The organism is Flavobacterium nackdongense (assembly GCF_004355225.1).
Taxonomy (GTDB): Bacteria; Bacteroidota; Bacteroidia; order Flavobacteriales; family Flavobacteriaceae; genus Flavobacterium; species Flavobacterium nackdongense.
This window is the reverse complement of record NZ_CP037933.1, coordinates 57,672-115,342: the sequence shown is the minus strand read 5'-3', so window position 1 is coordinate 115,342 and position 57,671 is coordinate 57,672. Positions and strand designations below refer to the sequence as shown.

At 36.7% G+C, this 57,671-nt stretch carries 46 protein-coding genes, 1 tRNA gene and 1 other RNA gene (2 of these 48 cut by a window edge); 21 read left to right on the top strand and 27 right to left on the bottom strand.

The window, feature by feature from the left end; genetic code table 11:
* A protein-coding gene (locus E1750_RS00485; protein ID WP_133274870.1) for an anthranilate synthase component I family protein crosses the window boundary here: on the bottom strand, positions 1 to 1,259 show its 5' portion. Its footprint begins 28 nt before the window's first position; 1,259 of the gene's 1,287 nt are visible here — the first part of the coding sequence; the start codon lies at positions 1,257 to 1,259; the stop codon falls past the left edge of the window.
* Positions 1,260 to 1,354: 95 nt separating this feature from the next.
* Between E1750_RS00485 and E1750_RS00480 the strand changes: the two genes are divergently transcribed.
* Positions 1,355 to 1,729, top strand: coding sequence for a DoxX family protein (locus tag E1750_RS00480; protein WP_133274869.1), 375 nt, complete (start codon positions 1,355 to 1,357; stop codon positions 1,727 to 1,729).
* Between the two features lie 60 nt (positions 1,730 to 1,789).
* Here E1750_RS00480 and lpdA read toward each other — a convergent pair whose 3' ends face one another.
* From lpdA to E1750_RS00460, 4 genes are all read right to left on the bottom strand, one after another.
* Entirely contained in the window at positions 1,790 to 3,193 is a 1,404-nt protein-coding gene (gene lpdA, locus E1750_RS00475) for a dihydrolipoyl dehydrogenase (protein ID WP_133274868.1), read from the bottom strand.
* Between the two features lie 170 nt (positions 3,194 to 3,363).
* Positions 3,364 to 4,182, bottom strand: a complete 819-nt coding sequence (locus E1750_RS00470) for an SDR family oxidoreductase (protein ID WP_133274867.1) — start codon at positions 4,180 to 4,182, stop codon at positions 3,364 to 3,366.
* 44 nt (positions 4,183 to 4,226) lie between these two features.
* Positions 4,227 to 4,673: a hypothetical protein gene (locus E1750_RS00465; protein WP_133274866.1), complete on the bottom strand. Its 447-nt coding sequence runs from the start codon at positions 4,671 to 4,673 to the stop codon at positions 4,227 to 4,229.
* Between the two features lie 112 nt (positions 4,674 to 4,785).
* Positions 4,786 to 5,241, bottom strand: a complete 456-nt coding sequence (locus E1750_RS00460) for an Lrp/AsnC family transcriptional regulator (protein WP_133274865.1) — start codon at positions 5,239 to 5,241, stop codon at positions 4,786 to 4,788.
* A gap of 173 nt (positions 5,242 to 5,414) precedes the next feature.
* On the opposite strand from E1750_RS00460, the gene E1750_RS00455 reads away from it, so the two are divergent.
* The gene (locus E1750_RS00455; RefSeq protein ID WP_133278045.1) at positions 5,415 to 6,635 is read left to right on the top strand and encodes an aminotransferase class I/II-fold pyridoxal phosphate-dependent enzyme; all 1,221 of its coding nucleotides are present in this window, start codon (positions 5,415 to 5,417) and stop codon (positions 6,633 to 6,635) included.
* A 211-nt stretch (positions 6,636 to 6,846) separates the two neighbouring features.
* Positions 6,847 to 8,697, top strand: coding sequence for a gamma-glutamyltransferase family protein (locus E1750_RS00450; RefSeq protein WP_133274864.1), 1,851 nt, complete (start codon positions 6,847 to 6,849; stop codon positions 8,695 to 8,697).
* Between the two features lie 94 nt (positions 8,698 to 8,791).
* On the opposite strand, the gene E1750_RS00445 is transcribed toward E1750_RS00450, so the two are convergent.
* A tRNA-Val gene (locus tag E1750_RS00445) sits at positions 8,792 to 8,866 on the bottom strand.
* Positions 8,867 to 9,037: 171 nt separating this feature from the next.
* Between E1750_RS00445 and E1750_RS00440 the strand changes: the two genes are divergently transcribed.
* The gene (locus E1750_RS00440) at positions 9,038 to 10,825 is read left to right on the top strand and encodes an ABC transporter ATP-binding protein (protein WP_133274863.1); all 1,788 of its coding nucleotides are present in this window, start codon (positions 9,038 to 9,040) and stop codon (positions 10,823 to 10,825) included.
* Positions 10,826 to 10,915: 90 nt separating this feature from the next.
* Here the strand turns inward: E1750_RS00440 and E1750_RS00435 are convergent, their stop codons facing one another.
* Positions 10,916 to 11,368 carry a hypothetical protein gene (locus E1750_RS00435; protein ID WP_133274862.1) on the bottom strand — a complete coding sequence of 151 codons (453 nt, stop codon included), beginning with the start codon at positions 11,366 to 11,368 and terminating at the stop codon, positions 10,916 to 10,918.
* Positions 11,369 to 11,423: 55 nt separating this feature from the next.
* Positions 11,424 to 12,593, bottom strand: coding sequence for a proline dehydrogenase family protein (locus E1750_RS00430; protein WP_133274861.1), 1,170 nt, complete (start codon positions 12,591 to 12,593; stop codon positions 11,424 to 11,426).
* Positions 12,594 to 12,685: 92 nt separating this feature from the next.
* On the opposite strand from E1750_RS00430, the gene aroB reads away from it, so the two are divergent.
* From aroB to E1750_RS00405, 5 genes are all read left to right on the top strand, one after another.
* Complete coding sequence (aroB, locus tag E1750_RS00425; protein ID WP_133278044.1) at positions 12,686 to 13,753, top strand: 3-dehydroquinate synthase; 1,068 nt, start codon at positions 12,686 to 12,688, stop codon at positions 13,751 to 13,753.
* 57 nt (positions 13,754 to 13,810) lie between these two features.
* Positions 13,811 to 13,990: a hypothetical protein gene (locus E1750_RS00420; RefSeq protein WP_133274860.1), complete on the top strand. Its 180-nt coding sequence runs from the start codon at positions 13,811 to 13,813 to the stop codon at positions 13,988 to 13,990.
* A gap of 50 nt (positions 13,991 to 14,040) precedes the next feature.
* A complete protein-coding gene (locus E1750_RS00415; protein ID WP_133274859.1) occupies positions 14,041 to 15,438 on the top strand; it encodes a type III PLP-dependent enzyme domain-containing protein in 1,398 nt (465 codons plus the stop codon).
* 87 nt (positions 15,439 to 15,525) lie between these two features.
* Positions 15,526 to 16,497: a deoxyhypusine synthase family protein gene (locus tag E1750_RS00410; protein ID WP_133274858.1), complete on the top strand. Its 972-nt coding sequence runs from the start codon at positions 15,526 to 15,528 to the stop codon at positions 16,495 to 16,497.
* A gap of 9 nt (positions 16,498 to 16,506) precedes the next feature.
* Entirely contained in the window at positions 16,507 to 16,926 is a 420-nt protein-coding gene (locus tag E1750_RS00405) for a DNA primase (protein ID WP_133274857.1), read from the top strand.
* Between the two features lie 58 nt (positions 16,927 to 16,984).
* Here E1750_RS00405 and E1750_RS00400 read toward each other — a convergent pair whose 3' ends face one another.
* The 4 genes from E1750_RS00400 to E1750_RS00385 all read right to left on the bottom strand — a co-directional run bounded on the left by E1750_RS00400 (position 16,985) and on the right by E1750_RS00385 (position 21,902).
* Positions 16,985 to 17,500, bottom strand: coding sequence for a DinB family protein (locus E1750_RS00400; RefSeq protein WP_133274856.1), 516 nt, complete (start codon positions 17,498 to 17,500; stop codon positions 16,985 to 16,987).
* A gap of 54 nt (positions 17,501 to 17,554) precedes the next feature.
* Entirely contained in the window at positions 17,555 to 20,137 is a 2,583-nt protein-coding gene (locus E1750_RS00395) for a phosphoenolpyruvate carboxylase (protein WP_133274855.1), read from the bottom strand.
* 90 nt (positions 20,138 to 20,227) lie between these two features.
* Entirely contained in the window at positions 20,228 to 20,707 is a 480-nt protein-coding gene (locus tag E1750_RS00390) for an Lrp/AsnC family transcriptional regulator (protein ID WP_103807030.1), read from the bottom strand.
* A gap of 40 nt (positions 20,708 to 20,747) precedes the next feature.
* On the bottom strand, positions 20,748 to 21,902 hold the full coding sequence (locus E1750_RS00385; protein WP_133274854.1) for a M14 family metallopeptidase: 1,155 nt from the start codon (positions 21,900 to 21,902) through the stop codon (positions 20,748 to 20,750).
* A 314-nt stretch (positions 21,903 to 22,216) separates the two neighbouring features.
* Between E1750_RS00385 and E1750_RS00380 the strand changes: the two genes are divergently transcribed.
* On the top strand, positions 22,217 to 22,696 hold the full coding sequence (locus E1750_RS00380) for a helix-turn-helix transcriptional regulator (protein ID WP_133274853.1): 480 nt from the start codon (positions 22,217 to 22,219) through the stop codon (positions 22,694 to 22,696).
* Position 22,697: 1 nt separating this feature from the next.
* Here E1750_RS00380 and E1750_RS00375 read toward each other — a convergent pair whose 3' ends face one another.
* Positions 22,698 to 23,255, bottom strand: coding sequence for a 1-acyl-sn-glycerol-3-phosphate acyltransferase (locus E1750_RS00375; RefSeq protein ID WP_133274852.1), 558 nt, complete (start codon positions 23,253 to 23,255; stop codon positions 22,698 to 22,700).
* Between the two features lie 61 nt (positions 23,256 to 23,316).
* Between E1750_RS00375 and E1750_RS00370 the strand changes: the two genes are divergently transcribed.
* A complete protein-coding gene (locus E1750_RS00370; RefSeq protein ID WP_133274851.1) occupies positions 23,317 to 23,982 on the top strand; it encodes a spermidine synthase in 666 nt (221 codons plus the stop codon).
* A gap of 82 nt (positions 23,983 to 24,064) precedes the next feature.
* On the top strand, positions 24,065 to 24,763 hold the full coding sequence (locus E1750_RS00365; RefSeq protein WP_227873930.1) for a potassium channel family protein: 699 nt from the start codon (positions 24,065 to 24,067) through the stop codon (positions 24,761 to 24,763).
* Between the two features lie 286 nt (positions 24,764 to 25,049).
* Here the strand turns inward: E1750_RS00365 and E1750_RS00360 are convergent, their stop codons facing one another.
* The 8 genes from E1750_RS00360 to E1750_RS00325 form a co-directional block, all read right to left on the bottom strand.
* Positions 25,050 to 26,438: a M16 family metallopeptidase gene (locus E1750_RS00360; protein WP_227873929.1), complete on the bottom strand. Its 1,389-nt coding sequence runs from the start codon at positions 26,436 to 26,438 to the stop codon at positions 25,050 to 25,052.
* A gap of 13 nt (positions 26,439 to 26,451) precedes the next feature.
* Positions 26,452 to 27,765, bottom strand: a complete 1,314-nt coding sequence (locus E1750_RS00355) for a M16 family metallopeptidase (RefSeq protein ID WP_133274849.1) — start codon at positions 27,763 to 27,765, stop codon at positions 26,452 to 26,454.
* A 61-nt stretch (positions 27,766 to 27,826) separates the two neighbouring features.
* Positions 27,827 to 28,558 carry a 3-deoxy-manno-octulosonate cytidylyltransferase gene (kdsB, locus tag E1750_RS00350; RefSeq protein WP_133274848.1) on the bottom strand — a complete coding sequence of 244 codons (732 nt, stop codon included), beginning with the start codon at positions 28,556 to 28,558 and terminating at the stop codon, positions 27,827 to 27,829.
* A gap of 40 nt (positions 28,559 to 28,598) precedes the next feature.
* Positions 28,599 to 29,084 (bottom strand): hypothetical protein, encoded by a 486-nt coding sequence (locus tag E1750_RS00345; protein ID WP_133274847.1) that lies wholly within the window; start codon positions 29,082 to 29,084, stop codon positions 28,599 to 28,601.
* Positions 29,085 to 29,271: 187 nt separating this feature from the next.
* Positions 29,272 to 29,547 carry a Txe/YoeB family addiction module toxin gene (locus E1750_RS00340; RefSeq protein WP_133274846.1) on the bottom strand — a complete coding sequence of 92 codons (276 nt, stop codon included), beginning with the start codon at positions 29,545 to 29,547 and terminating at the stop codon, positions 29,272 to 29,274.
* The gene (locus tag E1750_RS00335) at positions 29,538 to 29,744 is read right to left on the bottom strand and encodes a DUF2683 family protein (RefSeq protein WP_133274845.1); all 207 of its coding nucleotides are present in this window, start codon (positions 29,742 to 29,744) and stop codon (positions 29,538 to 29,540) included. Before E1750_RS00335 ends, E1750_RS00340 begins: the two co-directional genes overlap by 10 nt.
* A 54-nt stretch (positions 29,745 to 29,798) precedes the next feature.
* Positions 29,799 to 30,629, bottom strand: coding sequence for a 4,5-DOPA-extradiol-dioxygenase (ygiD, locus tag E1750_RS00330; protein ID WP_133274844.1), 831 nt, complete (start codon positions 30,627 to 30,629; stop codon positions 29,799 to 29,801).
* Between the two features lie 102 nt (positions 30,630 to 30,731).
* Positions 30,732 to 32,153, bottom strand: a complete 1,422-nt coding sequence (locus E1750_RS00325; protein ID WP_133274843.1) for an ATP-dependent DNA helicase — start codon at positions 32,151 to 32,153, stop codon at positions 30,732 to 30,734.
* A gap of 167 nt (positions 32,154 to 32,320) precedes the next feature.
* Between E1750_RS00325 and E1750_RS00320 the strand changes: the two genes are divergently transcribed.
* Together E1750_RS00320 and E1750_RS00315 are read left to right on the top strand one after the other, a co-directional pair.
* Positions 32,321 to 33,139, top strand: coding sequence for a DUF3822 family protein (locus E1750_RS00320; protein WP_133274842.1), 819 nt, complete (start codon positions 32,321 to 32,323; stop codon positions 33,137 to 33,139).
* Entirely contained in the window at positions 33,136 to 33,714 is a 579-nt protein-coding gene (locus tag E1750_RS00315) for an RsmD family RNA methyltransferase (protein ID WP_133274841.1), read from the top strand. Before E1750_RS00320 ends, E1750_RS00315 begins: the two co-directional genes overlap by 4 nt.
* 10 nt (positions 33,715 to 33,724) lie before the next feature.
* Here E1750_RS00315 and E1750_RS00310 read toward each other — a convergent pair whose 3' ends face one another.
* From E1750_RS00310 to rnpB, 3 genes are all read right to left on the bottom strand, one after another.
* On the bottom strand, positions 33,725 to 34,978 hold the full coding sequence (locus E1750_RS00310) for a cation:dicarboxylate symporter family transporter (protein WP_133274840.1): 1,254 nt from the start codon (positions 34,976 to 34,978) through the stop codon (positions 33,725 to 33,727).
* A gap of 285 nt (positions 34,979 to 35,263) precedes the next feature.
* Complete coding sequence (locus tag E1750_RS00305; protein ID WP_133274839.1) at positions 35,264 to 36,124, bottom strand: cupin-like domain-containing protein; 861 nt, start codon at positions 36,122 to 36,124, stop codon at positions 35,264 to 35,266.
* Positions 36,125 to 36,154: 30 nt separating this feature from the next.
* An RNA gene (gene rnpB, locus E1750_RS00300) (RNase P RNA component class A) lies at positions 36,155 to 36,470 on the bottom strand.
* A gap of 154 nt (positions 36,471 to 36,624) precedes the next feature.
* Between rnpB and E1750_RS00295 the strand changes: the two genes are divergently transcribed.
* From E1750_RS00295 to E1750_RS17860, 3 genes are all read left to right on the top strand, one after another.
* Entirely contained in the window at positions 36,625 to 37,290 is a 666-nt protein-coding gene (locus E1750_RS00295; protein WP_133274838.1) for a hypothetical protein, read from the top strand.
* Between the two features lie 43 nt (positions 37,291 to 37,333).
* Positions 37,334 to 38,419 carry a DNA polymerase III subunit gamma/tau gene (dnaX, locus tag E1750_RS00290; protein WP_133274837.1) on the top strand — a complete coding sequence of 362 codons (1,086 nt, stop codon included), beginning with the start codon at positions 37,334 to 37,336 and terminating at the stop codon, positions 38,417 to 38,419.
* 89 nt (positions 38,420 to 38,508) lie between these two features.
* Positions 38,509 to 39,105, top strand: a complete 597-nt coding sequence (locus tag E1750_RS17860) for a DNA polymerase III subunit gamma/tau (RefSeq protein ID WP_227873928.1) — start codon at positions 38,509 to 38,511, stop codon at positions 39,103 to 39,105.
* On the opposite strand, the gene E1750_RS00280 is transcribed toward E1750_RS17860, so the two are convergent.
* The 3 genes from E1750_RS00280 to E1750_RS00270 are packed head-to-tail and all read right to left on the bottom strand — an operon-like array spanning position 39,102 to position 42,624.
* Complete coding sequence (locus E1750_RS00280; protein WP_133274836.1) at positions 39,102 to 40,031, bottom strand: Ppx/GppA phosphatase family protein; 930 nt, start codon at positions 40,029 to 40,031, stop codon at positions 39,102 to 39,104. The two genes, E1750_RS17860 and E1750_RS00280, sit on opposite strands and share 4 nt — an antisense overlap.
* Before the next feature lie 29 nt (positions 40,032 to 40,060).
* A complete protein-coding gene (gene ppk1, locus E1750_RS00275; protein ID WP_133274835.1) occupies positions 40,061 to 42,133 on the bottom strand; it encodes a polyphosphate kinase 1 in 2,073 nt (690 codons plus the stop codon).
* Between the two features lie 5 nt (positions 42,134 to 42,138).
* On the bottom strand, positions 42,139 to 42,624 hold the full coding sequence (locus E1750_RS00270) for a SixA phosphatase family protein (RefSeq protein ID WP_133274834.1): 486 nt from the start codon (positions 42,622 to 42,624) through the stop codon (positions 42,139 to 42,141).
* 618 nt (positions 42,625 to 43,242) lie between these two features.
* Here E1750_RS00270 and E1750_RS00265 point away from each other — a divergent pair.
* The 4 genes in view from E1750_RS00265 to E1750_RS00250 are tightly spaced (at most 57 nt apart) and all read left to right on the top strand, a layout consistent with a single transcriptional unit that may run on beyond the window.
* Positions 43,243 to 43,839 carry a hypothetical protein gene (locus tag E1750_RS00265; protein ID WP_133274833.1) on the top strand — a complete coding sequence of 199 codons (597 nt, stop codon included), beginning with the start codon at positions 43,243 to 43,245 and terminating at the stop codon, positions 43,837 to 43,839.
* 29 nt (positions 43,840 to 43,868) lie between these two features.
* Complete coding sequence (locus E1750_RS00260) at positions 43,869 to 55,439, top strand: gliding motility-associated C-terminal domain-containing protein (protein ID WP_133274832.1); 11,571 nt, start codon at positions 43,869 to 43,871, stop codon at positions 55,437 to 55,439.
* 57 nt (positions 55,440 to 55,496) lie between these two features.
* Positions 55,497 to 56,402: a PorP/SprF family type IX secretion system membrane protein gene (locus tag E1750_RS00255; protein WP_133274831.1), complete on the top strand. Its 906-nt coding sequence runs from the start codon at positions 55,497 to 55,499 to the stop codon at positions 56,400 to 56,402.
* Positions 56,403 to 56,413: 11 nt separating this feature from the next.
* Positions 56,414 to 57,671: the 5' portion of an OmpA family protein gene (locus E1750_RS00250; protein WP_133274830.1), read on the top strand. 692 nt of this gene lie beyond the right edge of the window; the window shows 1,258 of its 1,950 coding nt (coding positions 1–1,258); it begins with the start codon at positions 56,414 to 56,416; its stop codon lies beyond the right edge, outside the window.

The following is a 57,671-nucleotide window of genomic DNA, read 5'->3' as shown; positions in this document are numbered from 1 at the left end:
GCTTTGAGCAAGCATTCTTCGTATTCTTTTTCTGGAATGGAAAGCGAAGTTATAGCACTACCGACCGAAAACGAGGCGTATTTTTTTTCTTGATTGTACAAAATACTGCGAATGACCACATTGAAATCGAAATTGCCATCTGGCGTAAAATAACCAACGGCTCCGCTATACAAGCCTCGTTTGGTTTCTTCCAATTCTTCTATGATTTTGAGTACGGAAACCTTGGGAGTACCCGTCATACTTCCCATAGGAAAAGTGGTTTTGAGAACATCAACGGCGGTGTATGAACTGTCTAGTTTTGAAATGACAGTCGAAATCATTTGGTGTACTTGCTCGAAAGAATAAATACCGCATAATTCCTCCACTGCTACCGAACCTTTTTGAGCAGTACGGGACATATCATTGCGAACCAAATCCGTAACCATTATGTTTTCGGCGCGTTCCTTTGGGTCAGAAGCTAATGAATATTTAGATTTTTCGTCCTCGATTGGGTCTCTAAAACGTTTGGCTGTTCCTTTGATGGGTTGAGAAATAATCAAATCTCCTTCTTTTTTTATATAGCGTTCTGGCGAAGCACAAAGCAAAAATTGTTTGTTATTTTTTAAAAAAACTGCTTGCGGAGATTTAGAAATAGCATTTAGTTTGAAATATTTTTCTAATGGATTAATTTCTGCATTCTCGGCAAAAAACTCCATACAAAAATTAGCCTCGTAAATATCCCCACGATGAATGTGTTCTAGCAAATTAGAGACTTTATCCAGATAATTTTCTTTTGAAATGCGTTGAATAATAGTTGTTGGGTGCTGGGTGTTGGGTGTTGGGTGTTGCGTTTCAATAATAGCAATCAGGTCTTCTTCGACTTCATCATCGCATATATTGAGATATTGAATTTCGAGTTGGTTCCCTTTTAACGCAACTAATTTCTTAGGTTGAAAGAAAAACAAATCTGGAAAATCCAAGCCATCAAAATTATTGGAATGTAAAACCTCAACATCGTTTTTCAAATCATACGATAAATACCCAAAAATCCAATCTTTGGTTACTTGTTGGTATTGTTTTAAATCTTCAAAAGCGTTATGATAATCGGTTTTTATAGAGGTAAAAGCATCTACGGCAAGTATGCAATCGTAACTGGAATGTTTTTGGGGATAATCGTTACTATCCAAAAAAACAACTTCCCTAAATTGTTGTGCCCAAGTCAATAGTTGCTGCTTGAATTGGGTTGGATTCGCTATTTGTTTTATAATGGAAGTTCTCAAAGAATTGAAATGTTTTTAAAATTCAAAATTACAATAAATTTTAATGAAATTTTTCGTTACATTTATACTATTATTAACCTTTAAAACAGCATATTATGAAAATTGCAACCATTATTATTCGAACATTAATTGGTCTTTTACTTCTTTTTGCTTCTATTGGCTTCTTTTTAAAACTAATGCCTGAACCAACAACTACGGGTGATTTCAAAGCTTTTCAAATCGGTCTTGTTGCCTCAACGTATTTAATGCCGCTGGCAAAATCAATCGAATTACTTTGCGGATTATCATTTGTTACTGGGAAATACGTAACCTTGGCAAACATCTTGATTCTACCTATAACGGTTAACATTTTATTCATAAATTTCTTTTTGACTCCAGAAGGAATTCCAATTGCGCTATTTATGTTTATTGGAAACATATTTTTAATTTATAGACATTGGGATAATTACAAAAGTTTATTCGCAGCATAAAAAACAAACCCGACAAGTTTCAAAACTTGTCGGGTTTGCATATTGTTTTGAGGTATCGTACTAAACGTGCAACGCTCTATTATCAGTAGCTGCCAATGCCGCTTCTTTTATAGCTTCCGCAAATGTTGGATGGGCGTGACTCATTCTTGAAATATCTTCCGCAGATGCTTTGAATTCCATTGCGGTAACCGCTTCTGCAATCAAATCGGCACAACGAGCACCAATCATATGAACTCCCAAAACTTCATCGGTTTTGGCGTCGGCAAGAATTTTCACAAATCCGTCCAAGTCTCCGCCAGCTCTCGCTCTTCCTAATGCTTTGAAAGGAAAACTTCCTGATTTGAATTCCACTCCAGAGGCTTTCAATTGCTCTTCGGTTTGCCCCACAGCAGCTACTTCTGGCCAAGTATAAACTACTCCGGGAATTAAATTATAATTGATGTGTGGTTTTTGACCTGCCAAGATTTCGGCAATCATTGTTCCTTCTTCTTCGGCTTTGTGAGCCAACATTGCGCCACGAACTACATCGCCAATTGCATAAATATTTGGAATATTCGTTTGCAAATGGTCGTTTACTTCCACCATTCCTCTGTCTGAAATTTTTACTCCAGCTTTATCGGCATTCAACCCATCAGTGTATGGACGACGGCCTACTGATACCAAAGAATAATCGCCTTCGAGGGTGATAGTTTCTCCTTTTGCATTTTCTGCTTGAACCGTAACATTGTCTCCTTTTCTTTCAACCGATTTTACTTTGTGGGAAACGTAGAATTTCATTCCTTGTTTTTTCAAGACTTTGGTCAATTCTTTTGACAAAGCAGCATCCATTCCTGGAATAATTCGGTCCATAAATTCTACTACCGAAACTTGTGCTCCCAATCGCAAATACACTTGACCCAATTCAATTCCGATAACACCACCACCAATGATGACAAGGTGTTTTGGCACTTCTTTCAATTTCAAGGCTTCGGTTGAAGTGATGATTCTTTCTTTATCGATTTTGATAAACGGCAACGACGAGGGTTTAGAACCTGTCGCAATAATGATATTTTTAGCTTCTACAGTTTCTGAAGTGCCATCTGCTTTGGTAACGGCTACGTGAGTGGCATCTACAAAAGACCCCAATCCTTCCAGAACCGTGATGTTGTTTTTATCCATAAGGAACTTTACGCCACCAGATGTTTGGTCAACGACTGCCTGTTTTCGAGCAATCATTTTCTCTAAATTCACTTTCACTTCGCCAGAAACTTCTATTCCGTGATCGGCAAAATGAGCAATCTCACTGTAATGATGCGATGATGCCAACAATGCTTTGGATGGAATACAACCGACATTGAGGCAAGTTCCTCCAAGTGTCGAATATTTTTCGATAATAGCGGTCTTGAAACCTAGTTGTGCACAACGAATAGCCGAAACATATCCGCCTGGACCAGAACCTATAATGACTACGTCAAATGAACTCATAGTGTTTTTGTTTTTTTGAGCCACAAAAGTAAGGAAATAAGTTTGGTATAAAAGCTACTTTTGAAGGAATTTTGTTAGAAATAATGTTAAAAAAAAGTGATATTCAAATAGGAAGAAAATCCTAAGCGAAGCCATAAAATGAGGATTAAACTTAAAAATTAAGAAGCTAACTAACCTAATTTACCGAAGTCTTCAAAACTAATATCCCAAGTTTTTGGATGGTCGTTTCCTCTCCAACTCACTTCGGTTCCACCATCGATTACAATATATTGCCCAATAATGAATTTTGAATCGTCTATCAATAAAAACTTCACCAAAGGAGCAATGTTTTCGGGTTTTGGCAAAGTTCCAATGGGTTTAGGTAATTTATTTATGCCCTCAGCTTTTCGTGGATCCTTCATATCGTGTTCAATCAAAGGTGTCAAAACTACGCCGGGCGCAATTAAATTCATTGAGATGCCACTACCAGCCCATTCTTCTTTAAATGCATTTTGTCGTACCCACTTGGTAATCGCAGTCTTACTTACTTGATAGGTCCAAAATGGATTTTCTTTGATTAATTTATATGCTTTTTCTTCATCAAAATCAACTAAAGCATCCACTACATCATTCGGTATTCCGGGAGTTATGACCACTGAATTCGAGGCATTGATTACTATTCTTCCGCTAAGAGATTTTTTCAAATAGGGTTGCAATGCTTTCAACATTGTAATAATTCCAAAATAATTCAACCCAAAAACAAGTGGTGCATTTTCGCCACCAACTCCGGCATTTGCGAAAACTCCATCGATTTGCCCATCCGTTAGTCTCACTATTTCTTTTACAGCATAGGCAACACCCTCTGCTGACGATAAATCTGCCTGAATCTCGGCATCGTCCGTATTTGTAACGCCAATTACCTTAACTCCATTTTTTTCAAGTAATAAACGAGTAGCATAGCCCATACCGGATTGCGAACCTGTAATAACAACTGTTTTTTTTGTTTCCATTATGTTTCTATTTAAATTTAGTACTACTGAATATTTTATCGGAATCAATTATTAGAATACAAACTTTTTTTGGTTTCGTAATCGACTAAGGTCGCTACCATTCCCGATACTAGCCCGGTAATTATCGAAGCTAATGTGTGAGAAACTTCAATTGCTCCAACAAATTTTTGAAGTAGTAAAGCAAAAATAGTAACCAAACCAAACGCATAAATACAATGTTTCAAAGCCTTAAAAAAATACCCAGGAAAATAAGCTGGTTTATTTTCCATTTTAGTGGTCAAAAAGGCGATTGAAGTAACAAAGAAACACAAAGAAACAGCGAGAGGAACAGCTTTCGAAAATACGGTTGGAATTTCTGAGGAAATACTATCTTGAGTCAAAAAAATACTAGGATAATTTTCTCGCATTGCAAACCAATATCGCGTAGAGTTAATTATTGAATTGATCAATCCAGCTATAATAGAACCAATGACAATGCGTTGTTGAGTCATAAAGCAATTTTTCAAATTATTAATTTTGGATACCTTATTTTGAAACCTTAAAATAAAAGTAGCAAAAAATAATTAGAAAAATATAAAATTTTTATCCACTTCAAAAAGAATATTACTCTAAAACATTGGTGTTTTTCACTTCACTTATCATAAAAGTGCTTTGGGTGCTGCCAATATGCTGCAAACTGGTTAATTTAGTTACTAGAAATTCCCGATAGGCTTGCATATCTTTAACCAATACTTTTAAAATATAATCATAATCGCCGCTCACGTGATGACATTCTAAAACTTCATTGAGCTGCACCACCTCATTTTCGAAACGGGTGAGGAATTCTTTGGTGTGTTGCACTAATTTTAAATGACAAAAAACAACAAATCCTTTATCTATTTTCGATTTGTTTACCAAGGCAACATATTTCGTAATTACGCCCTCTCTTTCCAATTTTTTAATCCGTTCATAAACGGCAGTTACCGATAAGTCTAATTTTAAGGACAGTTCCTTGGTTGTTTTTTTACAATCATTTTGCAACAGAAAAAGCAATTTTTTGTCAATGGTATCTAAAGCCATAAAAAAGGAATTAAAATTTTGAAATAAAATCTATAAAAATATCATTTCAATAGTAAAATTAGAAAAATAAATTAAATAAATAATAATTATTAGTTTTTAAATCTGAATTATTAGAATACTATTGACATTTTGACTATAAAAATAGAATTTTGATTACTAATTTAATTTTAGAAATTATGAAATTCAATCCAGCAGATGACATTCAAGATTTACAGTACTTTGGAGAATTTGGAGGTGTAAATCCATCAATTTCAGACAGTTCAACCTATACATTTTTGTCAGCCAAAACAATGTTCGATACTTTTGAAGGCAATGCCGATGGTTGTTATTTGTATTCAAGACATTCCTCTCCAAGTAATTTGTATTTAGGTCAGGCCTTGGCCGCAATGGAAGGAACCGAAGCCGCCAATGTTGCCGCTTCCGGAATGGGAGCCATCACTCCTACTCTTCTGCAACTCTGCGGTTCTGGTGATCATATCGTTTCGAGCCGCACTATTTATGGTGGAACTTATGCCTTTTTGAAGAATTTTGCTCCAAAACTTGGCATCAAAACCACTTTTGTTGACATTACTAAAATGGACAAAGTTGAGGCTGCAATTACCCCTGATACCAAAGTTTTATATTGCGAAACGGTCAGTAATCCTTTGCTAGAAATCGCTGATATCGCAAGTTTATCTAAAATTGCCAAAAAACACAATATAAAATTGGTTGTCGATAATACTTTTTCGCCTTTATCCGTTTCTCCTGCCAAATTGGGAGCCGATATTGTAATCCACAGTTTGACTAAATACATCAATGGAAGCAGCGATACTGTAGGTGGCGTAACTTGTGCCTCGAGAGAATTTATCGATAGTTTAAAAAATGTAAATAATGGTGCTAATATGCTTTTGGGACCAACAATGGATAGTTTGCGTTCTGCGAGCATAATGAAAAATCTAAGGACTTTACACATCCGAATGAAGCAACACAGCCATAATGCACTGTATCTAGCGGAACATTTTGAAAAAGACGGTTTGAAAGTGGTGTATCCCGGTTTGAAAAGCCATTCCGGTCATCATTTGTATAAAAGTATGATCAACCCAGAATATGGTTTTGGCGGTATGATGACGTTGGATGTTGGCAGTTTAGACAAAGCCAATGAATTAATGGAGTTGATGCAAAGCCAAAAACTAGGTTATTTGGCGGTGAGTTTAGGATTTTACAAAACCTTATTTAGTGCTCCGGGCACATCCACATCGAGCGAAATTCCTATCGAAGAACAAGAAGCAATGGGATTGACCGATGGATTGATACGCTTCTCGATTGGTTTAGATAATGATATCGAACGAACCTATCAAATGATGAAAGACTGTATGGTGGAGTTGGGAGTTTTACAAATGGAAGCAGTCATCTAATAAAACTTTGCTTCGCTGCTATCTACGTTCATTTCGATTACAATCAAAAAAACACATAAAAGTTCTAAATTTTATGTGTTTTTGTCTTTTAAATTAAGTGGTAATCTTAAAAACCTGATAAGAAATTAAATCATTTGCAATGAATGTTTCATTAATTTAAAATTCATTTGTAGCTTTAACAAAATTATAAATGGACACAAAAATTTAAGATATGAAAAAATTAACTGCTGTTTTATTTGGTATAGTTTCGCTAGTGGCAAGTGCGCAATCTTTTAATAACTTTCCTGTCACGACTCAAAAACCCCCGCTGCACGGAAAACATTGGATGGCAATCACGGGCAAACCCCTTGCTGCGACTGCTGGTGCAATGATTTTTTCAAAAGGCGGAAATGCTATCGATGCTTCCTGTGCGATGCTTGCCGCGACCTGCACAATGTGGGATGTTTTGAGTTGGGGTGGCGAAACACAAGCGCTTATTTATAATCCAAAAACCAAAAAAGTCATTGCCATCAATGCCCTTGGAGTGGCTCCAACGGGTGCAACAGCAAAATTTTTCAAAGACAAAGGAATGAAATATCCTCCGCAATATGGTGCGCTAGCAGCAGTAACACCGGGCACAGCAGGCGGATTAATGACAATGCTTGCTGAATATGGTACTATGAGTCTAAAAGAAGTGTTGGCGCCAGCAATGCAAATGGCGGAAGGCTATCCGATAGAGGCTCAAACGGCTAATTCTATCGAGCGCGAAAAAGAACGCATCAAAGCTTGGCCCTATTCCAAAAAAGTATTTCTACCGCATTTAGGGCAAACCCGAGAAGCACCAGATGCCGGCGAAATTTTTATTCAAAAAGATTTACTCCAAACTTTGCAAAAACTTGTGGATACCGAGGAAAGAGCTTTAAAAAATGGAAAATCCAGAAAAGAAGCCATATATGAAGCCTATGATCGCTTTTACAAAGGCGACATTGCCACCGAATTTGCCAGAAGTTGTCAGGAACAAGGAGGCTTAATAACCAAAGATGATTTGGCACAATGGAAAGTCAAAATTGAAGAGCCGATGTCCACAAATTATAAAGGAATTGACGTTTATAAATTACAACAGTGGAGTCAAGGTCCGGTAATGCTGCAAACATTGAACATTTTAGAAAACTTCGATCTGAAAAGTATGGGATACAATTCGACTCGATACATTCATACTTTATATCAGTCGATGAATTTAGCCTTTGCCGATCGCGATTTTTATTACGGTGATCCTGCTTTTGCTCCCGAAGAGCCTATGAAAGGCTTATTGTCTAAAGAGTATGCCAAAGACCGCAGCAAATTGATTGACCCAACAAAAAACAATCCAAATATAGGCCCAGGAGATCCTTATCCATACCAAGGCCAATTGAATCCCTACCAAAATACTCTTAAATCATTTGGCAACGCTGATTTTGACCTAAAAAAATCGCTAACAGAACAATATTTTCAAGATTTTACGGCAGGAACGACTTCAATTGAAGCAGCAGATAAAGAAGGATGGGTAGTTTCTGTAACACCAAGTGGTGGTTGGGTTCCCGCTTGTATTGCTGGCACTACCGGAATAGGAATGAGCCAACGTATGCAAAGTTTTGTATTGGACGAAAAAGAAAATCCGTTCAATGTGGTGGCTCCAGGAAAACGTCCAAGAGTAACACTTACGCCAACATTGGCTTTAAAAGAAGGCAAACCCTTTCTCTCATTTGCAAAACAAGCTGGCGATGAGCAAGACCAATTACTGATTCAATTTTTCCTAAACATGGTCGAATTTAATATGACAGTTCAAGAGGCCTGTGAAGCGCCAAGCTTTATTACTAACCAAATGTACTCTAGTTTTGGAGAACATGAAAAAGCAAATGGTTCTCTTATTCTAAACAATCAGATGCCACCTTGGATCAGCAAAGACTTAGCTAGAATGGGATATCGAACCTCTTTCAGAGAACGCACTAGTGGTCCGATAAACGCGATTTATTTCGACTGGACACATGGTAGTTTTTGGGGAGGCTCAAGCAATCACGGGGAAGATTATGGTTTGGGATGGTAGTCATTGCAATTTATGTTTCAAAACTTCAATTTGATCCAATTTTCCCGGGAAAAGCGCATAAAAAAAACTCCAACATTTCTGTTGAAGTTTTTTGTGGGCGATGAGGGGTTCGAACCCCCGACCCCCTCGGTGTAAACGAGGTGCTCTGAACCAGCTGAGCTAATCGCCCTTATTGCGAGTGCAAATATACACTTAGATATTGGATTCACAAACAAAATTCAAAAAAATATAATTTAATCCACAATAAAACCTTCAGTGCACTTTTTTCGACGATGAATTAAAACTTATTCTAAAGCATGCAATGGGTTTACTGTTATATTTGTAAAAAAAATAAAAATTAATGGCACGTTTCAAAGAAAATGATTTACCAAAATCTAAAATTACCGCTACTTCACTGAGCAAGGCAACCATCATTTTCAGGTACGCTAGGGGCCATCGTTGGAAATTTTATGTCGGCTTACTCTTTTTATTACTCACGGGTGCTACCGCGCTCGCTTTCCCAAAATTGATGGGAATGTTGGTAGATTGTGTAAAAGACAAAAGTTATGATCAAGCAGATAACATCGCTTTACTTTTGATCCTAATTCTTTTTATGCAATCGATTTGTTCTTTTTTTAGGCTTTCATTATTCGTGAATTTTACGGAAAACACTTTAGCAAATTTGAGATTGTCCTTATATAGCAATTTAGTCAAATTGCCTATGTCCTTCTTCTCTCAGAAAAGAGTGGGCGAATTAAACAGTAGAATTAGTGCTGATATTTCGCAAATTCAAGACACACTTACATCAACCATAGCAGAGTTTTTACGACAATTTATTTTGATTATTGGTGGGGTTATTTTGTTGGCTACCGAAAGTGTAAAACTTACTTTACTAATGTTGTCAGTCGTTCCACTGATAGCTGTTGCTGCGGTAATTTTTGGTAGATTCATCCGGAAATATTCTAAGAAAGTCCAAGATCAAGTTGCCGAAAGTCAAGTCATTGTTGAAGAAACAATGCAAGGAATCAGTATCGTCAAAGCTTTCGCCAATGAATGGTATGAAATCGCCCGGTATGACGGAAAAATAAAAGAAGTAGTCAAACAAGCTATTAAGGGTGGGAAATACAGAGGGTATTTTGCTTCCTTCATTATATTTTGCCTTTTTGGAGCTATTGTTGCCGTGGTTTGGTTTGGCGTTCGATTGAGTATAAGTGGCGAAATGAGTGTGGGACAATTGATCACTTTTGTATTGTATTCTACATTTGTAGGTGCTTCTTTTGGTGGGATTGCCGAATTGTACGCTCAAATCCAAAAGGCGATTGGCGCAACCGAACGCGTTTTTGAACTATTAGACGAAACTCCCGAAAAAATAAATTCTACACAAAATTCGCATTCCATTCAAAAGATACAAGGCAATGTGACGTTCCATAATGTGGCCTTCACCTACCCTTCCAGAAAAGAAATGAAGGTTTTGAAAGGGGTTAATTTCACAGCCAACTTCGGCCAAAAGATCGCTATTGTAGGGCCGAGCGGTGTTGGAAAATCGACTATAGCTTCCCTACTACTTCGTTTTTACGACATTGACAGTGGCGACATATTGGTAGATGGAAAAAATATCTACGATTATGATTTAGAAAATCTTCGTGGCAATATGAGTATCGTTCCTCAAGATGTGATTTTATTTGGTGGCACCATCAAAGAAAATATTGCCTACGGAAATCCAGATGCTTCGGATGAAGAAATAACTTTGGCAGCACAACAAGCCAACGCTTTGAGTTTTATAGAAAGTTTTCCTGAAAAATTTGAAACGCTTGTTGGTGAAAGGGGTATTAAACTTTCTGGCGGACAAAGACAACGCATTGCTATTGCGAGAGCTTTGCTTAAAAACCCAAGTATCTTAATTTTGGACGAAGCCACGTCATCCTTGGACAGCGAAAGTGAAAAACTGGTACAAGAAGCCTTGGAAATCTTGATGGAAGGAAGAACCAGCATTATTATTGCGCACCGTCTTTCTACCATTCGCAAGGCAGATCAAATTTTGGTTTTGGATAAAGGTGTAATTGCGGAACAAGGAACACACCAAGAATTGATTGCTTTAGAAAACGGTATCTATAAAAACTTGAGCAATTTGCAATTTAGTCATTCATAAAATGTTTTTTGGCAAAAAAAAAGACGTAACAGGTTTTAAAAACTTGTCAGGTTTAAACTGAATAAAAAAAAACTTTCCTTTCCCTCAGATTTAATTTGGTTCAAAAGAATTCATTATCAAAAATTCTACTTTAGCATCATTATTTACTTTATAACTATAAATTGCTTTGCCTTGAACGTGACCATCACTATAGTCAGCGATTATCCATTCCTCACCCAAGATTTGAATTTTATCAAATACCATATTCCCGCCTAATATAGGATTTAAAGGGATTAATTCTGGTCTTTCTCTTAAAGAATTTTCAATATAGTTTTCCGGGTCTTTTATTCCTTTATTAACCAATTTTACTCCTTCGAATTCAACATCAAACCAATAATTCTTTTTCGATTTAGCATTTTTCAATTCATTATTGAGAGAATCATTTTTTTGTTTTAAGAAATTATTTTCTGATTTAAGTTTTTCAACAAGCAAATTTTTTTCCTGATTTTGTTTTTCACAACTCACGATAGAAAAGAAAAATATGATAATAATTATTTTTTTCATTTTAAAATTAATTTGTCTTTACAAAATCTGATTAATGGAGTTTTATGTATTAAAGCTACTTCCCTTTTCTTCTATTTCTCTCCGCTTTTATCATTTCTAATTCACGGCTGGTTTGTCCCGCCACCGAAGTGTTTTCTTCGGCACGACGAATCAAGTAGGGCATCACATCTTTTACGGGACCAAAAGGCAAATACTTGGCTACATTATAGCCGCTATCGGCCAAATTATAACTAATTGTATCGCTCATGCCGTACAACTGACCAAACCAAATTCGATCATCGGTCGATTGAATTCCCTTAGACTCCATCAATTCCATCAAAGAATAGGTGCTAGCTTCATTGTGGGTTCCTTCAAAAATAGACATCCGATCTATGTGTTCTACCATATATTTTACAGCAGAATCGTAATTGATATCTGTAGCTTCTTTGGATGCGCAAATAGGCGAAGGATAGCCTTTTTCGATGGCGCGCTCATTTTCCTTTTCCATATAAGCTCCTCTTACGAGTTTCATTCCGATAAAAAAACCTTCGTTTTTAGCTTTTTCGTGCAATTTTTTCAAATAATCCAATCGATCCCAACGATACAACTGCAAAGTATTAAAGACTATAGGTTTGGTTTTATTGTATTTTCGCATCATTTCTTCTACTAAAGCATCGACGGCGTCTTGCATCCAGCTTTCTTCAGCATCTATCAGTAGAGCCACATCACTTTCGAAGGAGGCTTTGCAAACTTTTTCGAACCTTGCCACTACTTTTTCCCATTCTTCTAATTCAGCTCCGGTCAATTTTTTCCCTAAACTCACTTCTTCATACAAATTGATTCGACCAAAACCAGAAGGTTTGAAAACCGCAAAGGGAATTGATTTCTTTTCTTTGGCAAACGCAATCAACTTCAAAGTTTTTTCCAATACAGCATCAAATTGTTCCTCTTCTTCTTTGCCTTCGACCGAATAATCTAGAACCGAAGAAACTCCTTTGGTAAACATCTTATCGACTACTCTTAGGCTATCATCCTCATTTACACCACCACAAAAATGATCAAAAACAGTCGCACGAATCAAACCTTCGACTGGTAAACTTGCTTTTATAGCAAAATTAGTTACCGCAGTTCCAATGCGAACAAGTGGTTCATTTGCAATCAATTTGAATAAAAAATAAGCTCTTTCGAGCTCGGTATCGCTTTTTAATGAAAATGCAATTTGTGTATTATCGAATAAATTTTTCATTATTTGTTATATTTTTGCACAAATATAAAGAGAGTTTTCAAAATTATTATCCAAAAAATACCTTATTTTGCGGTTTAAATTATTCAACGATGATGCAATCTATTCAAGCCAACAATTATCCCATATATTTTAATGAAGAAGGATATAACGCACTTAATTCATTTATTGAGGGCAGCCACTATTCCAACCTCTTTATAGTAGTTGATAGCAATACCAACGAATTTTGTTTGTCGCAATTTCTGCCCTATTTAGCCACCGATCTCACTATAGAAATTATTGAATTTGAAGCCGGTGAGCCCAACAAAAACATTGAAACTTGCGTCGAATTATGGAATGTATTGACCGAATTAGGTGCCGATAGAAAAAGCCTTATTATTAATTTGGGAGGTGGAGTTGTAACGGATTTGGGAGGCTTCGTGGCCTCGACGTTCAAACGTGGTATCGATTTTGTTCATATTCCAACTACTTTATTATCCATGGTAGATGCTTCGGTTGGCGGAAAAACAGGTGTTGATTTAGGCAATCTAAAAAATCAAATTGGGGTAATCAATGTTCCCAAAATGGTACTGATTGACACCCAATATTTGGAGACGCTTCCACAAGAAGAAATGCGTTCCGGACTGGCCGAAATGTTGAAGCACGGCTTGATTTATGACAAAGAATATTGGGAACAATTTCTGGATTTGAAAGCAATCGATTTTGCCGATTTTGATGCCCTGATTTATCGTTCTGTCGAAATCAAGAACGAAATTGTAATGCAAGATCCAACCGAAAAAAACATTCGTAAAGCCTTGAATTTCGGACATACTTTAGGACACGCTATTGAAAGTTATTTTTTAGAAAACGACGACAAAAAAAGCCTGTTGCACGGTGAGGCCATTGCGATCGGAATGATCTTAGAAAGCTATATTTCCTTACAGAAAAATTTAATTACCACCGACGAATACCATCAAATAAAAGCGACTATAAAATCGATCTATGAAGCTGTAGTCTTCGAGGAAAAAGACATAGAACCCATATTAGAATTACTCATTCACGACAAAAAAAATGAGTACGGAAGCATTCAGTTTGCCTTGATTGAAGGTATCGGAAAAATAAAAATCAATCAATCTGTTGAAAATGAATTGATTTTAGAGGCTTTTGAAGATTATAAATCTTAACCATTTTTTTATAATAAGGATTGCATTACCTATTTAATATTTTTTACATTTGCAGCAATGAAAAAAAGTCAAAATACCAGAAATTATAGCACTTCAAAAAACGAAAACAGTAGTTCTTTTCTAAGAATATTGAGACGTTTTTTTGCTATGAAAGATACTTTGAGTTTTGATCTTTTCCCCTATTTGAAAGCAGAAAACGAAAAACTCCAAATCGTTTTTGAAAACATTAGAGTTTGAATTTTAGTTAATTATTGTACTATTAATTAATCTAAAATTATAAAAATCAAATGAATACAAAATATTTCGACTTAATCAATCAGACGTATTATTTCCCTCAGGAGGAATTTACATTAAATAAAGACAACCTTGAATTTCACAATATCGATTTAATGAAATTGGTAGAGCAATATGGTACGCCTTTGAAATTTACCTATTTGCCTCAAATTTCCAATAACATCAACAAAGCCAAAAGTTGGTTTCGTAAATCGATGGAGAAAAACAATTACGAGGCGAAGTATTATTATTGTTATTGCACCAAAAGTTCCCATTTTGAGTACATCATGAACGAGGCTTTCAAAAACAACATTCACATCGAAACCTCTTCGGCTTTTGATATCAATATTGTGGAAAAATTGTTGGAATCCGGTAAAATCAACAAAAGTACTTATGTGATTTGCAACGGATTTAAGAGAGATCAATACATCGAAAACATTGCAAGATTAATCAATAACGGACACAAAAATACCATTCCGATAATTGATAATTACGAAGAATTGGATATTTTGCAAGAAAACATCAAAAAGAAATTCAAAATTGGAATACGTATAGCTGCTGAAGAAGAGCCAAAATTTGAGTTTTATACCTCACGTCTCGGCATTGGTTATAAAAATATTGTTCAGTTTTACAAAAAGCAAATTCAAGAAAATAAAAAATTGGAGCTCAAAATGCTGCACTTTTTTATTAATACTGGAATCAATGACAATGCCTATTATTGGAATGAATTGGTGAAATGTATCAAAGTATACGTTGCTTTAAAAAGAGAATGCCCTACCCTTGATGGGTTAAACATTGGCGGTGGGTTTCCTATAAAAAACTCATTGGCATTTGAATACGATTATCAGTATATGATTGACGAAATCATCAATCAAATCAAGATTGCTTGTGATGAAGCCGAGGTAGATGTTCCAAATATTTTTACCGAATTCGGCTCGTATACCGTTGGCGAAAGCGGTGGCGCGATTTATCAAATTTTGTATCAGAAACAACAAAATGACAGAGAAAAATGGAATATGATTGATTCGTCTTTCATCACCACTTTGCCAGACACTTGGGCAATCAACAGACGATTTATTATGTTGGCAGTGAATCGTTGGAATGATACCTACGAACGCGTTTTGTTAGGAGGAATGACCTGTGATAGTGATGATTATTACAATTCTGAGCAAAATATGAATGCCATCTATCTGCCCAAATACAACAAAGAAAAGCCGCTTTATATAGGTTTTTTCAACACGGGAGCCTATCAAGAAACTATAGGAGGTTACGGAGGATTGCACCACTGTTTGATTCCGCAACCCAAGCACATTTTGATAGATCGTGACGAAAATGGCATTCTCGCCACTGAAATTTTTTCGCAGCAACAAACCGCTGACGACGTTTTAGAAATTTTAGGCTATAATAAATAATAATTAAAACTTGTAAATGGCATTGTAGTTTTCAAAAAAAAATATTTTCTTTGAAGCCCGAAATGTAATGCTTTAAACCCATAAAAAATGAGCAAAGGACCAATTAGTCAGTTTATCGAAAAGCACTATCTGCATTTCAATTCAGCATCTTTAGTGGATGCCGCTAAAGCCTACGAACAGCAATTAGCCAATGGTGCGAAAATGATGGTGAGTATGGCTGGAGCAATGAGCACCGCCGAAATAGGTAAAATTTTTGCGGAAATTATTCGCAAAGATAAAGTTCAAATTATTTCTTGCACAGGAGCCAATCTTGAGGAAGATATAATGAATTTAGTAGCACATTCGCACTACGAAAGAGTGCCAAATTACCGTGATTTAACCCCAGAAGACGAATGGGCTTTGCTGGAAAGAGGATTGAACCGTGTGACCGACACATGTATTCCTGAGCACGAAGCGTTCCGTCGTTTGCAAAAACACATTTACAAAATTTGGAAAGACGCCGATGATAAAGGAGAAAGATACTTCCCACATGAATTCATGTACAAGATGTTACTTTCTGGCGTTTTGGAGGAATATTACGAAATTGATTTAAAAGACAGTTGGATGTATGCTGCTGCAGAGAAAAATTTACCTATTATTGTACCCGGTTGGGAAGACAGTACGATGGGAAATATTTTTGCTTCCTATGTTATCAAAGGGGATTTGAAAGCATCGACGATGAAATCAGGAATCGAATATATGACCTTCTTAGCTGATTGGTACCCAAAAAATAGTTCTAATGGTATTGGGTTTTTCCAAATTGGCGGAGGTATCGCTGGCGATTTTCCGATTTGCGTTGTACCAATGTTGTATCAAGATATGGAAATGCACGAAATTCCGTTTTGGAGCTATTTCTGCCAGATTTCAGATTCTACGACTAGTTACGGTTCCTATTCAGGGGCGGTACCGAATGAAAAAATCACTTGGGGTAAATTAGACATAAAAACCCCAAAATTCATTATCGAGTCGGATGCTACCATTGTAGCGCCATTAATTTTTGCCTATTTGTTGGATTTATAATAGAAATTTATGAGAAGAGTAATTGTTGATTACGCAAAACTTACCCACGAAATTTTGAATCTTTTAGTAGAAAAATTTCCTGATGGCTATGATGATTCAAATATAATCCGTTTTAGAAACGCCCAAAACGAATTGGTCGAAGCTGTCGAAGTGCGCACTGAAGATACTATTTATTTAGTGAAAATCAGTACTAAACTGGCCGACAGAATCGAAAATTATGATGAAGACGATGAAATAGCAGCAGAAATTGAACCAATCGATGATGGTATCAACCTTGATGACGACGACGACGTAAGCAGCGATGATGATGATACTGATGAGTACAAAGAGCCTAGCGATGACAAAGGAGATGATGATGACGACGATGACGACGATGACGAGGAATCGGATGTGTCAAACGAAGATGATGACGAAGATGACGAAGATTAATTTTTTCTATTCATAAAAAAAATGGAACTCTATTTGGAGTTCCTTTTTTTTTGCAATACTACAAATACCGCTCTTGAAATACCCGCTGATGATGCTTTTGATGCCCTATCATCAAAAAACCCAAAGCGCGCACCGACACTTCGTTTTCGGATGCAATTCCTATTCTAGCGAGTTGTTCTGCTGAAAAACTTTTAAACAGCAATAAATTGCAATGCCTTACCGCCGAAAATTCGGTTAATAATGCTTGAATACTTCTACTGTTGGCATCGGTATTTTCCACATAATCGTTTTCCTCAAAACCTGACAAAGGTGTTTTGTCATTTCTGGCAATTCGCAAAGCGCGATAGGCAAAAATTCTTTCGGCATCGATGATATGTTGGATAATATCTTTGATGGTCCATTTGCCTTCAGCATACCGAAAATCAAATTTATCCATTGGAATATTTTGCACAAACTTGATAAAATCATGCAAACTGATTTCTAATTCTTCTAATAATTCAACATTTTCAAGGGCATTGATATAGGTCGCATTGAACTGAGAATATTCATTTACGGGCAATTGATTGGAATTCATAACAGATAATTTTAGAATGGAAATTTGGTAATTACTTTTTTAAAATTCAAACCACTAAGCCGAGTTTCTACTCGCATTCGTATTTCCAAAAAGGGAACGAGTTACAATTTTCTCATAGGTTTGGATCAATCCTAAATCTGGATTATCTTCTTTATTTAACTCATTAATTCTAAGCAAAGCATATTGCTGTATCGTTAACAAAGGCAATACAATACGTTCTCTAATATCAATTGAAGCTTTACCGTCAGGATAATTTTCCATCAATGATTTATGCCCAGCTATTTTGAGTAATAATCTTTTAGTTTCTAAAAATTCATCATAAATAATTTGCCAAAACTCCCCAAACTCAGGATCATTTTTCATATAGGAAGTCAATGGGAAAAATGACTTAGCCAATGACATCATACTGTTTTCAAGCAAGGTTCTAAAGAACAACGAATTGTTATACAGATCTTGAACCAAATCCCAATTATTGTCTTCAAAATATTTTAAAGCCGAACCCACTCCAAAAAAACCGGGAACATTCTGTTTTAGTTGACTCCAGGAACCTACAAATGGAATAGCTCTAAGATCCGAAAATTCCAATGTTTCGGATTTACTCCTTTTTGATGGACGACTTCCGATATTGGTTTTAGCGTAATACTTTAATGTACTCATTTGTTCCAAGTACGGAATGAATTTTGGATGATTCTTGAAACTCAAATATTTTTCATAACCCAAAGCCGCTAATTGATCTAAAATTTCTTTTTCACTGCTGGTTAGGCTATTTTTTTGCTTATTAAAAACCTGGTTCGTGGCACCGGCACTCAATAAATTTTCTAAATTGTAACGACAAGAATCCAAAGTCCCAAAATTAGAACTAATGGTCTGGCCCTGAACTGTAATTTGTATTTCATTATTCTCAATATTGGGACCTAAAGAAGCATAGAACTTATGCGTTTTTCCTCCACCACGCGCTGGCGGTCCACCACGACCATCAAAAAAGAGGGCTTTTATGCCATATTTCCTAGACATGGCAGTAAGTTCTTCTTTGGCTTTGTAAATACTCCAATTTGCCATCAAATAACCTCCATCCTTCGTACCGTCGGAAAAACCAAGCATAATCGTTTGTTTGTTATTCCTTCTAGCCAAATGCGCTGCATAAACAGGATTAGTGTATAATTTCTCCATAATCACATACGCATTCTGCAAATCATCGACCGATTCGAAAAGCGGAATAATATCAACCGTTGGGTTTTCCCAATTATTCAATTTGAAAAGTGCAAATGTTTCCATTACATTCAAGGCACTTTCGTTATTGCTGATGATGTACCTATTTGCGCCAAATTCTCCATTATTTTCTTGAATTTTTCTAATGGCTTGAATTGATTCTACAGTTGATCTTGTTATTTCATTTTCAAACACACCAGAATCCAGATTGCCGTTTAACCTAGACAAAACTTCCATTTTTTCAGCTTCGGATAATTCAAAATAATTCGAAGGAAAAACGGTAGCATTTGAGTTTAAATAATACAGTACAACATCCTCAAAAACAGCATCATGTATTTTACTATTCTGTCTGATATCCAAGGAAGCAAAATGGAAACCGAATAAATTTACTTTAATCAAAAGTGCCTCCAATTCATCCAAATACAAGGACTGATTTCGTTCAATAAGAATCGTTCTAATTTTGTTTAACTGCGAAATGAATTCCTCTAAAGTAATGTAAATTTCCCCTTTCGAATAAAAAACAGAACGATACAATTTGTATTCAAGTTCGGCAACCAAAACATCCACTTCATGGAAAGTAAGCTTTCTTTTCAGGCTTCTCATCTCACGATAGTAACATTTCAGAATAGAAGTTCTCAATCGATCGGCAACTTTAAGTGTAATTTCGGTGGTTACAAAAGGATTTCCATCCCGATCACCACCAGGCCAAAACCCAAGTTTTATCAATTGATTATTAATAGATTCTCCTTTTAAAATATTTTTTTGAAGGTAGTGGACAATTTCACCCGCGGTTTCATAAAAGACATTTTCTAAATACCAAATCAAACTAACCGCTTCGTCAAAAGGATTCGGCTTTTCATTTTGAATAAATGGAGTTTTTCCTAATTGTGCCAGCAATTGTTTGATTTCTAGCAAATTATTTTTACGAATTGCATCGGTCAAATCATTAATAATTCCAAGAACAGATCCGGGATAAAACTGAGTAGGATGCGCTGTTAGAACGGTTCGAACATTAAAATTTTCTAAAAACGAAATGAGTTCTGATTCCCTATCTTGAACAGCTGCTTTTTCTTTGATATCGCGCAATGAACCTCGTCCATCCATATTATTCACAACCGGAAATGCAGCATCTTCCACCGCATCAAAAAGCACAATTTGACGCTCGATATATTGAATAAAACGAAACATCAAATCTATTTTTTCCTTTTCTGAAGCGCCACTAAGGTATTTTTGAGAAAATAAATCTAATATTTCTTTTGGCGTTTCCTGTTTTTTGAAACCATTTTCACACCCCTCAGTAAACAAAGGCAATAAAGCGCCGGTATTGTCTATAGAATCAAAAGGCAAAGTGATAAAAACACTATTATAAATATGGTATTTCGAAAGAACTTCTTCGTTAAAACGTTCGATTTTAGGATGGGTGTACATATGGGTTTAGTTAGTTATGGTGTATTATAGTTTTATAAAAAAACCCCAAGAATTCACTTGAGGTTACTGATGTAATAGGTTTCAAATGAATTATATATCCTTGAATATAGTATGCATTAAACGCTTTTTATCATTGATGCTTTCTTCTAGAGAAATCATTGTTTCTGTTCTGTAAACGCCGTCGATATCATCAATCATAAAAATGACATCTTTGGCATGTTTGGTGTCTTTAGCTCTAATTTTGCAGAAAATATTAAATTTTCCGGTAGTCACAGAAGCCACAGTCACAAAAGGTATTTCGTTTATTCTTTGTAAAACGAATTTTGTTTGAGAGGTATTATTAAGAAAAACTCCAACGTAAGCTATAAAAGAATATCCTAATTTATCATAATCCAATACTAAGGACGAGCCCATAATTATTTCCGCATCCTCCATTTTCTTCACCCTAACGTGCACGGTACCTGCAGAAATTAATAATTTTTTAGCAATATCTGTAAAAGGAATTCTAGTGTTGTCAATCAACATGTCCAAAATTTGATGGTCTACTTCATCTAAACGAAACTTACTCATAATTCAATATTTTTAATATTTATAACTACAATTACAAATTCTATTGGGAAATTAATCCATTGATAACGGCAAAACCATTACTTAAATAAAAATCAGCTTTTTGATTTAATTTTGGAAAATTCTCATTTTCATCCTGATAAAGAGCCTCTTTTGCATCATATTCAAAATGTCCGAAAAAATTATCCAATTCTCCTATATGCACAATATAGGCATTAAAACAAATTTGATTATCAATTAATTCCTCTTTGTATTGTGCTGCAAATTTCGTGATTATTTCGATACCATCATAATTTATTTTGACATTTTTATATAAAAAATCATAAAAAACTACTTTATTTTGAGGAATACTCAAATATTTATCAAATTCGTTGTTGACTAAATCGTTTTCGTTAAGTCGTTGAAAACTGCATACCAAAGAAACAAAAACATATTTTCTGGTCTGTTCTCTTTGGTAGTCGTTTGGAAAATGCCCCGCTTCGAACAAAACGGTCGGCACGCCCAAGTACTGAAATGTATCTCCGATGCAATTGATATTGAAACCATCATCAAAACGCCCAATTTGCCCAGGAATAAGCTCCTGCAACACCTCATTTATGCCTGAAATAAGATTGATGGCTTTTAATCGATTCGCATTCACATCTCTCGTCTCGTTGTACGATGGTGCTAAAAATGACAATGTTGCTGGTTTCCCGGTGTCGCCAACCCCAAAAATAGTGCGCTGATCGTGCAAATTGAAACAAAAATGCGGTTGAAAATCTTCGAAAACTGCCCTTAATATTCTACTCTCAGGCTGGGAGAGATCTTGTGAGTCGCGATTCAAATCTACTTTATTAGCATTTTCCCTAGTGTATGCTTTTGCTCCATCTGGATTCAAAATGGGAATGCAACAAAAAGTAAAACTTTCAAGCAATGTTGTCGCTAATACAGTCTCCCCATTTAGAAAATGCAAAAAGTCAATCAATGCTTTTGTGGTCGTACTTTCGTTTCCGTGCATTTGTGACCAAAGGAAAATTTTTGTTTTTCCGCTCCCAATTTGGTAACTATAAATCGAAACCCCGAGTACCGATTTGCCAATTATTTTCAATTGATTCTTGGTATTCCATTTTTCAAAAATTGGCAGAATAGCATCTAAAGTTAGATAACGTCCCGCGATAGATTGATCTTTATATCGATCGTACAATTGTTCTAAATCCATGTGTGTAATTTTGCTTTACAAAAGTAAACATCTTTAAATTAACAATTGTAATTCTATTATTATTTCTAATAATTTAGAATTGTAAACATAATTTACAGGATAATTTTGATATAAAAGCAACGCTAAATTGATCTTTGTGAATTTATTTTTATTTTACATTTATTTAACTTATATCCAGTGTTTTAAAGTTAACTACTTCACTCATAAAATAACTATAAATCATTGTTTTTACCATCTATTTACATCTGTAACACTCGTTTGTAATTTGTTTTTGATTACATTTGTAACACTGAAAAATTAAAATGTAATTTACAATGATAAACACTGAAAGTTTTATAAAAAGATTAGAAATCATACTCGATTATTACAGCTTAAGTGCCTCTTCATTTGCCGATAAAATAGGCGCACAGCGTTCGAGTATGTCTCACCTACTTTCAGGCAGAAACAAACCAAGTTTGGATTTTATGCTTAAAATAATGGAAGTTTTTCCCGATGTAGATTTGTATTGGTTACTCAATGGAAAAGGAAGTTTTCCAAAATCGGAGGACGCAATTGAGACAAAAAGAGCAGCTCCTACTCCAATCCAAATAGAAACTATCGCAGCAACCAAAATTGAAAAAAGCATCGAAGCGGTTGCCGAAAAAATTTCGATTTCGGCAAATCTAACAGAAGCCACTAACGGGAGTATGTTTTCAAAAACACCATCTGTATTACCTCAAAAAACCGATACTGAAATTGAACGAATAGTTATTTTTTACAAAAACGGAACTTTCAAAACCTATGCTGAAGATTAAATCAATTTAGGGGAGTAAAACCATTTTCAGGAATCTTACCGAGGACTCCTTGAAAATGATCCAAAATAATTTTCAGGTCCTGCTCGTAATTCGCAGTTGGAAAAAACGGCTCGCCAACATTTACTTCTTTTTTACCAAAATCAAAAGCAACCGGAATTATAGGAACATTTGCTTTTAAGGCGATATAATAAAAACCAGACCTGAGTTCGCTAGTTTTTTTTCTGGTTCCTTCCGGAGAAATGGCCAAGCGGAATTCGGTATGATTTTCGAATATTTTTGCAATCGCTTCCACTTTATTCAAACTACCTACTCTATCAATAGGCGCTCCACCCATCCATCGGAAATAATAACCGAATGGAAAACGAAACAATTCTTTTTTTGCGATGAAATTCATTTCCAAACCCACAATTCCTCTGGTAAATATACCCAGATAGAAATCGTGCCAGCTCGTGTGCGGGAGAACCATTAAAACGCATTTTTTGATGTTTTCGTCAAATGCACCTGTGATTTTCCAACCCATCATTTTGAAGAATATCAATTTGTAAAAGCTTTTTTTCATTTGACCGCAATTTTTCGTAAAATTAGCATTATTCCCGTATTTTTGGTAAAAATAAATTCAAATGCTTCAAAAACTGCTCAGTTACATTTTTCCAATTACCATTTTTGAACAAAAATCGACCATTAGCAAAAGCTTGGAAGTAACTTGGGCGAATGGAAAATTGGTTTTAGACAGCTTGAACACGAACTATTCGTATGGTAATTTGCAGCGCATATTACGAAAAGGCCTAAAAGTCATTGGTTTCGAAAAAATAAAAGCAATGAATAATATTCTTGTGCTTGGCGTGGCAGGTGGCTCCGTAATCAGAACATTGGTAGATGAAATTGATTTCAAAGGTCAAATCACCGGCGTAGAAATTGACAAATCCATAATTGATATTGCCAATTCCTATTTTAAGCTCGATGCGATTCCTAATTTGGAAATAATTATTGATGATGCGGCCAATTATGCACTCAAAACAGCTACAAAATTTGACTTCATAATCATTGATATTTTTGAAGACACTCGAATGCCAGATTTTTTGTTTGAATTCTTTTTTGTTAACCGAATTTGCTTCTTATTGAAACCCAAAGGACGAATTCTTTTCAATACAATGCTTTTAAAACCAAAAGACAGCCAACGCAATTTGGAGTACTTGAAGCATTTTGACCCTAAAAAATATACTGTTTCCAGATTCAACAAAATGGACAAAACCAATGAGCTCATTTTAATTGAACGCAAATCATAATTATCAAGTTTCAACACTCTAAATCGGCAAATATTTTGTATATTAGAGGTCAATTCCATCTCGAGCGATTATGAAAAGGGTTTTGAAGAAATTATTTTTAGGAAATCTAGCTAAGATTCCAAAACCGGAATACAATCCTGTTCAAAAACGCGTGATGAACATCAAAGCGATTTGGAACAACAATCATCAAAATGACAACGGAATTGAAAAAATCGTTCGGTTGTTTCTCTCGTCCTCCCAATTACTTTTTCCCGGAGTTTACATCAAATATTTGGCTTATTTAAAAGGCTATGAATATCGTGATTTAGCTTTGGATTTGTATGTTATTTTGAAAATAGCCTTTCCCCTATTCATTTTAATTTATGAGTGGCAGAGCTACCATTATGTAATCTACATTATGATTTATTTATTGTTAGAAACCGTATTGTATATTCCCACTTTAATATTTGCTTCAGATATCATTTCGAAACCACGTTCTTATAAAAGATCGATGCTTTTGCTTTTTCTTAATTATATCGAAATCATTTTTTCGTTTGGCGTTTTGTATTCTTGCGGCAATTATTTGAATAAGCCCTTTACGCATTGGTTTGATGCCATTTATTTCAGCACAATCAATTCGGCTTCTATTGGCTATGGCGATTTTTATCCTATTACGATTATCGGAAAAATATTGGCGACAGCCCAAGCTTTTTTATTTTTATTTTTTGTAGTGCTGTTCTTGAATTTTTTCACTGCCAAAATAAAAGTCAAAGGGTATTTTGATATTGAAAATGAATCCTAATTTGAGTTCTACTGGGTTTTGTGTGAGAATAAATTTGAAATTAATTTAAACCACATAGAGAAAAGTATTCGAAATTGTTAAAAAAGATTGACATAGAAAATTCTTTTTGCACATAGTGCTATGAATACTATACAAAAGCGAAGCTTTCTAAAATAAAATCTATATTCTGATAGCTATCTAAACCATAATAAAAACTATGTGGTAAAAAAACTTCACAACATTTCCAGCAAAACCCTAATTTGAAATTATAGACCACAAAAAAAGGGAACTAAATCCCTTTTTGATCTTAATTTTTATTCTTAATGTCATCCGTTATTTGTACTTCGGTGACTTTGCCATATTTTTCAGCTACCTTTTTGATATCTGCCGATTTGCCTACTAACACAAATTGCAATTTATCTTTAGGGAAATATTGGGCTATAATTTGGTTGGCTTTGGCCAAATCGAGGCTGTCCACATTTTTTTCGAAATTATCGATAAATGATGGATCGAAATTGTACCAAAACATTTGCGACAGCAAACCAGCCAGTTGCTGATTGGTTTCATATTCAGGAGGGAATTGCCCTTTTACATAATTTTTGGCGGAACTCAAGGATTTTTCATCAATTCCGTTGGCGTGCAATTTTTTCAACACCTCAAGTGTCTTATCAATGGCAGCCTCTGTTGATTTCGACTCCGTAAAAGTGCTTATAAAGAAGGAGCCTCCATTTTTCAGCGTTCTAAATCTACTTCCGGCACCATAAGTCAAGCCCGAATTGACTCTAAGTTCATCGTTCAACATAGACGTAAATCGACCTCCAAAAAGGGTATTTACTACTTCGATAGCTACAAAATCAGGGTTATTTCGGCTAATCCCTTGTGAACCAATGTAAAAAGTAGTTTCTTTAGCATCTTCTTTGTTGACTAATAATACTTTATTTTCAGTAGGTTTTGCGATTGGTTTCGATGCCAAATTTTCTTTTTCAGCAGTTGCCTTTGCCCAAGCTGAAAATAAGTTTGATAACGTGGCTTTCATCTCTTTGGCACTAAAATCTCCAACGATGCAAATGGCGGCATCATTGGGTTTGTAATTGGCATTATAAAACTCTTTTACGTCTTTACTAGTTAGCTTATTTACAGTAGAAGTACTGCCATTAATTACATTACCATACACGTGACTTCCGAACAACATAGTGTCAAAATAAGGACCAATAACCGCTCTAGGGCTTTCTTTTTGTTGCTCTAGTGAGACTAGCACGCGGCTTTTCTCTTTTTCAAACTCTGCTGCATCAAAACTCGGATTGAGTAGCAATTCTTTGATAATATCCAATACTTTTTCGCGATCTTTTGCCGCAAAATTGGCATTGATGCCTGCAAATTCCTTGGTAGCATAAGTATCAACCGAGGCTCCAATGAAATCGAGTTCTTCATCTAATTTTGATTTGGGAAATTTTTTAGTTCCGTGTTTTAAAGCCGTAGCAGTCAAAGAGGCCAAACCTGCTTTATCATAATCATAAATAGCGCCCGCCGAAAGTATAATCGAGGCACTAATCGTGGGAACATCGTGTTGCTCCATCAGCGAAATAGTGAGGCCGTTGGGCAAAGTAAAGGTCGTGTACTTGGGCAATTTATAGCCTTGAGCCGATAGGTTTATACTAGCAACCAACAAGCAGAATATCAAGATTTTTTGTTTCATTCCTTCCATAATTTTATTCTTCAACATTTGTTTTTAATATTCCTACGGTTCGATTACTTTTTGTAAAATATTTTTGGGCTACACGTTGAACATCTGCCGCGGAAACCTTATTGTAATTGGCTGGTGCATCAAACATTTTGCGATAGTCACCAAAAAACACTTCGTAAGTCCCGATATTATTCGACTTGCCGTTAATGGTTTCGACTTGGGAATAAAACTGCATCAATTTCTGATTTTTAATTTTCTGCAGTTCTTTTTCGCTAATTCCTTCTTTTTTGATTTTTTCAATCTCAATGTAAATGGCTTGCTCCAAATCAATATCTTTTACATCTTTATTTGCCACAGCATATACATTGAAAAGACTAGGGTCAAAAGTGTCGCCATAATCGGTAAAAATCTGAGTCGCCACTTGTTTTTGATCGACAAGAGCAGCATATAATCTTGACGAATTACCACTAGAAAGTACGGAACTCAAAATATTCAAAGCATAGTAATCTTCGCTTTTTGATTCGGGCGTTTTATAACCAATGACCATATAAGGTGTTGCTACTTCCTTTTGAACAATAATTCTGCGTTCTCCCGTTTGCGCGGGCTCTACGATATGAACTTTGGGAGGTTCAGGTTGCGCTGGAATAGGTTCTAAATATTTCTTGGCTAATTCTTTCACTTTTTCCAATTTTAAAGCACCCGACACTACAACTACGCAATTGTTTGGCGCATAATAGGTTTTGAAATAGCGCTCTAAATCTTGCTGTGTCCAATTTTTCATATCATCTTCGTAACCAATAACTGGCCAATGGTAAGGATGTTCCTGAAAAGCGGTGGCCTGCATAGACTGCACTAAAAGTCGCCATGGAGAGTTTTCTAAACCAGTACGCCGCTCGCTCAACACCACTCCTCTTTCACTTTCGACCATTTTGGGGTCAATGCTCAGGCTGGCAATTCGGTCGCCCTCAAGATCAAACATAGTCTCTGCCGAAGCTGCCGGAAACCAGTCCGTGTAAACAGTCACATTTTCGGTGGTATAGGCATTATTAGAGCCTCCGTTGAATTCCATAGTTCGGTCAAATTGTTTTGGCCCATATTTTTTGGCCCCGTTGAACATCATGTGTTCGAAAAAATGAGAAAGCCCCGTAATTCCCTGATATTCATTTCGGCTTCCCACTTTGTAAAAAAAGTAAAGATTGGCGTTGGGAATCGAAAAATCTTCAACAACAAGAAATTTCATGCCGTTATTGAGCGTAAATGTTTTTACATCATCTGCTTTCATTTGAGCCTGACTTGTGACGGTCAGCAAAAGAGCCAGATGGAAAATTATTTTTTTCATAAATGATATAAATTAATTAAAGGTAAAACTACTGATTTTATTTTGGGATGCCAAGCTATTTTTATTCCGTAACCATTTTTCTTGCTTTTTCCAAATCTTCCACAGTGTCAATTCCAATACTTTTCTCTTGGGTTTCGACCATTTTGATGCGTTTTCCAAATTCTAGATAGCGTAATTGTTCTAATTTCTCGGATGCTTCCAAGGATTTCATTGGCCAGCTGTAAAAATCCAAAAGGGCTTGTTTCCTGAAAGCATAAATCCCGATATGTTGCATATAGCGAACTCCCACGTTTATTTCTCTTGGATACGGAATCACGGAACGCGAAAAGTACAACGCAAAACCACTTTGGTCGGTCACTACTTTTACATTGTTAGGATTGCTGATTTCGTCTTCCTCCGTAATTTCAAACATTAGGGAAGCCAAGTCTACTTTCATTTCGGCATCGTTTTTATAAACATCAATGAGTTTCTGTAAAGCCTCAGTGTTTATAAAAGGTTCGTCACCTTGTACGTTTACAACAATATCAACGTCCATATTTTCAACTGCTTCGGCAATTCGGTCGCTGCCCGATTCGTGTTCCTTGATGCTCATAATGGCTTTTCCTCCATTGGAAACTATTTCATCAAAAATCAAATCCGAATCAGTAACCACAAAAACATCGTCAAAAAGATTAGATTTTTTGGCTGCTTCGTAGGTTCTTAAAATCACAGTTTTTCCGCCCAAATCCTGCATTAGTTTGGCAGGGAATCGGGTTGAAGCGTAGCGCGCGGGAATGACTGCTATTGTTTTCATTTTTAATTATTTTTTGCCGCGAAGGCGCTAATTCAAAGTTTTATTTTAATTTTTTTGAAATATTAATTACCAAACATTTTGTTAATTCAAATACATTTTTGCTATTAATACTTTTTACATCCAAAAAAATATCTTGAGATGTACCATATCGTAAGAAATGTTTATTGTACAAAGAATTTAGTATAATTAATTCTCTCTGAATTTCTTTAACATTGGCATTAATTTTCAAATCATTTTTATAACGGTCATAAGCCTTTAAAAGATTATGCCCAATTTTTTTTTGTAGAATTGGATTATATTTATCATAGTCTTTAAAAAGCAATAGTGATTTAATAATAATTTCAAAACTTTGACAAAGTAAGTGAAGATAAACTGAATTTTCACTTTGTTTTCCTTTAATAAATTCTGCTGCTTCAAAAAATTCTTTCCCTTTTTGAAACATTGCATTAGCAATAATATCTTTACCTGATAGAGTCAATTTTAAAGTTGCAGACATAAAGCCTGGCATTGGTTTTTCTGGAATCATAGTTTTAATTCAAAAAATTAAGTTTATAACTAAATTGGTGTATTTATTAATTTTAAATAATTCAAATATAATCTTTTCGCACAAAACTTTCCTACATAATCTTCACCGAAGTCATACTCAACGAACCTGCGACTAATTTGTTAGCAAAAAAACAAAACCCCACTATATTTTAAAGTGAGGTTCAATTTTAAATATCTAAATCGGTGTAATGTCCTTTTAAACTATATATTAGCAAAATACCTTCATCAGGTATTTCATAAACAATACGATGTTCTTCGTTAATTTTTCTAGACCAAGTGCCTTGCAAATTATATTTTAATGCCTCTGGTTTTCCAATACCTTCAAATGGATTTTTCTTTATATCTTCAATCAAAAGTTTGATCTTTTTTTGGACTGCTTTATTGCCTGATTTTTGCCAAAAATCTACGTGTTCCCGTGCTTTTTTGGTTAGTTTTACTTCCATAAATCCTTGGTAGAAATTGTAGTACATTCACCGCGTTTATATTCGGCTCTACCTTCTTCAATTGAATTTACAAAATCAGGATTATAAGGACTATCTCCCTCGTTGATGGTCACATTTTTAACTCCTTTTAGATGTTCTAAAAGTGTTTTTACAAACGAAATGTTTTTTTCATCGACTTCAATCGTTATTGTACTCATGGTGACTTTTATTTTTACAAATATAGCAAAAAACATTTTTCTTAAATAACTTCCTTACATTATCTTCACCGAAGTCATACTCAACGAACCCGCCACTAATTTATCATTAAACAAACTCAGTTCTTCGGTTTTATCTTTTAGTCCCAAGGTATAAATCAAAGGCAAATAATGATCTGGCGTCGGAATCGCTAATTGGAATGCCTTACTTTGTTTTTCGTAATCAATCAGCGGTTGGAAATTGCCGTCCAATAAATAATTATTGATTGTTTCCCTGGCTTCAATCGCCCAATCGTAACCATAATTGTCTTTGTCAAAATTAGAAAAATCAACCAATCGCAAATTATGAATGATATTACCGCTACCAATTATCAGGATTCCTTTTCGGCGCAAATCGCTCAATTTCTTAGCCAATTCAAAATGGTATTGCGGTGATTTGGTGTAATCAATACTCAACTGGATTACGGGAATGTTGGCTTCGGGATGTAAATGTTTGACTACGCTCCAAGTCCCGTGATCCAAACCCCAATGCTCGTCGAGTTCAACGTCGATTGGTTTTAATAATTCCTTAGTTTTTATTGCTAATTCTGGACTTCCTTTCGCGGGATATTGCACTTCGAATAAGGCTTGTGGAAAACCTCCAAAATCGTGAATTGTTCTGGGCATTTCCATTGCGGTAACCTTCGTTCCATTAGTAAACCAATGCGCCGAAATACATAAAATGGCGTTGGGTTGTGGTAATGTTTTGGCCAAGTCTCGAAAACCAATCACAAACTCATTTTCTTCGATAGCGTTCATAGGACTTCCGTGTCCCAGAAATAAAACCGGCATTTTTTCGGTATTCGAAAAAGTGACTGAAATTTTATGTAAATCGTTTAATGTGTTCATAAAAAAACATTTAAATATTTTTAAACCATTAAGAGGTTTAAGAAGATTAAGATATTGCACTTAATGAACATTAATTTTCTTAATGGTTTAATTTTAAAATAATCAATCCACAAAACTATCGTCCTTAAATCCTATCAAATACAATTTATTTTTGGCTCTAGTCATAGCGGTGTACAACCACCGAATGTAGTCTCTATTGATGCCGTCTGGCAAATAGGGTTGCTCGACAAAAACCGTATTCCACTGCCCTCCTTGCGATTTATGGCAAGTAATGGCATAGGAAAACTTGACTTGCAATCCATTGAAATATTCGTTGGCTTTCACTTTTTGAAATTGCTTGAACTTAGGTTCGCCTTCGTAATCCTTCAAAACTTCCTGATACAATCGGTTCGATTCTTCGTACGTTAAGGACGGCGATTCACTTTTTATGGTGTCTAATAACAAGACTGTTTCGAATGGTTTTTGGTTGGGATAATCGACCATTCTTATTTTGACATTAGCAAACTTGAAACTGTATAATTCCTTAATATTGAAAATTTCAAGCACTTCGATGATGTCACCATTGGCAATAAAACCGGCTTCGTCGGAGTCTTTGAGCCAGAAATAATTGTTTTTCACGACCATCAAAAAATCACCAGTCGACAATTCACTTTCTTTATCGAGAATTTTCGAACGAATTTGCTCATTGTATTGATTGGCTCGTTTATTCGACCGAACGATAAAAGCCGTGTCCTCAATACTGTAATTGCTGTAAGCCGAATTGATCGCGTCCTGAATGTCATAACCATCGGTCAAACGAACAATATCTTTGAATTTCTTGAGGTCAAATTTGAATTCATCGATAAAGGAATCTTTCAATAGTTCACGAAGCTCCGTGGCATTATATAAGATTCCGGAATTTTCTTCCTGACGCATTACCTCGTCTAGTTCGATATGTTCGACTTCTTTGTAGTAATTTAAACCCAAAGTTTGAATGTCCAAAGCCGGACTAACATCCAAATTCACAGGTGGCAATTGGGCCGTATCTCCCAAAAGAATCATTTTGCAATTGGTTCCTGAATAGACATAGGAAATCAAATCATCAAGCAAAGAACCGTTTTCATACAATTTAGAATCCGAATTCGTGTCCGAAATCATTGAAGCTTCATCAACGATAAATATGGTGTTGGTGTGCTTATTTTGCTGCAAAGTAAATGAAACGCCACCACCTGAAGATTTCTTGGGAAAATAGATTTTCTTATGAATCGTAAAAGCAGATTTATTCGAATAATTGGCAATTACCTTGGCCGCACGACCTGTTGGCGCCAGCAAAACATATTTCTTATTAATCTCTAATAAATTATTGACTATGGTCGAAATCACGGTCGTTTTTCCTGTTCCGGCATATCCTTTCAAGACGAAAATCGTGTTGTTGTCTTTTTCAGTCAAGAAAATAGCGATTTTTTGAAAAAAAATATCCTGTTTATAAGTGGGTGTAAAAGGGAATTTTTTCTGTAAAAGACTATAAAAAAGGGAGGAATTCATTTGAAGTAATTTGACTGCAAAGTAAGGAAAAAGTTTATGAGTTTACAGGTTTATGAGTTTAAAATTGTTGGTTGAGAACAACTTTAAACAATTTTAAACTTCAAACAACTTTAACCTTTAAACCTTTAAACTTCTAAACTATAAAATAAATTTGTAAGTTTGCAACTATGTCCATTACTACTACCATTACCGATAAAAAATACAAAAAACTCTCACTTCAAGTTTCCTTGACCGGGCTTTCGTTTTGTGTTTTTGATACATTACATAACCAAGTGCTTTCCGTGAATGAAATCCATTTTGATACTTTTCATAAAGCGACCAAAATCGAAGAATTGTTCGGAGATGCTTTTCGAGAAAACCCTGAATTGAAGGATTCATATGACGAAATATTGGTCATTCACAACAACAATCTTTCGACCTTTGTACCGGAACCACTTTTTGATGAGAACTTCTTAGGAAGCTATTTGCAATACAATACCAAAGTTTTCGAAACTGATTTTTTTGCTTTCGATGAAATACCAAATTACCAAATGAACGCGGTTTACATACCGTATGTGAATATCAATAATTTTTTTATTGACCAATTTGGTTCCTTCAATTACAAACACGCCAATAGTATTTTAGTCAACAAACTTTTAGAAGTTTCCAGAAATAATGATGACAAAAAGATGATTGTCAATTTTAATCCAGGGCATTTTGAAATTATAGTTCTTCAAAACCAAAATTTATTGTTGTTCAATTCTTTTGATTATCAAACGCCGGAAGATTTTCTGTATTATTTGCTTTTCACTGCCGAACAAATGAATATGAATCCCGAGAATTTCAAATTGGAACTATTGGGAACGATTGCCGAAGAAGACGATTTTTATCAATTGGCTTACAAATACATTCGAAATGTGTCTTTGTTTGACGTAACGAATCAGCAAAAAAACAATCCCTTTACCACTGCCCAAAATCGGAAACATTTTATACTATTCCAATCGTGAGAATCATTTCAGGTAAATATAAAGGAAGACGTATTTTTCCGCCCAAAGGACTTCCCGTTCGCCCCACAACCGATATGAGTAAGGAAGCATTATTCAATGTTTTGAACAATCATTTCAATTTCGAAGGCTTGAAAATACTGGATTTATTCGCGGGAACCGGAAATATCAGTTTCGAATTTGCGTCACGTGGCAGCACACCAATCACTTCAGTCGATGCTGATTTTGGTTGTGTAAAATTCATCAAGCAAGTCGCAGCCGAATATGACTTCAACATCGCCGCCACCAAAAGCGATGTGTTTACTTTTTTAGAAAGAAACAAAGCCACTTACGACATTGTTTTTGCAGATCCTCCTTATGGTTTGGACCAAAAAACCTTTGAAAAAGTAGTTTTAACGGTTTTCGAAAAAAACATTTTACATGGAGATGGTATGATGATTATCGAACATTCCAAATACACCAAACTCGACCATTTAATTCATTTCTCCTTCAAGAAAAGTTATGGTGGTTCGATTTTTAGCTTTTTCGAATTAGAAAAAGTGGATGATATTGAAATTACCGATTTTGATGAATTGTAGTAGAATATAGTTAAAATTCTTCTAGGTTAGTATCTAAAATGGGATCGGCAAAATCATTTTCGCTTTTGGCAATTACAATTGTAGCCACAGTATTTCCGATAAGATTTGTAATGGCTCTTGCTTCGCTCATAAATTTATCCACGCCCAGCAAAAAAGCCAAACCTTCGACTGGAATTTTGTGAATGGCAGTTAAGGTAGAAGCTAAAACAATAAATCCACTTCCTGTAACTCCTGCAGCGCCCTTCGAGGTAATCATCAATAATCCGATGATGACTAGAATTTCGAAAAAGCTAAGCTGTACATCGTATAATTGCGCCAAGAAAATAACGGACATCGACAAATAAATAGAAGTCCCATCTAAATTGAACGAATAGCCGGTAGGAATCACCAAGCCTACTACCGATTTACTGCAACCCATTTTTTCCAACTTTAGCATAATGGATGGCAAGGCCGATTCGGATGAAGAGGTTCCCAAAACCAACAGTAACTCTTCTCTGATGTACTTCAACAAATCCATTATTTTTATTTTGTAGTAGCGGAGAATTCCACCTAGAACAATAAAAACAAACAAAAACATAGTTGCGTAAACAGAAATCATCAGTTTCCCTAATGGGATCAAGGTTGCTAAACCAAACTTCCCAATAGTATAAGCCATTCCGCCAAAGGCACCAATTGGAGCGAGATACATAACATATTTTAGCCCTAAAAAAACCACTTTTGAAAATCGCTCTAAAACTACAATCGTTTTTTCTCGGTGCTTGTAAAAATTGAGTGCGACACCCACAATAATTGCCACTAATAAAACCTGCAAAGTTAGGTTAGAAAGAAAGAATTGCATCCACGAAAAATCCTTCGATGCGCCTTGAGTATATTTGCTGGCATCTTGAATAGGCAAGCCCGTTTTATCAATTTTTCCAGGTTCAAAAAAATAGGCAACTGCAATTCCAATAGCAAGTGCCAAAGTAGAAACTATTTCGAAATACAGTAAAGCTTTGGCGCCAATTCGCCCGACTTTCTTTAAATCACCCATTCCTGAAATACCTAAAACAATCGTAAGAAATATGATTGGCGCAATAAAAAGCTTAATCAAATCGACGAAGGTTTTGCCAATAATTTCCATCTGAACACCAGCGGCAGGGAAAAAATGACCTAGCAAAATCCCTACAATGATAGCAATCAAAACCCAAAACGTAAGATTCTGTACTAGTTTAGAAAATAAACTTTTATTGTTGCTCTTGACTGCGTTGGAATTGGTGTTTTTCATCTATATCAGTGTGAATAATTTTTCCAAATATAGAACTACCTTTATATATTGAAAAAACCAATTTACAAAAATACTTAATACCAATTTTTTGAAAAATAAAACCTATTCTGAAGATGGATTACAATCAAAATTATCGTAAAGTAAATACTTGCGAAAGTCTTCGAATGCCGAAACTTCGCATTGGAATAAAAAAACAGATGTTTTCCCGATAAAACTACTTTTGCACCGGTCTAATTTGAATACGTAAAATGCTCCGAAAACTTATTGGAATACAGGCTGTGCGTCTTACAATTTTTTATTGGTGTTGATTATCGCTTGATTGTTTTTATAATCAATCCACTCTTGACCTTTCCATTTGCGCATCACAACATCGTAATGTCTCATTACAAATACATTGAATGCCGCTTTGCCAAGATTATTGATTTTTCTAGGAAAAGCTCTCAAACTCATTGAAAAACCAGGCGTTAGATACTTCATATAATGCCAATATCCTTCTGGCATATAAAGCATTTCGCCGTGTTTCAAATTGCAAATCATACCTTTTGCTTTTTGTAAGGCAGGCCACTTTTCGAAATCAGGATTGTCAAAATCGATATCTTCCCTTGAAATTAAAGAATGGGGTACCTTATATAGGTAGGGAGTTTCTGAGGGTGGGAATAAAATACATTGCTTTTTTCCGTGAAAATGAAAATGAAGAATGTTGGAGTAATCAATATCAAAATGCATAAAAACTTTCGAATTTTCGCCTCCAAAAAACAACATTGGCAATTGTTTTACTAATCGAAGTCCAATTTTAGGCCATTTGAAATCGTTTTGAAGTACCGATACCTCCTGCATTAAATTGTATAAAAAAATACGATAATTGGTTGGTGTCTCTTGCAGCAAATCGATGTAATCGCTCATTTTCATCTTGGCATGAGCCTCATTAAAACCATCTTTATGAGAAACAGGTCTATCATCATATAATGGCACCGTTTTATCACCAGCTACTTGCTTTATGTATTCTAAATTCCATTTTTGATACGCAGGCCAATCGGTTGTTAGCTGCTCAATGACTAGTGGTTTTTGTTTTTTTACATAATTATTAAAAAAATCCTCTTTCGAAATGGTTTTTACCCGAGGAATTTCAACAAGATTCAATTTCATCGTTTTTAAGAAATAAATTTGAAAATAAATAAAAAAAGCAGACCTATAAGCCGGGTTCTGTCACCAATAAATGGTGCCTTATCATTTATCTAGGCACGAAATTACTCGCGTGCTCCATCTTTCTACCCTTCGACAACGGGCGAGAACCCTTAAATGCCGATATACTTGAAATTTCACCGCATAGAGTTTACCTGGTTTCACTACAGCATTACCTGTACCTGCTTTCTGTTGCACTTGTCCTAATCCGATTACTCGAACCGACGGGTGTTACCCGCTATGCTTCTCTGTGGTGTCCGGACTTTCCTCCCTCCCGATAAATCGAGACGGCGATAAGGCGGTCTGCAGCGCAAAAATAAGGATTTTTGATTTTAGATTGTAGATTTTAGATTTTAGATTTTTTCATTGAAATTGAAATTGTAATTGATATTGCTATTAAAATTGATTTTTGATAATTACAATTTCAATTAAAAACCTTATTATTGTATGTAAAATTTTCAAAAATGAAACTGCACAATCTAATCCTTTTAATTATTTGTTTATCAATTACTAATAAATCATTTGCCTGTAAATGTGTCGAATATGATAAAGAAAAAATGGTTGAATATGGTTTAAAAAAATACGATATGGTATTTTACGGAGAATTAATAAAACGTGACACAATTAATCAAACCTATAGTTTTAAAATCATAGAACTTTTCAAAGGAATTTTTATATCAAAGACTATTGAAGGTGTTTCTGAAGGAAGCGATTGTGGATTATTTCCAGATAAAAAAGGATTATGGATTGTTTATGGAAATTTCAACAATGATAATAAACTGTCTCTGAGTATGTGTTCACCAACACAATCGCAAGATTTTGGACTAGGTTGGCCTCCTCCTCCCGAATTTAAACGTGATAAATTTGGCAAAATCATCGAGCCTACTGAAACTGATTCTGAAATCAACTACTTGAAATTTAACATAGAAACTTTGAGAAGTTTTATTTACCAATTAGAAAAATTAAGAGCTTATAAATTATCTCAAAATAAACTTCCTAAAAATCAAAAAAATGTAATTTACGACAAAGCTTTAATCATTTCTTTGATTATCAATACGCTATTATTTTCGATGCTAATTTTTATATTGGTAAAGAAAAGATTTTCTTCAAATAAACAAATTAGCGAATAAACAAATCAACTAAAATCTTATATTTGCTAACCAATAAAAATCTATGGAACAATTTGTAGTGTCGGCTCGTAAATACCGTCCACAAACATTTAATGATGTTGTGGGACAAAAAGCCATTACTAGTACTTTGTTACACGCTATAGAGAGCAATCACTTGGCTTCTGCCCTATTGTTTACTGGTCCTCGTGGCGTTGGAAAAACCACTTGTGCTAGAATTCTTGCTCGTAAAATCAACCAACCAGGTTATGATGATCCGAATGAAGATTTTGCCTTCAATGTTTTCGAATTGGATGCGGCTTCGAACAATTCAGTAGATGATATTAGGAATTTGATTGACCAAGTTCGGATTCCACCGCAAACCGGACAATATAAGGTGTATATTATTGACGAGGTGCATATGTTGTCTTCGGCAGCTTTTAATGCTTTCTTGAAAACATTAGAAGAACCACCAAAACACGCCATTTTCATCTTGGCTACGACCGAAAAACACAAAATAATTCCAACGATTCTTTCTCGTTGCCAGATATTTGATTTTAAAAGAATCACCGTAAAAGACGCCAAAGAACATCTTGCCGAAGTCGCTTTTAGCCAAGGCGTGAATTATGAAGACGATGCTTTGCACATTATTGCCCAAAAAGCAGATGGTGCGATGCGTGATGCTTTGTCTATTTTTGACCGAGTGGTTTCCTATTGTGGTAGCAATTTGACCCGACAAGCTGTTACTGAAAATCTGAACGTTTTGGACTATGAAACGTACATCAACGTGACCGATTTAATTTTGGAAAACAAAATTCCAGAATTATTAGTCGCTTTTAACGATATTCTCTCCAAAGGATTTGATGCACATCATTTTGTTTCTGGATTGGCTTCGCATTTCAGAGATTTATTGGTTTCGAAAACGCCTTCTACTTTATCCTTGTTGGAAGTGGGAGAACAAGCCCAAAAATTATATGGCATACAATGTCAAAAAGCGTCGCAGGATTTCTTATTGAAAGGAATTGAAATTGCCAACGACTGCGATTTGAAATACAAACTGAGTCAAAACCAACGACTATTAGTTGAACTTTGCTTGATGCAACTGGCCTCCATCACCTTCGATGGAGAAAAAAAAAAGTTGAGCAATATATAATTCCACCTACTTATTTTAGGAAAACCGATTATTCGATTGTTGAAACTAAACAGGTTTCAGATAGCAGAACGCAGTCAGCAGAAGGCAGTTTGCAGAATACAAAAGTTACAGAACCTAAAGTTGAAGTTATTCCTTCTGATGTAATTGTACCAGCAGAAACGACAAATTCCCAACAGCGAACTAGCGATAACGAACTGGTGAAGCAAACCAGCAACCTTACCGAAGGACCGAAATTTTCAGCACTATCCCTTTCTAGTATCCGAGCCAAAAGAGAATTACTAGAAAGCACTAAAGGAATTGTAAAAGAAGAAGTTCATCTTCCTACGGAGCCTTTTAACGAAACCGATATGCTCCTACAATGGAGCAAATATGCGCAACGTTTGGGCGATAAAGGACACAAAATTATGGAATCGCTTTTATTAATCAGTGATCCAAAATTAGAAGGCACGACGATAACCCACGAACTGCCCAACGACAGTACGAAGATTGAATTTGAATCGGAAAAACTGGAACTTTTAGGATATCTTCGAGGCAAATTGCACAATCACGACATTACCATTGATGTTGTGGTTAATGAAAAAGTGGAGAATAAATTTGCTTTTACACCTTTGGATAAATACAACCGATTGAATGAAATAAATCCTAATTTGGAATTATTGAAAAGGACTTTCGATTTGGATATTTAAATCTTTCCGTAATACATTGCTTTTACAATTCCATCGGAAAGTCCAATTTTTGGCACATAAATGTTTCTAGCTCCACTCCATTTCATCGCGTTAAGATAGATTTGTGTTGCAGGGATAATTACGTCGGAACGGTCGGGATTCAAACCTAGCTCTGAGATCCTTTGCTCATAAGTAAGAGAATTCAAATAGGCATATTGCGAGTTCAAATAAATATAAGACATGGGTTTGTCTTGCAATTTACCCGACATTTTGAATAATTTATTGATATTTCCACCTGAACCAATTAGAATTACATCTTCATACTCTTGAGTATTTGCTTTGATCCATTTTTCCATTTCTTGCCAAACAACATCACAAACCATTTTATTCAGAAACCGAACTGTTCCTGCTTTGAATGATTTAGAAACGACAATTTTGCTATTAGAAAACAAAGAAAATTCGGTGCTACCTCCACCAACATCTACATACAAATAGGTTTTGTCTGATTTTAAAAGATGATGCAAATCCGTTGATGCGATAATAATTGCCTCTTTTTTACCATCAATAATTTCGATATCGATTCCTGCTTTTTCTTTGATAATTTCGACAACTTCCTGTCCATTATATGCTTCACGCATAGCCGAGGTTGCCAATGCTTTGTATTTTTCAACTTTATGCACTTTCATCAAAAGGCGAAATGCTTTCATGGCATCGATCATTCTATCGATGTTTTCCTCTGAAATTTCGCCCACCGTAAAGGAATCTTGTCCCAAACGAATAGGCACACGAACCAAGGAGTTTTTATTGAATTGCGATTCTTTGCCTTCTTGTTCGACAATATAAGTAATCAATAAACGCATGGCATTCGACCCAATATCGATGGCCGCATATTTTTTGATATTGAGACTTTCCTGTTGAATGGGTTTAATCGCAGTTGGGTTCAGCATTATACTTTATATTTTGGAAATGAATCCGATTAAACATTGGAGTTACTAACTTCTACTTTATCTTGATGGTAATTATAAGTTTCAAATTGGGCTCTAAAAACAGGTTCGTAGCCTTTTCGAGCGCGATATTTGTTATCTAATTTCTCTGAATGAATGCGAGCTTTTACATTTCCTTTCCAGCCGATATCAAATATTTCTATCAATTCCTTTTTAATTTTTTCATCATAAATCGGACAAGTAACTTCGACTCTAGCATCGAGATTTCGGGTCATAAAATCGGCCGAAGAAATGTACACTTCTGGATCACCAGCATTTCCGAAGATATATATTCTGGAATGTTCGAGATAATTATCGACAATACTGATGGCTTCGATATTTTCACTCATACCAGGAACGCCCGGAATCAGGGAACAAATGCCTCTCACTTCGAGTTGAATTTTTACTCCTGCATTGCTGGCTTCGTATAATTTATCAATGAGTTCAAAGTCGGATAAACTATTCATTTTTAACTTTATATAAGCTTCTTTACCATTCGATGCATGAAAAATTTCACGATCAATCATTTTATTGAAACGAGATCTAGTGTAATGAGGCGAAACAATCAAATGTTTGTAACGAAACAAACGATAATTAATTTCAAAAAATTCAAATATTTTAGATGCGTCTTTCAATATTTGCTGATGACTTGTCAGGAGCGTGACATCGGTATAAATTTTAGCTGTTTGTTCGTTGAAATTCCCCGTTGAAATAAAGCCATAGCGCTTGATAGCATCGTCTTCGATTCTTTCGATAACGCAGACTTTAGAATGCACTTTAAGCCCTTTTATTCCAAAAATAAGATGAATACCCTCAGTTTGCATTTGTTCAGAATAGGAAATATTCGAAGCTTCATCGAAACGCGCTTGTAATTCGATTTGGACGGTTACCTTCTTCCCATTTTTGGCTGCATTAATTAGAGAACTAATAATTTGCGAATTTTTGGCCAATCGATATAAGGTAATTTTTATAGAAGCTACTTTTGGATCTAAAGCTGCTTCGCGCAAAAACTTGGTGAGGTATGAAAACGACTGATAAGGTGCGTGAATTAAATAATCTTTTTTACTGATTTTTTCTAAAATACTGCCCTCCAGGTTGAGTCCCGGCACAGGCAAAGGGCTATTTGTTTTATACAATAAATCGAACCTTCCCAGATTTGGAAACTTCATATAATCACGTCTATTGTGGTATTTTCCTCCCGGAATTATACTATCGGAAGCGATAATATGCATTTTATCCAAAATAAATTTCAATGTGTCTCTTTCGATTAATTCATCATAAATAAAACGAACAGGTTCCCCTATTCTTCTGTCTTTTACGCTAGAAGCAATTTTTTCGAGCATACTTTTACTCAAATCGCTATCCATTTCTAATTGTGCATCCCGAGTAATTTTGATCATGTGAGCGGAGATGGTCTCATAGTCAAAAATATTGAAAATACTGCCCAAATGTTGTCGTATCACATCATCCAACAAAATCACATATTGTTTTTCGTCAATTGAAGGCAGTACAACAAATCGGTTGATGGTATTTGGAATTTCGATTAAAGCATAATGCACCTCCGCATTTTTTTTCATCACTAATTTCACTGCCAAATACCCGACAGAATCCTTTAAAACGGGAAATTCTGCCAAATCATTCAAGATTATGGTAATCAATTCAGGGCTAATTTTTTGAATAAAAAAGTCTTTCAAAAATAATTCCTGCTCATCTGAAATATGATTTTCGTCTATAATAAAAATATTTTCAGTTTCTAGCTTGGCTTCGATGGTATGCAGAATTTTTAAACTTTCGGATTGCTGTTTGATAACAATTTCGGTAATTTCTTTCAACAATTGATGAGCCGAAATTCCACCAAAATGATTTTTTCCGGATATGCCAGACAAACTCAATCGACGGATGGCAGCAAAACGAACTCTAAAAAACTCATCCAAATTATTAGAAAAAATTCCTAAAAAACGGAGTCTCTCCAGTAGCGGCACTGCATCATCAGCAGCCTCCTGAAGTACTCTCGCGTTGAAGCTCAACCAACTTTTTTCTCTTTCAATATATCTATATTTATGCACGCTGTTTATTTTAAATTTTTGGGGAATAGTGTTTTTATTGTTTTGCCATTTGCGATGGTATCCCAACTTTCAGCTTCAAATTGAATCCAAACGAATCCTGCAGTGGGGACATTATCGATGAAAATGTTTCCAAATTTATTGACAAAATTTGTAATGGCATCGTTATGCCCAAAAATAATAACATTATCGATATTATTACGAATTGATTTGATAACCTTTTCTAATTTATATGCATCAAAAGTATAAAGATTGTCACTAAAAACGATACTTTCTGCGGGATATAAAATAGTCTTTGCAAAAATTAGTGCGGTTTCGCGTGCCCGTTTTGCTGAACTCGAATATATTACGAAAGATGAAGGCAAATAATTTAAACTATACCGAGCGACTGAATGTGCATCTTCTATCCCTCTGTGTTCTAAAGTTCTATCGAAATCTTGAACAGGAGCATCCCAAGAGGATTTTGCGTGTCGCATGAGAATTAGGTTTTTCATAGGCCTGTCGATTAGAGGGTAAAAAAATAAAAGTTTAAAAGTAAAATTTCAAATTAGCTTGTTAAAACTAGGATATTTAGTGTAAAAAATGTACATTACATACAAATATTGAACCTGATACCCCAATAAATTATGCACAAATAAATGCCAAATTATTTCAAAATAGAATTGTATTACTACAGATTAAAATTTATGATATTAATTACGAAAAAATATTATTAGTTTTTTGTAGTATAAAACTTTCTAATAACTTATTTTATGCACTTAAACAGTGTTTTTTTGCATTTTATCGATGTTTTTTGTCGAAGCTATTGTTTTTTGATTTAGATTTGAATTGTTAAACAACAGAATTATGCTTTAAAACTGTTAATAATCAGGATATTATAAATAATCTTATTGCATTATTATCAAAATAACACTAGTAAAATACAAAAACCTCATTAAAATAGCAGAAAAAATGAAAATAATGTGGTTTAACGGATATTTCAGTCATTAGTAGAATAAAAGAACATAATTAGTTAAATCATAATTAATTTTACAAACAAAAACATTGCTATTCATACAAATATAGTTGTTTAAGCAAATGCTACCATTTCAGAACGATAAAATAGTGAATTTATGAAAAAAAATGCTCCAAATCAATTTGTTTCTTTTAAAAACAATTTGAACTCAGTTCAACAAAAGGGTTCCCTCGCCTTAAAGAGAGTTATCTTTTTGCTGCTTTTTTCGCTTTCTATTGTACATATTTCTGCTCAAAGCAGAAACACAGTTACGCCAAATGTCTTGGATGTCAATTCTTATATTGCAAGTCTAAAAGTAAACTCTTCAAGTAATCTTAAAACAAAATCCAACATTTCCACAGCGCAATATGTTGAAAATCTTGTTTTTGGAATCCAGCCAGCGGTTTATTATCAATCGGGAATAATAAAAAATTATGGGGAAAATCCGGTAAAATTATTTACGGATGTATCGTCAATTAAAAGTATGATTAATGACAATTTTTCTAGAGAGAACATAGAAATTGTAGTCATAAAAATTGATAATACTTTCGATGTAAATTCAAAAATTGATTTGCTCAACTTCGCAAATTTATCCAAATTGAAATACATCTATATTTTATCTACTGTAAATACAACAGATGCAGTCGTTGCAAACATGTTTCTCAATTACGCTAACCAATATGGTATTTTTTATAAAATTCAATTTTCAGAATAAGCACTGTTGGTCAATTAATACAAATCATCATGAAAAATAAATACTTTAAATTGATAAATAATAAACGACAATATTTGGTACTAATAGTACTATTTTGTATCGGAAGCACCTCCATTGTTGATGCACAGGTTTTTAAATCTGCAAGTCAAAGAACGTCGTCCTATACCCCTACCAAGAAAATTTATAATATAAAAGGAGACTTCACTATCATTGGGAATTCAAATTTAACACTACAAAATTATGGAGATGACATTACCAATGCCAATCCCATGGTTTATGTAGATGTAGATGGTGATGCAAATACTCTAAATTCATCTTCTGCCACCCTAGGACTATCTACTGAAAACGGAGCAGATCCTGCTTGTTCAAAAATAATTTTTGCCGGATTATATTGGACTGGTCGAGCGCACAATCCAAGTAATGAACCCAGTCCAAATTCCTTTACTGTTACTAAAGGTACTATTACTAAAACATTAGATAAAACCAAAATTTCATTAAAGGGTCCTAATCAATCCTCTTACACAACAATTACCGCGAATACAAATGACATTTATTATCCAAGTGGAGTACAAGGAAATATGTATGCTGCCTATGCAGAGGTTACTGACTATGTTCGCGCAAACGGAGTCGGTTCCTACACAGCAGCTGATATGGCATTAGTTGAAGGTGATGGTGGCGGTACCGGATTTTATGGTGGATGGTCGCTTATTGTTATTTATGAAAATAGCAAAATGAAATACCGTGATGTTACCCTATTTGATGGTTACGCATACGTAGCTGGCAGTCAAACGCTAAGTTACGAACTTCCTGTTTCAGGTTTCAACACTGTCCAAACGGGTCCAGTGAACATGAAATTAGGCCTTATTTCAGGTGAAGGTGATCGCGGAATAGCAGGAGATTATTTTGAAATTAAAAAGCAAATTGACGGTTCTTGGATGCGTTTGACTCATTCCAGCAATAGCACTAATAATTTCTTTAATTCGTCAATAAACACAGGTGGTAATGTACGAAATCCTAACCTTCTCAATAATACTGGATTAGATGTAAGTATGTTTAATGTGCCAAACTCTAATAATGAGGTGATGCACAATAATCAAACTGCTACCACATTCCGATTTGGATCTACTCAAGATACTTATATAATTTTCGCGATTGCTATGGCAGTAGATGCCTATGTACCAGTTGCAGAAGCAGTTATTGCTGGAGGTTCATTAAATGGTGTTCCGGTTACAAGCCCAATTTCATCGGTGGTGCCTGGTGATGTTATTGGTGCAAAAATAAATATTTATAATAGAGGAACTGAAGCGATAAATACGACAAGATTAATTGTTCCAATTCCGTATATGGTGGATTTCGTACCTGGAAGCTTAGCAAAGAATGTTAATTTTTCGCCACTTCCCACTCCAAATAATTTATATTTTGATCCTAGTTTAGGTCCAAAAGGTTCTATTGTCTATGATTTTGGTACTTTGCCACTACCTGCAAATCCTGATACTGTTCTTGCTGATTTCTCTTTTAAAGTAAAAGTTACCACGGATTGCTCACTACTCAAAAATTCTTCGTGTGCCCAATTTGTTTCTATCTATGGAAATATCAGCGGAACAGGAGCCACCACAGATGTCTACTTTGAGAAGAAACCATTTTACGTAGGATATAATTCGACAGGAACTTGCCCAGGTGAACCTATTTTAAATCCACTAAATATAAGCGTTAATGCTGCCTCATACGTAAATCAAAATTGTCAAAGTACACCTGCGATGAGAGATTTTGTATTTTGCAATCCTGAAGCATCTATTCCCATTACCGCGATTTATTCGGGATTTCCGCCAGGGTCAAGATTTTACAATTTTGCAAGAACTATCGAGTATACGATATCAAATCCGTTTCCAGCGACTTCTGGAAGTGTCCAATATTATGCAGTTCCCCCAGATGCGGCTGTAGGTTGTAATTTTCCTTTTACAATAACAGTAACAAACGTTGCGACCACACCAATACATTGCGAAAATGTGAATTATTGTAAAGGTGAGCCTGCATTACCATTGACTGCTACTGCCACAGCCCATACACCTCCGTATACTTTATATTATTTTACTTCTGAAACAGGAAATCCAGAATTGTCAATAACTCCTTCAACAACTGCAGTAGGAACAACCACATATTGGGTTGCAGAAGCCGCCTCAGGAAATTGTATCGGACCTAAAGTGCCAATTGTTGTAAATGTCAATGATATACCAACTGCACCAGCTGCAACTGTAAGCAATCCAACTTGCTCGTTAGCCACTGGAACCATAACTGTTACAGCTCCGGCGCCTGGAATAGGCATTTCCTATAGTGTTATAGGAACCAACCCTGTAGTTCCAGCTGTTACCAATGCGACTGGTATTTTTTCCGGATTAGCGCCAGGTACCTATAATATAACAACTACTAACGCTACTGGATGTATATCGACACCAACAGAGAAAGTAATTAATAATCAACCGCTAACGCCTGCCACTCCAACCGTTGCTGCGACTTTACAACCTACTTGTATGGTAGCTACAGGAACAATAACAATCACTGCTCCGACTGGAACTGGTATGACGTATAGCATTGATGGTAGCACTTATACCAACACTACCGGTATATTTACGAATGTTGCGGCTGGAACCTATACGGTAACTGCTAAATCAACGGCAGGCTGCATATCTATTGTTCCTGCAACGGTAACGATTAATCCGCAACCTGCAATCCCACAAGAGCCAACTAAAGTAAATTGCTGGGATACATTTACTTTTAATACTTCCACTTGTTCTTGGGTAAATAATAATACTCCAAAACCAGCAGAACCAGTAAAAGTTAATTGTTGGGATATTCATACTTTCAATACGACTTCTTGTGCTTGGGAAGTAACAGGAACCAAACCGGTACAACCGACGGTGGCTTGTTATGAAACAGCGACTTTCAATATGACTTCTTGTGCTTGGGAAGTAACGGGAACCAAACCGGTGCAACCGACGGTGGCTTGTTACGAAACAGCGACTTTCAATACGACTTCTTGTGCTTGGGAAGTGACTGGAACTAAACCAATCCAACCGACGGTGGCTTGTTACGAAACAGCGACTTTCAATACGACTTCTTGTGCTTGGGAAGTGACTGGAACTAAACCAATCCAACCGACGGTGGCTTGTTATGAAACAGCGACTTTTAATACGACTTCTTGTGCTTGGGAAGTAACGGGAACCAAACCGGTGCAACCGACGGTGGCTTGTTATGAAACAGCGACTTTCAATACGACTTCTTGTGCTTGGGAAGTAACGGGAACCAAACCTGTGCAACCGACTGTGGCTTGTTATGAAACAGCGACTTTCAATACGACGTCTTGTGCTTGGGAAGTAACGGGAACTAAACCGGTACAACCGACTGTGGCTTGTTATGAAACAGCAACTTTCAATACGACTTCTTGTGCTTGGGAAGTGACTGGAACCAAACCGGTACAACCGACGGTGGCTTGTTATGAAACAGCGACTTTCAATACGACGTCTTGTGCTTGGGAAGTAACGGGAACCAAACCGGTGCAACCGACTGTGGCTTGTTATGAAACAGCGACTTTCAATACGACTTCTTGTGCTTGGGAAGTGACTGGAACCAAACCGGTACAACCGACGGTGGCTTGTTATGAAACAGCGACTTTCAATACGACTTCTTGTGCTTGGGAAGTAACGGGAACCAAACCGGTACAACCGACTGTGGCTTGTTATGAAACAGCGACTTTCAATACGACTTCTTGTGCTTGGGAAGTGACTGGAACCAAACCGGTACAACCGACGGTGGCTTGTTATGAAACAGCAACTTTCAATACGACGTCTTGTGCTTGGGAAGTAACGGGAACTAAACCGGTACAACCGACTGTGGCTTGTTATGAAACAGCAACTTTCAATACGACTTCTTGTGCTTGGGAAGTGACTGGAACTAAACCGGTGCAACCGACTGTGGCTTGTTATGAAACAGCAACTTTCAATACGACGTCTTGTGCTTGGGAAGTGACTGGAACTAAACCAATCCAACCGACGGTGGCTTGTTATGAAACAGCGACTTTCAATACGACTTCTTGTGCTTGGGAAGTAACGGGAACCAAACCAGTACAACCGACTGTGGCTTGTTATGAAACAGCGACTTTCAATACGACTTCTTGTGCTTGGGAAGTAACGGGAACTAAACCGGTACAACCGACTGTGGCTTGTTATGAAACAGCAACTTTCAATACGACTTCTTGTGCTTGGGAAGTGACTGGAACTAAACCAATCCAACCGACTGTGGCTTGTTATGAAACAGCAACTTTCAATACGACTTCTTGTGCTTGGGAAGTGACTGGAACTAAACCGGTGCAACCGACTGTGGCTTGTTATGAAACAGCAACTTTCAATACGACGTCTTGTGCTTGGGAAGTAACGGGAACTAAACCGGTACAACCGACTGTGGCTTGTTATGAAACAGCAACTTTCAATACGACTTCTTGTGCTTGGGAAGTAACTGGAACTAAACCGGTGCAACCGACTGTGGCTTGTTATGAAACAGCGACTTTCAATGCGACTTCTTGTGCTTGGGAAGTAACGGGAACCAAACCAGTACAACCGACTGTGGCTTGTTATGAAACAGCGACTTTCAATACGACTTCTTGTGCTTGGGAAGTTTCTGGAACCAAACCGGTACAACCGACGGTGGCTTGTTATGAAACAGCAACTTTCAATACGACTTCTTGTGCTTGGGAAGTGACTGGAACTAAACCAATCCAACCGACGGTGGCTTGTTATGAAACAGCGACTTTCAATACGACTTCTTGTGCTTGGGAAGTAACGGGAACCAAACCGGTACAACCGACTGTGGCTTGTTATGAAACAGCGACTTTCAATACGACTTCTTGTGCTTGGGAAGTAACGGGAACCAAACCGGTGCAACCGACGGTGGCTTGTTATGAAACAGCGACTTTCAATACGACTTCTTGTGCTTGGGAAGTAACGGGAACTAAACCGGTACAACCGACTGTGGCTTGTTACGAAACAGCGACTTTCAATACGACTTCTTGTGCTTGGGAAGTAACGGGAACTAAACCGGTACAACCGACTGTGGCTTGTTACGAAACAGCAACTTTCAATACGACTTCTTGTGCTTGGGAAGTAACGGGAACCAAACCGGTGCAACCGACTGTGGCTTGTTATGAAACAGCGACTTTCAATACGACTTCTTGTGCTTGGGAAGTAACGGGAACTAAACCGGTACAACCGACTGTGGCTTGTTACGAAACAGCAACTTTCAATACGACTTCTTGTGCTTGGGAAGTGACTGGAACTAAACCGGTACAACCGACTGTGGCTTGTTATGAAACAGCGACTTTCAATACGACTTCTTGTGCTTGGGAAGTAACGGGAACCAAACCGGTGCAACCGACTGTGGCTTGTTATGAAACAGCGACTTTCAATACGACTTCTTGTGCTTGGGAAGTGACTGGAACCAAACCGGTGCAACCGACTGTGGCTTGTTATGAAACAGCGACTTTCAATACGACTTCTTGTGCTTGGGAAGTGACTGGAACCAAACCGGTGCAACCGACGGTGGCTTGTTATGAAACAGCGACTTTCAATACGACTTCTTGTGCTTGGGAAGTAACGGGAACTAAACCGGTACAACCGACTGTGGCTTGTTACGAAACAGCGACTTTCAATACGACGTCTTGTGCTTGGGAAGTAACGGGAACCAAACCGGTGCAACCGACGGTGGCTTGTTATGAAATTGCAACTTTCAATACGACTTCTTGTGCTTGGGAAGTGACTGGAACTAAACCGGTACAACCGACTGTGGCTTGTTATGAAACAGCGACTTTCAATACGACTTCTTGTGCTTGGGAAGTAACTGGAACCAAACCGGTGCAACCGACTGTGGCTTGTTATGAAACAGCGACTTTCAATACGACTTCTTGTGCTTGGGAAGTGACTGGAACCAAACCGGTGCAACCGACTGTGGCTTGTTATGAAACAGCGACTTTCAATACGACTTCTTGTGCTTGGGAAGTAACGGGAACTAAACCGGTACAACCGACTGTGGCTTGTTACGAAACAGCGACTTTCAATACGACGTCTTGTGCTTGGGAAGTAACGGGAACCAAACCGGTGCAACCGACGGTGGCTTGTTATGAAACAGCAACTTTCAATACGACTTCTTGTGCTTGGGAAGTAACGGGAACCAAACCAGTACAACCGACTGTGGCTTGTTATGAAACAGCGACTTTCAATACGACTTCTTGTGCTTGGGAAGTGACTGGAACCAAACCGGTGCAACCGACGGTGGCTTGTTATGAAACAGCGACTTTCAATACGACTTCTTGTGCTTGGGAAGTAACGGGAACTAAACCGGTACAACCGACTGTGGCTTGTTACGAAACAGCGACTTTCAATACGACGTCTTGTGCTTGGGAAGTAACGGGAACCAAACCGGTGCAACCGACTGTGGCTTGTTATGAAACAGCGACTTTCAATACGACGTCTTGTGCTTGGGAAGTAACGGGAACTAAACCGGTACAACCGACGGTGGCTTGTTATGAAACAGCGACTTTCAATACAACTTCTTGTGCTTGGGAAGTAACGGGAACCAAACCGGTACAACCGACTGTGGCTTGTTATGAAACAGCGACTTTCAATACGACTTCTTGTGCTTGGGAAGTAACGGGAACCAAACCGGTGCAACCGACGGTGGCTTGTTATGAAACAGCGACTTTCAATACGACTTCTTGTGCTTGGGAAGTAACGGGAACCAAACCGGTGCAACCGACTGTGGCTTGTTATGAAACAGCGACTTTCAATACGACTTCTTGTGCTTGGGAAGTAACGGGAACCAAACCGGTGCAACCGACTGTGGCTTGTTATGAAACAGCGACTTTCAATACGACTTCTTGTGCTTGGGAAGTAACGGGAACTAAACCGGTACAACCGACTGTGGCTTGTTATGAAACAGCGACTTTCAATACGACTTCTTGTGCTTGGGAAGTAACGGGAACTAAACCGGTACAACCGACTGTGGCTTGTTATGAAACAGCGACTTTCAATACGACTTCTTGTGCTTGGGAAGTAACGGGAACCAAACCGGTGCAACCGACTGTGGCTTGTTATGAAACAGCGACTTTCAATACGACTTCTTGTGCTTGGGAAGTGACTGGAACCAAACCGGTACAACCGACGGTGGCTTGTTATGAAACAGCGACTTTCAATACGACTTCTTGTGCTTGGGAAGTGACTGGAACTAAACCGGTACAACCGACTGTGGCTTGTTATGAAACAGCGACTTTCAATACGACTTCTTGTGCTTGGGAAGTAACTGGAACCAAACCGGTGCAACCGACTGTGGCTTGTTATGAAACAGCGACTTTCAATACGACTTCTTGTGCTTGGGAAGTGACTGGAACCAAACCGGTGCAACCGACTGTGGCTTGTTATGAAACAGCGACTTTCAATACGACTTCTTGTGCTTGGGAAGTAACGGGAACTAAACCGGTACAACCGACTGTGGCTTGTTACGAAACAGCGACTTTCAATACGACGTCTTGTGCTTGGGAAGTAACGGGAACCAAACCGGTGCAACCGACGGTGGCTTGTTATGAAACAGCAACTTTCAATACGACTTCTTGTGCTTGGGAAGTAACGGGAACCAAACCAGTACAACCGACTGTGGCTTGTTATGAAACAGCGACTTTCAATACGACGTCTTGTGCTTGGGAAGTAACGGGAACCAAACCGGTGCAACCGACTGTGGCTTGTTATGAAACAGCAACTTTCAATACGACTTCTTGTGCTTGGGAAGTAACGGGAACCAAACCAGTACAACCGACTGTGGCTTGTTATGAAACAGCGACTTTCAATACGACGTCTTGTGCTTGGGAAGTAACGGGAACCAAACCGGTACAACCGCCTTTAGCAAATTACGAAACAGCAACTTGGAATCCTGAAACTTGCAAATGGGATATTACCGGTAATCCGCCAGTTATAATCGCCCAAGACGACATCATCGCCGGCGGAAATGGTCTTAGTGGAAACACAAATGCAGGAAATGTATTGAATAATAATGGAAATGGAAATGACACCTTAAACGGCGTTAATGTAGCTATAGTCCAAGTCAACCTTTCTATAACAACCCCTGCATTATCCATCAATGGTGCCCCTGTTCCTCAAATTGATACAACAACAGGACAAATAAGCGTGCCTCAAGGTACTCCGGCTGGAATTTATTCCATTGTCTATTCTATTTGCGACAAAACTAATCCAACAATTTGTGATTCTGCAACCGTGACGGTGACAGTGAATGCTCCAAAAATTGATGCAGTTAACGATAATGCAGGCTCAATTGTAGGAATTAATCAAATTATTCCTAAAGTTGTAAATGTATTTACAAATGACACTCTAAATGGCGCTAGCGTAAATCCTTCGCTTGTTACTTTGACAACTACCGTTCCAAATCCATTTTTACAACTTAATGCTGACGGATCTGTTGATGTAATGCCTAATGCGCCTGTTGGAACACAAACATTAACATATCAAATTTGTGAAATTTTAAATCCAACCAACTGTGATACTGCTATTGTAACTATTAATATTGTTGCACCTGTGATGATGGTAGTTGCGAATGCAATTTGTGAAAACGATGTTCCTTACATTACATATACAATAACTGCGGTAAACTTCACCCCGGCAAATGGTGTGACCATTACTTGGTCTGATCCCAACAATAATGTAATCACTACTATGAACAATATGCCACTTACTGCAAAAATACTATGGCCAGGAGCCCTTGTAGACCAAAATGGTAACGGCATTGATTGGCCAGGATGGGTATTTAAAAATAATCAATGGATTGAAGCGGCTGATGGCTTTGAAAGTCTAAGGCCAAAAGCCAATGTGACTTTCACCCTTAATCCAAGTCAAACTGTAGTTGTGAATTATCCACCCGCGGATCCTTTCTGTACTTCAAAACCTACCTTTGTAATTGATGCCGTAAACGATAGTGCTGGACCAGTGGTAAGCGGAACCGGTACTATTAATGTTATTAATGTCTTCCCTAATGATACTTTAAACAATGCAGTTCTTAATCCTTCGGATGTTACTTTAACCACTATCGTCGCAAATCCAAACTTAATTTTGAACAATAATGGTTCCGTCGATGTAAAACCAGGCACAGCGGCAGGAATATACTCTTTAACTTATCAGATTTGTGAAAATGCGAATGCGGGTAATTGTGATTCCGCTACGGTAACGATTACTGTAACTGCTCCAGCTATAGTTGCTCAAGATGATACCATCGCTGGCGGTAATGGTGCTGCTGGAAACACAAATGCAGGTAACGTATTAAACAATAATGGCAACGGAAATGACACAATAAATGGTGTGCCGGTAACCATTGCTCAAGTAAACTTGACAATTACAACTCCTGCTAGTCCGATTGGAGGTGCTCCAGTTCCCAAAGTAGATACTACAACAGGACAAATTAGCATCCCTGCCGGAACACCAGCTGGAACCTATACGATCGTTTATTCGATTTGTGAAAAACTAAACCCAACCAATTGTGATTCCGCTACGGTAACGATTACTGTAACTGCTCCAGCTATAGTTGCTCAAGATGATACCATCGCTGGCGGTAATGGTGCTGCTGGAAACACAAATGCAGGTAACGTATTAAACAATAATGGCAACGGAAATGACACAATAAATGGTGTGCCGGTAACCATTGCTCAAGTAAACTTGACAATTACAACTCCTGCTAGTCCGATTGGAGGTGCTCCAGTTCCCAAAGTAGATACTACAACAGGACAAATTAGCATCCCTGCCGGAACACCAGCTGGAACCTATACGATCGTTTATTCGATTTGTGAAAAACTAAACCCAACCAATTGTGATTCCGCTACGGTAACGATTACTGTAACTGCTCCAGCTATAGTTGCTCAAGATGATACCATCGCTGGCGGTAATGGTGCTGCTGGAAACACAAATGCAGGTAACGTATTAAACAATAATGGCAACGGAAATGACACAATAAATGGTGTGCCGGTAACCATTGCTCAAGTAAACTTGACAATTACAACTCCTGCTAGTCCGATTGGAGGTGCTCCAGTTCCCAAAGTAGATACTACAACAGGACAAATTAGCATCCCTGCCGGAACACCAGCTGGAACCTATACGATCGTTTATTCGATTTGTGAAAAACTAAACCCAACCAATTGTGATTCCGCTACGGTAACAATTACTGTAACTGCTCCAGCTATAGTTGCTCAAGATGATACCATCGCTGGCGGTAATGGTGCTGCTGGAAACACAAATGCAGGTAACGTATTAAACAATAATGGCAACGGAAATGACACAATAAATGGTGTGCCGGTAACCATTGCTCAAGTAAACTTGACAATTACAACTCCTGCTAGTCCGATTGGAGGTGCTCCAGTTCCTAAAGTAGATACTACAACAGGACAAATTAGCATCCCTGCGGGAACACCAGCTGGAACCTATACGATCGTTTATTCGATTTGTGAAAAACTAAACCCAACCAATTGTGATTCCGCTACGGTAACGATTACTGTAACTGCTCCAGCTATAGTTGCTCAAGATGATACCATCGCTGGCGGTAATGGTGCTGCTGGAAACACAAATGCAGGTAACGTATTAAACAATAATGGCAACGGAAATGACACAATAAATGGTGTGCCGGTAACCATTGCTCAAGTAAACTTGACAATTACAACTCCTGCTAGTCCGATTGGAGGTGCTCCAGTTCCTAAAGTAGATACTACAACAGGACAAATTAGCATCCCTGCCGGAACAACAGCTGGAACCTATACGATCGTTTATTCGATTTGTGAAAAACTAAACCCAACCAATTGTGATTCGGCTACAGTAACGATTACTGTAACTGCCCCAGCTATAGTTGCTCAAGATGATACCATTGCTGGCGGTAATGGTGATGAAGGTAATCCAAATGCTGGAAATGTTTTAAACAATAATGGAAACGGAAATGATACATTGAATGGCGTCAACGTTGCTATTGACCAGGTAAATCTGACAATAACAATTCCTGCAACTCCTATTGGTGGCGCACCTGTTCCATTAATTAGTACTATAAGTGGACAAATTACTGTGCCTATGGGAACCCCAGCAGGAACCTATACAATTGTTTATTATATTTGTGACAAATTAAATCCAACAAATTGCGATCCGGCTACCGTAACGATTACTGTTGATGCTGGTTTAGTTTTAGACTGTCAAGCTATTGTTGTGCATAATGCATTTACGCCAAATAGCGATGGCACTAATGATTACTTGCAAATTGATGGTGTAGATGATACCAATTGCTATCCTAGTGGTGTTTCGGTTGAAATCTACAACCGTTGGGGAGTATTAGTTTTCGAGACCTCTAAATACAACAACGAATCAAATCGTTTCGATGGCTTTTCCAGAGGTAGAACAACAATTAGTAAACAAGATGGTTTACCAACTGGAACCTACTTTTACATAGTAAATTATCAATCTGTAGGCGGTACAGGAAATATTCAAACCAATAAAAAAGAAGGATTTTTATACCTTTCAAGATAAATTTAACTCAAATCTAACTCCCGGGAATTCAAACTCCCGGGTTTAAACTCAAACTAAATGAAGACAAGAATACTATTATTCGCTTTGCTGTTTACAGGAGTGTTAAGTTATGCCCAGCAGGATGCTCAATTTACACAGTATATGTATAACACCATCAATGTCAATCCTGCTTATGCTGGATCGCGCGGAGCTTTAAGTATGTTTGCCCTATATCGTACGCAATGGGTTGGACTAGATGGAGCGCCCGTTACTAGTACTGTTTCTATGAATACACCACTGAACGAATCTCGTTTAGGCTTAGGGGTTTCATTGATTAATGATAAAATAGGTCCAACCACAGAAAATACAATTTCTGCCGACTTATCCTATACCATTAATACTTCAGAAGATTGGAAACTATCCTTTGGTATAAAAGCCACTGCTAATTTATTTGATTTGGATGCTACAAAATTAACTAATGTGGTTCCAGATCCAAGTTTGCAAAATTACAGTACTTTCTCTCCCAATATTGGGGCAGGAATTTATTGGCATTCTGATCAAGCTTATTTGGGCTTTTCTATTCCCAATTTTCTTCAGACACAACGCTATGACGACAATGAAGTAGCTATTTTCAAAGAAAGAATAAGCTATTATCTCATAGGAGGCCTTGTGTTTGATTTGAACGATGAAATTAAATTTAAACCCGCCTTTTTGACCAAAATGATTACTGGAGCACCTCTGCAAGTGGATGTGTCTGCCAACTTTTTATTCTATGAAAAATTGATGTTAGGTGCCTCTTACAGGTGGAGTGCTGCCTTGAGCGCTATGGTCGGATTCCAAGTTTCCGATGGTTTATATATTGGCTACGGATACGACAGAGAAACCACCAATTTAGACAATTACAATTCAGGTTCGCACGAGATATTCTTGCGCTTTGAATTGTTCAAAAACAATGACCGTATAACCAGTCCAAGATTCTTCTAAAAGCGAATATTATGAAAAATTTTATAATTCTATACATAACAATATTAAGTGTTTTTTCATTTAACGCTTTTGCACAGAAATCTAAAACCACTTCTGCTAATAAAAAATATGACAACTTTGCCTATATTAAAGCAGCTAGTACTTATGAAAAAGTAGCAGAAAAAGGATATAAATCCGAAGATATGTTCCAAAAATTAGGCAATTCCTATTATTTTAATGGAGAGTTGGCTAAGGCGGCTAAATGGTATGGCGAATTGTTTGTTATGAATCCCAATCAAGAATCAGAATATTGTTATCGTTATGCCCAATCCTTGAAATCCATTGGCCAAACCGAAAAATCAAACCAAATGTTAGAGTCTTTCAACCAAAAAGTTAGTAACGATACAAGAGGAAAACTCTACAAGAACAACAAAAACTATTTAGAGCAAATCAAAGCCAATTCAGGAAGATACCAAATAGAAGATGCTGGAATCAACTCCAAATATTCCGATTACGGTAGCGCCTTGTTCGGCAACAAACTCGTGTTTTCCTCTGCGAGAGATACTGGCAGTATAGGTCAACGAAAACACACTTGGACCGATCAACATTTTACAAATCTCTACATAACAGAATTGGCAGAAGAAATGACTCCGGGAAAAGTTAACAGGTTCTCTAAAAAAGTCAATTCAAAATTCAATGAATCGACACCTGTTTTTACTAAAAATGGACAAACAATGTATTTTACCCGAAACAACTATCTCGATGGCAAGAAAGGAAAAGACGGAAAAGATATTACTTATGTTAAAATCTATAAAGCCAGTTTTGTAAATAATAAATGGGATAAAATAACCGAATTACCCTTTAATAGCGATGCTTATAGTACAGCACATCCGACATTGAGTTCTGACGAAAAAACGATGTATTTCGCATCGGATATGCCGGGAACTTTAGGACAATCGGATATATTTAAAGTCAAAATTAATGATGATGGTAGTTTTGGTGTACCCCAAAATCTGGGAAATACTATTAATACTGAAGGAAGGGAAACATTTCCATTGGTTACAGATGAAAACGAACTTTATTTTGCCTCGGACGGGCGTCCAGGATTGGGAGGACTAGATGTATTTGTATCTAAACTTGGAGCAGATGCGAGCATCGGGGAAATTCAAAATGTAGGGGATGGAGTAAACTCACCCAAGGATGATTTTGCTTATTTGATAGACACCAAATCCAGAAGAGGTTTTGTTACTTCCAATAGAGATGGAGGTCAAGGATACGATGATATATACA

What these genes read in the sequence shown, in the direction of transcription:
- E1750_RS00480 (WP_133274869.1), top strand. Translation starts at nt 1,355, where the DNA reads ATGAAAATTGCAACCATTATTATTCGAACATTAATTGGTCTTTTACTT.
- lpdA (WP_133274868.1), bottom strand. Translation starts at nt 3,193, where the DNA reads ATGAGTTCATTTGACGTAGTCATTATAGGTTCTGGTCCAGGCGGATAT.
- E1750_RS00470 (WP_133274867.1), bottom strand. Translation starts at nt 4,182, where the DNA reads ATGGAAACAAAAAAAACAGTTGTTATTACAGGTTCGCAATCCGGTATG.
- E1750_RS00465 (WP_133274866.1), bottom strand. Translation starts at nt 4,673, where the DNA reads ATGACTCAACAACGCATTGTCATTGGTTCTATTATAGCTGGATTGATC.
- E1750_RS00460 (WP_133274865.1), bottom strand. Translation starts at nt 5,241, where the DNA reads ATGGCTTTAGATACCATTGACAAAAAATTGCTTTTTCTGTTGCAAAAT.
- E1750_RS00450 (WP_133274864.1), top strand. Translation starts at nt 6,847, where the DNA reads ATGAAAAAATTAACTGCTGTTTTATTTGGTATAGTTTCGCTAGTGGCA.
- E1750_RS00440 (WP_133274863.1), top strand. Translation starts at nt 9,038, where the DNA reads ATGGCACGTTTCAAAGAAAATGATTTACCAAAATCTAAAATTACCGCT.
- E1750_RS00435 (WP_133274862.1), bottom strand. Translation starts at nt 11,368, where the DNA reads ATGAAAAAAATAATTATTATCATATTTTTCTTTTCTATCGTGAGTTGT.
- E1750_RS00430 (WP_133274861.1), bottom strand. Translation starts at nt 12,593, where the DNA reads ATGAAAAATTTATTCGATAATACACAAATTGCATTTTCATTAAAAAGC.
- aroB (WP_133278044.1), top strand. Translation starts at nt 12,686, where the DNA reads ATGCAATCTATTCAAGCCAACAATTATCCCATATATTTTAATGAAGAA.
- E1750_RS00420 (WP_133274860.1), top strand. Translation starts at nt 13,811, where the DNA reads ATGAAAAAAAGTCAAAATACCAGAAATTATAGCACTTCAAAAAACGAA.
- E1750_RS00415 (WP_133274859.1), top strand. Translation starts at nt 14,041, where the DNA reads ATGAATACAAAATATTTCGACTTAATCAATCAGACGTATTATTTCCCT.
- E1750_RS00410 (WP_133274858.1), top strand. Translation starts at nt 15,526, where the DNA reads ATGAGCAAAGGACCAATTAGTCAGTTTATCGAAAAGCACTATCTGCAT.
- E1750_RS00405 (WP_133274857.1), top strand. Translation starts at nt 16,507, where the DNA reads ATGAGAAGAGTAATTGTTGATTACGCAAAACTTACCCACGAAATTTTG.
- E1750_RS00400 (WP_133274856.1), bottom strand. Translation starts at nt 17,500, where the DNA reads ATGAATTCCAATCAATTGCCCGTAAATGAATATTCTCAGTTCAATGCG.
- E1750_RS00395 (WP_133274855.1), bottom strand. Translation starts at nt 20,137, where the DNA reads ATGTACACCCATCCTAAAATCGAACGTTTTAACGAAGAAGTTCTTTCG.
- E1750_RS00390 (WP_103807030.1), bottom strand. Translation starts at nt 20,707, where the DNA reads ATGAGTAAGTTTCGTTTAGATGAAGTAGACCATCAAATTTTGGACATG.
- E1750_RS00385 (WP_133274854.1), bottom strand. Translation starts at nt 21,902, where the DNA reads ATGGATTTAGAACAATTGTACGATCGATATAAAGATCAATCTATCGCG.
- E1750_RS00380 (WP_133274853.1), top strand. Translation starts at nt 22,217, where the DNA reads ATGATAAACACTGAAAGTTTTATAAAAAGATTAGAAATCATACTCGAT.
- E1750_RS00375 (WP_133274852.1), bottom strand. Translation starts at nt 23,255, where the DNA reads ATGAAAAAAAGCTTTTACAAATTGATATTCTTCAAAATGATGGGTTGG.
- E1750_RS00370 (WP_133274851.1), top strand. Translation starts at nt 23,317, where the DNA reads ATGCTTCAAAAACTGCTCAGTTACATTTTTCCAATTACCATTTTTGAA.
- E1750_RS00360 (WP_227873929.1), bottom strand. Translation starts at nt 26,438, where the DNA reads ATGAAACAAAAAATCTTGATATTCTGCTTGTTGGTTGCTAGTATAAAC.
- E1750_RS00355 (WP_133274849.1), bottom strand. Translation starts at nt 27,765, where the DNA reads ATGAAAAAAATAATTTTCCATCTGGCTCTTTTGCTGACCGTCACAAGT.
- kdsB (WP_133274848.1), bottom strand. Translation starts at nt 28,558, where the DNA reads ATGAAAACAATAGCAGTCATTCCCGCGCGCTACGCTTCAACCCGATTC.
- E1750_RS00345 (WP_133274847.1), bottom strand. Translation starts at nt 29,084, where the DNA reads ATGATTCCAGAAAAACCAATGCCAGGCTTTATGTCTGCAACTTTAAAA.
- E1750_RS00340 (WP_133274846.1), bottom strand. Translation starts at nt 29,547, where the DNA reads ATGGAAGTAAAACTAACCAAAAAAGCACGGGAACACGTAGATTTTTGG.
- E1750_RS00335 (WP_133274845.1), bottom strand. Translation starts at nt 29,744, where the DNA reads ATGAGTACAATAACGATTGAAGTCGATGAAAAAAACATTTCGTTTGTA.
- ygiD (WP_133274844.1), bottom strand. Translation starts at nt 30,629, where the DNA reads ATGAACACATTAAACGATTTACATAAAATTTCAGTCACTTTTTCGAAT.
- E1750_RS00325 (WP_133274843.1), bottom strand. Translation starts at nt 32,153, where the DNA reads ATGAATTCCTCCCTTTTTTATAGTCTTTTACAGAAAAAATTCCCTTTT.
- E1750_RS00320 (WP_133274842.1), top strand. Translation starts at nt 32,321, where the DNA reads ATGTCCATTACTACTACCATTACCGATAAAAAATACAAAAAACTCTCA.
- E1750_RS00310 (WP_133274840.1), bottom strand. Translation starts at nt 34,978, where the DNA reads ATGAAAAACACCAATTCCAACGCAGTCAAGAGCAACAATAAAAGTTTA.
- E1750_RS00305 (WP_133274839.1), bottom strand. Translation starts at nt 36,124, where the DNA reads ATGAAATTGAATCTTGTTGAAATTCCTCGGGTAAAAACCATTTCGAAA.
- E1750_RS00295 (WP_133274838.1), top strand. Translation starts at nt 36,625, where the DNA reads ATGAAACTGCACAATCTAATCCTTTTAATTATTTGTTTATCAATTACT.
- dnaX (WP_133274837.1), top strand. Translation starts at nt 37,334, where the DNA reads ATGGAACAATTTGTAGTGTCGGCTCGTAAATACCGTCCACAAACATTT.
- E1750_RS00280 (WP_133274836.1), bottom strand. Translation starts at nt 40,031, where the DNA reads ATGCTGAACCCAACTGCGATTAAACCCATTCAACAGGAAAGTCTCAAT.
- E1750_RS00270 (WP_133274834.1), bottom strand. Translation starts at nt 42,624, where the DNA reads ATGAAAAACCTAATTCTCATGCGACACGCAAAATCCTCTTGGGATGCT.
- E1750_RS00265 (WP_133274833.1), top strand. Translation starts at nt 43,243, where the DNA reads ATGAAAAAAAATGCTCCAAATCAATTTGTTTCTTTTAAAAACAATTTG.
- E1750_RS00260 (WP_133274832.1), top strand. Translation starts at nt 43,869, where the DNA reads ATGAAAAATAAATACTTTAAATTGATAAATAATAAACGACAATATTTG.
- E1750_RS00255 (WP_133274831.1), top strand. Translation starts at nt 55,497, where the DNA reads ATGAAGACAAGAATACTATTATTCGCTTTGCTGTTTACAGGAGTGTTA.